This is a genomic window from Devosia limi DSM 17137 (assembly GCF_900128975.1).
Lineage (GTDB): Bacteria > Pseudomonadota > Alphaproteobacteria > Rhizobiales > Devosiaceae > Devosia > Devosia limi.
In genome coordinates this window covers 57,672-111,547 of sequence record NZ_FQVC01000009.1, presented here as the reverse complement: position 1 = coordinate 111,547, position 53,876 = coordinate 57,672, and the positions used below count along the sequence as shown (strand labels likewise).

At 60.9% G+C, this 53,876-nt stretch carries 63 protein-coding genes and 3 pseudogenes (2 of these 66 cut by a window edge); 30 read left to right on the top strand and 36 right to left on the bottom strand.

The genetic code is table 11. From position 1 onward, the window contains the following. The 9 genes from BUA69_RS14880 to BUA69_RS14840 all read left to right on the top strand — a co-directional run. On the top strand, window positions 1-96 hold the 3' portion of the coding sequence (locus tag BUA69_RS14880; RefSeq protein ID WP_046135075.1) for a conjugal transfer protein TrbE. It extends 2,355 nt beyond the left edge of the window; the window shows 96 of its 2,451 coding nt (coding positions 2,356-2,451); the start codon falls outside the window, past its left edge; its stop codon occupies window positions 94-96. Beyond that, window positions 68-868: a P-type conjugative transfer protein TrbJ gene (gene trbJ, locus BUA69_RS14875; RefSeq protein ID WP_046135076.1), complete on the top strand. Its 801-nt coding sequence runs from the start codon at window positions 68-70 to the stop codon at window positions 866-868. Before BUA69_RS14880 ends, trbJ begins: the two co-directional genes overlap by 29 nt. Further along, window positions 865-1,059, top strand: coding sequence for a TrbJ/VirB5 family protein (locus tag BUA69_RS21045; protein ID WP_046135077.1), 195 nt, complete (start codon window positions 865-867; stop codon window positions 1,057-1,059). Before trbJ ends, BUA69_RS21045 begins: the two co-directional genes overlap by 4 nt. Next, window positions 1,056-2,222, top strand: a complete 1,167-nt coding sequence (gene trbL, locus BUA69_RS14865) for a P-type conjugative transfer protein TrbL (RefSeq protein WP_046135078.1) — start codon at window positions 1,056-1,058, stop codon at window positions 2,220-2,222. The genes BUA69_RS21045 and trbL overlap by 4 nt, the downstream gene beginning before the upstream one ends. A gap of 9 nt (window positions 2,223-2,231) precedes the next feature. Next, on the top strand, window positions 2,232-2,894 hold the full coding sequence (locus tag BUA69_RS14860) for a conjugal transfer protein TrbF (protein WP_046135079.1): 663 nt from the start codon (window positions 2,232-2,234) through the stop codon (window positions 2,892-2,894). Between the two features lie 20 nt (window positions 2,895-2,914). Continuing rightward, window positions 2,915-3,739: a P-type conjugative transfer protein TrbG gene (trbG, locus tag BUA69_RS14855; RefSeq protein ID WP_046135080.1), complete on the top strand. Its 825-nt coding sequence runs from the start codon at window positions 2,915-2,917 to the stop codon at window positions 3,737-3,739. A gap of 3 nt (window positions 3,740-3,742) precedes the next feature. Then, window positions 3,743-4,210: a conjugal transfer protein TrbH gene (gene trbH, locus BUA69_RS14850; protein WP_046135081.1), complete on the top strand. Its 468-nt coding sequence runs from the start codon at window positions 3,743-3,745 to the stop codon at window positions 4,208-4,210. Beyond that, window positions 4,207-5,517: an IncP-type conjugal transfer protein TrbI gene (trbI, locus tag BUA69_RS14845; protein ID WP_046135082.1), complete on the top strand. Its 1,311-nt coding sequence runs from the start codon at window positions 4,207-4,209 to the stop codon at window positions 5,515-5,517. Before trbH ends, trbI begins: the two co-directional genes overlap by 4 nt. A gap of 258 nt (window positions 5,518-5,775) precedes the next feature. Continuing rightward, the gene (locus BUA69_RS14840) at window positions 5,776-6,486 is read left to right on the top strand and encodes a LuxR family transcriptional regulator (protein WP_046135083.1); all 711 of its coding nucleotides are present in this window, start codon (window positions 5,776-5,778) and stop codon (window positions 6,484-6,486) included. Window positions 6,487-6,630: 144 nt separating this feature from the next. On the opposite strand, the gene BUA69_RS14835 is transcribed toward BUA69_RS14840, so the two are convergent. The 7 genes from BUA69_RS14835 to traA all read right to left on the bottom strand — a co-directional run bounded on the left by BUA69_RS14835 (window position 6,631) and on the right by traA (window position 13,706). Further along, window positions 6,631-7,017, bottom strand: coding sequence for a type II toxin-antitoxin system VapC family toxin (locus tag BUA69_RS14835; RefSeq protein WP_046135084.1), 387 nt, complete (start codon window positions 7,015-7,017; stop codon window positions 6,631-6,633). Next, window positions 7,014-7,256, bottom strand: coding sequence for a type II toxin-antitoxin system Phd/YefM family antitoxin (locus BUA69_RS14830; protein ID WP_046135085.1), 243 nt, complete (start codon window positions 7,254-7,256; stop codon window positions 7,014-7,016). Before BUA69_RS14830 ends, BUA69_RS14835 begins: the two co-directional genes overlap by 4 nt. A gap of 222 nt (window positions 7,257-7,478) precedes the next feature. Beyond that, window positions 7,479-7,796 carry a hypothetical protein gene (locus tag BUA69_RS14825; protein WP_046135086.1) on the bottom strand — a complete coding sequence of 106 codons (318 nt, stop codon included), beginning with the start codon at window positions 7,794-7,796 and terminating at the stop codon, window positions 7,479-7,481. A 294-nt stretch (window positions 7,797-8,090) separates the two neighbouring features. Further along, on the bottom strand, window positions 8,091-8,699 hold the full coding sequence (locus BUA69_RS14820; RefSeq protein ID WP_046135087.1) for a lysozyme family protein: 609 nt from the start codon (window positions 8,697-8,699) through the stop codon (window positions 8,091-8,093). Between the two features lie 12 nt (window positions 8,700-8,711). Continuing rightward, window positions 8,712-9,878: a conjugal transfer protein TraB gene (locus BUA69_RS14815; RefSeq protein WP_046135088.1), complete on the bottom strand. Its 1,167-nt coding sequence runs from the start codon at window positions 9,876-9,878 to the stop codon at window positions 8,712-8,714. Beyond that, entirely contained in the window at window positions 9,868-10,401 is a 534-nt protein-coding gene (traF, locus tag BUA69_RS14810) for a conjugative transfer signal peptidase TraF (protein ID WP_046135089.1), read from the bottom strand. The genes BUA69_RS14815 and traF overlap by 11 nt, the downstream gene beginning before the upstream one ends. Further along, window positions 10,398-13,706 carry a Ti-type conjugative transfer relaxase TraA gene (gene traA, locus BUA69_RS14805; protein ID WP_046135188.1) on the bottom strand — a complete coding sequence of 1,103 codons (3,309 nt, stop codon included), beginning with the start codon at window positions 13,704-13,706 and terminating at the stop codon, window positions 10,398-10,400. Before traA ends, traF begins: the two co-directional genes overlap by 4 nt. Window positions 13,707-13,954: 248 nt before the next feature. Between traA and traC the strand changes: the two genes are divergently transcribed. From traC to BUA69_RS14780, 5 genes are all read left to right on the top strand, one after another. After that, window positions 13,955-14,218 (top strand): conjugal transfer protein TraC, encoded by a 264-nt coding sequence (gene traC / locus BUA69_RS14800; RefSeq protein WP_046135090.1) that lies wholly within the window; start codon window positions 13,955-13,957, stop codon window positions 14,216-14,218. 4 nt (window positions 14,219-14,222) lie between these two features. Beyond that, window positions 14,223-14,438, top strand: a complete 216-nt coding sequence (gene traD / locus BUA69_RS14795; protein ID WP_046135091.1) for a conjugal transfer protein TraD — start codon at window positions 14,223-14,225, stop codon at window positions 14,436-14,438. Further along, window positions 14,425-16,347 (top strand): Ti-type conjugative transfer system protein TraG, encoded by a 1,923-nt coding sequence (gene traG, locus BUA69_RS14790; protein WP_046135092.1) that lies wholly within the window; start codon window positions 14,425-14,427, stop codon window positions 16,345-16,347. The genes traD and traG overlap by 14 nt, the downstream gene beginning before the upstream one ends. A gap of 380 nt (window positions 16,348-16,727) precedes the next feature. After that, a complete protein-coding gene (locus tag BUA69_RS14785) occupies window positions 16,728-16,970 on the top strand; it encodes a WGR domain-containing protein (RefSeq protein ID WP_046135093.1) in 243 nt (80 codons plus the stop codon). A gap of 168 nt (window positions 16,971-17,138) precedes the next feature. Beyond that, on the top strand, window positions 17,139-17,417 hold the full coding sequence (locus BUA69_RS14780; RefSeq protein WP_046135094.1) for an HU family DNA-binding protein: 279 nt from the start codon (window positions 17,139-17,141) through the stop codon (window positions 17,415-17,417). 80 nt (window positions 17,418-17,497) lie between these two features. Here BUA69_RS14780 and BUA69_RS21040 read toward each other — a convergent pair whose 3' ends face one another. The 4 genes from BUA69_RS21040 to BUA69_RS14765 all read right to left on the bottom strand — a co-directional run bounded on the left by BUA69_RS21040 (window position 17,498) and on the right by BUA69_RS14765 (window position 20,108). Next, on the bottom strand, window positions 17,498-17,662 hold the full coding sequence (locus tag BUA69_RS21040) for a hypothetical protein (RefSeq protein WP_169749453.1): 165 nt from the start codon (window positions 17,660-17,662) through the stop codon (window positions 17,498-17,500). A gap of 303 nt (window positions 17,663-17,965) precedes the next feature. After that, the gene (locus BUA69_RS14775) at window positions 17,966-18,277 is read right to left on the bottom strand and encodes a DUF736 domain-containing protein (RefSeq protein ID WP_046135095.1); all 312 of its coding nucleotides are present in this window, start codon (window positions 18,275-18,277) and stop codon (window positions 17,966-17,968) included. A 476-nt stretch (window positions 18,278-18,753) separates the two neighbouring features. Continuing rightward, window positions 18,754-19,683 carry an ArdC family protein gene (locus BUA69_RS14770; protein ID WP_046135096.1) on the bottom strand — a complete coding sequence of 310 codons (930 nt, stop codon included), beginning with the start codon at window positions 19,681-19,683 and terminating at the stop codon, window positions 18,754-18,756. 239 nt (window positions 19,684-19,922) lie between these two features. Then, entirely contained in the window at window positions 19,923-20,108 is a 186-nt protein-coding gene (locus BUA69_RS14765; RefSeq protein WP_046135189.1) for a hypothetical protein, read from the bottom strand. 123 nt (window positions 20,109-20,231) lie between these two features. On the opposite strand from BUA69_RS14765, the gene BUA69_RS14760 reads away from it, so the two are divergent. Then, window positions 20,232-20,486 carry a cysteine hydrolase family protein gene (locus BUA69_RS14760; RefSeq protein WP_143154531.1) on the top strand — a complete coding sequence of 85 codons (255 nt, stop codon included), beginning with the start codon at window positions 20,232-20,234 and terminating at the stop codon, window positions 20,484-20,486. 275 nt (window positions 20,487-20,761) lie between these two features. On the opposite strand, the gene arsK is transcribed toward BUA69_RS14760, so the two are convergent. Genes arsK through BUA69_RS14730 form a run of 6 tightly spaced genes read right to left on the bottom strand, consistent with a single transcriptional unit; the run spans window position 20,762 to window position 25,069 of the window. After that, window positions 20,762-22,000 (bottom strand): arsenite efflux MFS transporter ArsK, encoded by a 1,239-nt coding sequence (gene arsK, locus BUA69_RS14755; RefSeq protein ID WP_046135098.1) that lies wholly within the window; start codon window positions 21,998-22,000, stop codon window positions 20,762-20,764. A 5-nt stretch (window positions 22,001-22,005) separates the two neighbouring features. Then, a complete protein-coding gene (gene arsH / locus BUA69_RS14750; RefSeq protein ID WP_046135099.1) occupies window positions 22,006-22,713 on the bottom strand; it encodes an arsenical resistance protein ArsH in 708 nt (235 codons plus the stop codon). After that, window positions 22,706-23,128 carry an arsenate reductase (glutaredoxin) gene (arsC, locus tag BUA69_RS14745; protein ID WP_046135100.1) on the bottom strand — a complete coding sequence of 141 codons (423 nt, stop codon included), beginning with the start codon at window positions 23,126-23,128 and terminating at the stop codon, window positions 22,706-22,708. The genes arsH and arsC overlap by 8 nt, the downstream gene beginning before the upstream one ends. Further along, window positions 23,125-24,186 carry an ACR3 family arsenite efflux transporter gene (arsB, locus tag BUA69_RS14740; protein ID WP_046135101.1) on the bottom strand — a complete coding sequence of 354 codons (1,062 nt, stop codon included), beginning with the start codon at window positions 24,184-24,186 and terminating at the stop codon, window positions 23,125-23,127. Before arsB ends, arsC begins: the two co-directional genes overlap by 4 nt. A gap of 6 nt (window positions 24,187-24,192) precedes the next feature. Beyond that, a complete protein-coding gene (locus BUA69_RS14735) occupies window positions 24,193-24,720 on the bottom strand; it encodes an arsenate reductase ArsC (protein WP_046135102.1) in 528 nt (175 codons plus the stop codon). Further along, window positions 24,713-25,069: an ArsR/SmtB family transcription factor gene (locus BUA69_RS14730; RefSeq protein WP_046135103.1), complete on the bottom strand. Its 357-nt coding sequence runs from the start codon at window positions 25,067-25,069 to the stop codon at window positions 24,713-24,715. The genes BUA69_RS14735 and BUA69_RS14730 overlap by 8 nt, the downstream gene beginning before the upstream one ends. 241 nt (window positions 25,070-25,310) lie before the next feature. On the opposite strand from BUA69_RS14730, the gene BUA69_RS14725 reads away from it, so the two are divergent. The 3 genes from BUA69_RS14725 (at window position 25,311) to BUA69_RS14715 (ending at window position 27,499) form a co-directional block, all read left to right on the top strand. Further along, window positions 25,311-26,372, top strand: coding sequence for a DMT family transporter (locus tag BUA69_RS14725; RefSeq protein WP_046135104.1), 1,062 nt, complete (start codon window positions 25,311-25,313; stop codon window positions 26,370-26,372). A 300-nt stretch (window positions 26,373-26,672) separates the two neighbouring features. Then, window positions 26,673-27,005 carry a type II toxin-antitoxin system PrlF family antitoxin gene (locus tag BUA69_RS14720; RefSeq protein WP_046135105.1) on the top strand — a complete coding sequence of 111 codons (333 nt, stop codon included), beginning with the start codon at window positions 26,673-26,675 and terminating at the stop codon, window positions 27,003-27,005. Window positions 27,006-27,007: 2 nt separating this feature from the next. Then, the gene (locus BUA69_RS14715) at window positions 27,008-27,499 is read left to right on the top strand and encodes a type II toxin-antitoxin system YhaV family toxin (RefSeq protein ID WP_046135106.1); all 492 of its coding nucleotides are present in this window, start codon (window positions 27,008-27,010) and stop codon (window positions 27,497-27,499) included. A gap of 100 nt (window positions 27,500-27,599) precedes the next feature. Here the strand turns inward: BUA69_RS14715 and BUA69_RS14710 are convergent, their stop codons facing one another. After that, window positions 27,600-28,187, bottom strand: coding sequence for a hypothetical protein (locus BUA69_RS14710; protein ID WP_046135107.1), 588 nt, complete (start codon window positions 28,185-28,187; stop codon window positions 27,600-27,602). Window positions 28,188-28,648: 461 nt separating this feature from the next. On the opposite strand from BUA69_RS14710, the pseudogene BUA69_RS21300 reads away from it, so the two are divergent. Next, a pseudogene (locus BUA69_RS21300) lies at window positions 28,649-28,945 on the top strand (PhnA domain-containing protein). A 12-nt stretch (window positions 28,946-28,957) separates the two neighbouring features. Here the strand turns inward: BUA69_RS21300 and BUA69_RS14700 are convergent. The 5 genes from BUA69_RS14700 to BUA69_RS14680 all read right to left on the bottom strand — a co-directional run bounded on the left by BUA69_RS14700 (window position 28,958) and on the right by BUA69_RS14680 (window position 32,802). Beyond that, entirely contained in the window at window positions 28,958-29,260 is a 303-nt protein-coding gene (locus BUA69_RS14700; RefSeq protein ID WP_046135108.1) for a DUF7673 family protein, read from the bottom strand. Window positions 29,261-29,321: 61 nt separating this feature from the next. Next, entirely contained in the window at window positions 29,322-29,651 is a 330-nt protein-coding gene (locus tag BUA69_RS14695; protein WP_046135109.1) for a hypothetical protein, read from the bottom strand. Then, window positions 29,648-30,535 (bottom strand): DUF7007 domain-containing protein, encoded by an 888-nt coding sequence (locus BUA69_RS14690; RefSeq protein WP_046135110.1) that lies wholly within the window; start codon window positions 30,533-30,535, stop codon window positions 29,648-29,650. Before BUA69_RS14690 ends, BUA69_RS14695 begins: the two co-directional genes overlap by 4 nt. After that, entirely contained in the window at window positions 30,532-31,008 is a 477-nt protein-coding gene (locus BUA69_RS14685) for a hypothetical protein (protein ID WP_046135111.1), read from the bottom strand. The genes BUA69_RS14690 and BUA69_RS14685 overlap by 4 nt, the downstream gene beginning before the upstream one ends. An 87-nt stretch (window positions 31,009-31,095) precedes the next feature. After that, window positions 31,096-32,802, bottom strand: a complete 1,707-nt coding sequence (locus BUA69_RS14680) for a ParB N-terminal domain-containing protein (protein WP_046135112.1) — start codon at window positions 32,800-32,802, stop codon at window positions 31,096-31,098. A gap of 310 nt (window positions 32,803-33,112) precedes the next feature. Between BUA69_RS14680 and BUA69_RS14675 the strand changes: the two genes are divergently transcribed. Genes BUA69_RS14675 through BUA69_RS14665 form a run of 3 tightly spaced genes read left to right on the top strand, consistent with a single transcriptional unit; the run spans window position 33,113 to window position 34,184 of the window. Then, window positions 33,113-33,418, top strand: coding sequence for a type II toxin-antitoxin system MqsR family toxin (locus BUA69_RS14675; protein ID WP_046135113.1), 306 nt, complete (start codon window positions 33,113-33,115; stop codon window positions 33,416-33,418). Window positions 33,419-33,420: 2 nt separating this feature from the next. Further along, entirely contained in the window at window positions 33,421-33,858 is a 438-nt protein-coding gene (locus BUA69_RS14670) for a type II toxin-antitoxin system MqsA family antitoxin (RefSeq protein ID WP_046135114.1), read from the top strand. Between the two features lie 53 nt (window positions 33,859-33,911). Next, window positions 33,912-34,184: a BrnA antitoxin family protein gene (locus BUA69_RS14665; RefSeq protein WP_046135115.1), complete on the top strand. Its 273-nt coding sequence runs from the start codon at window positions 33,912-33,914 to the stop codon at window positions 34,182-34,184. 12 nt (window positions 34,185-34,196) lie between these two features. On the opposite strand, the gene BUA69_RS14660 is transcribed toward BUA69_RS14665, so the two are convergent. The 4 genes from BUA69_RS14660 to BUA69_RS14645 all read right to left on the bottom strand — a co-directional run bounded on the left by BUA69_RS14660 (window position 34,197) and on the right by BUA69_RS14645 (window position 41,548). Then, window positions 34,197-39,296, bottom strand: coding sequence for an N-6 DNA methylase (locus BUA69_RS14660; RefSeq protein ID WP_046135116.1), 5,100 nt, complete (start codon window positions 39,294-39,296; stop codon window positions 34,197-34,199). Window positions 39,297-39,432: 136 nt separating this feature from the next. After that, window positions 39,433-39,831 carry a DUF3085 domain-containing protein gene (locus tag BUA69_RS14655; protein ID WP_046135117.1) on the bottom strand — a complete coding sequence of 133 codons (399 nt, stop codon included), beginning with the start codon at window positions 39,829-39,831 and terminating at the stop codon, window positions 39,433-39,435. A gap of 15 nt (window positions 39,832-39,846) precedes the next feature. Beyond that, window positions 39,847-40,437, bottom strand: coding sequence for a DUF1419 domain-containing protein (locus BUA69_RS14650; protein WP_052950518.1), 591 nt, complete (start codon window positions 40,435-40,437; stop codon window positions 39,847-39,849). A gap of 196 nt (window positions 40,438-40,633) precedes the next feature. Continuing rightward, window positions 40,634-41,548 carry a DUF3991 and toprim domain-containing protein gene (locus tag BUA69_RS14645; RefSeq protein WP_046135118.1) on the bottom strand — a complete coding sequence of 305 codons (915 nt, stop codon included), beginning with the start codon at window positions 41,546-41,548 and terminating at the stop codon, window positions 40,634-40,636. Window positions 41,549-42,525: 977 nt separating this feature from the next. On the opposite strand from BUA69_RS14645, the gene BUA69_RS14640 reads away from it, so the two are divergent. From BUA69_RS14640 to BUA69_RS14630, 4 genes and pseudogenes are all read left to right on the top strand, one after another. Then, window positions 42,526-43,002 carry a Ros/MucR family transcriptional regulator gene (locus BUA69_RS14640; RefSeq protein ID WP_046135119.1) on the top strand — a complete coding sequence of 159 codons (477 nt, stop codon included), beginning with the start codon at window positions 42,526-42,528 and terminating at the stop codon, window positions 43,000-43,002. A 224-nt stretch (window positions 43,003-43,226) separates the two neighbouring features. Next, window positions 43,227-43,361: a recombinase family protein gene (locus BUA69_RS21455; protein ID WP_280136805.1), complete on the top strand. Its 135-nt coding sequence runs from the start codon at window positions 43,227-43,229 to the stop codon at window positions 43,359-43,361. Further along, a pseudogene (locus BUA69_RS14635) lies at window positions 43,345-43,829 on the top strand (HAD-IC family P-type ATPase); the annotation flags it as partial. The gene BUA69_RS21455 and the pseudogene BUA69_RS14635, both read left to right, overlap by 17 nt. Window positions 43,830-44,016: 187 nt before the next feature. Further along, complete coding sequence (locus BUA69_RS14630) at window positions 44,017-44,211, top strand: heavy-metal-associated domain-containing protein (protein WP_046135121.1); 195 nt, start codon at window positions 44,017-44,019, stop codon at window positions 44,209-44,211. 437 nt (window positions 44,212-44,648) lie between these two features. Here BUA69_RS14630 and BUA69_RS14625 read toward each other — a convergent pair whose 3' ends face one another. Then, window positions 44,649-45,761: a M23 family metallopeptidase gene (locus BUA69_RS14625; protein ID WP_082093801.1), complete on the bottom strand. Its 1,113-nt coding sequence runs from the start codon at window positions 45,759-45,761 to the stop codon at window positions 44,649-44,651. 146 nt (window positions 45,762-45,907) lie between these two features. On the opposite strand from BUA69_RS14625, the gene BUA69_RS14620 reads away from it, so the two are divergent. The 3 genes from BUA69_RS14620 to BUA69_RS21450 all read left to right on the top strand — a co-directional run bounded on the left by BUA69_RS14620 (window position 45,908) and on the right by BUA69_RS21450 (window position 47,184). Then, window positions 45,908-46,528 carry a cation efflux transmembrane domain-containing protein gene (locus BUA69_RS14620; RefSeq protein ID WP_046135122.1) on the top strand — a complete coding sequence of 207 codons (621 nt, stop codon included), beginning with the start codon at window positions 45,908-45,910 and terminating at the stop codon, window positions 46,526-46,528. A 140-nt stretch (window positions 46,529-46,668) separates the two neighbouring features. Further along, a complete protein-coding gene (locus BUA69_RS14615; protein ID WP_046135123.1) occupies window positions 46,669-46,923 on the top strand; it encodes a DUF2171 domain-containing protein in 255 nt (84 codons plus the stop codon). 129 nt (window positions 46,924-47,052) lie between these two features. Then, a complete protein-coding gene (locus BUA69_RS21450) occupies window positions 47,053-47,184 on the top strand; it encodes a hypothetical protein (protein ID WP_280136806.1) in 132 nt (43 codons plus the stop codon). A 469-nt stretch (window positions 47,185-47,653) separates the two neighbouring features. Here the strand turns inward: BUA69_RS21450 and BUA69_RS14610 are convergent, their stop codons facing one another. The 8 genes and pseudogenes from BUA69_RS14610 to BUA69_RS14575 form a co-directional block, all read right to left on the bottom strand. Then, on the bottom strand, window positions 47,654-48,103 hold the full coding sequence (locus BUA69_RS14610) for a pseudoazurin (protein WP_046135124.1): 450 nt from the start codon (window positions 48,101-48,103) through the stop codon (window positions 47,654-47,656). A 557-nt stretch (window positions 48,104-48,660) separates the two neighbouring features. Continuing rightward, window positions 48,661-49,284 (bottom strand): annotated as a pseudogene (locus BUA69_RS14605) (transposase); the annotation flags it as partial. A gap of 179 nt (window positions 49,285-49,463) precedes the next feature. Next, window positions 49,464-50,201, bottom strand: coding sequence for a cytochrome c biogenesis CcdA family protein (locus BUA69_RS14600; RefSeq protein ID WP_046135125.1), 738 nt, complete (start codon window positions 50,199-50,201; stop codon window positions 49,464-49,466). Beyond that, window positions 50,201-50,797 carry a TlpA disulfide reductase family protein gene (locus BUA69_RS14595; RefSeq protein WP_072866573.1) on the bottom strand — a complete coding sequence of 199 codons (597 nt, stop codon included), beginning with the start codon at window positions 50,795-50,797 and terminating at the stop codon, window positions 50,201-50,203. Before BUA69_RS14595 ends, BUA69_RS14600 begins: the two co-directional genes overlap by 1 nt. 19 nt (window positions 50,798-50,816) lie before the next feature. Then, entirely contained in the window at window positions 50,817-51,473 is a 657-nt protein-coding gene (locus tag BUA69_RS14590) for a DsbA family protein (RefSeq protein ID WP_046135126.1), read from the bottom strand. Beyond that, the gene (locus tag BUA69_RS14585) at window positions 51,470-51,889 is read right to left on the bottom strand and encodes a disulfide bond formation protein B (RefSeq protein WP_046135193.1); all 420 of its coding nucleotides are present in this window, start codon (window positions 51,887-51,889) and stop codon (window positions 51,470-51,472) included. Before BUA69_RS14585 ends, BUA69_RS14590 begins: the two co-directional genes overlap by 4 nt. After that, window positions 51,889-52,509: an SCO family protein gene (locus BUA69_RS14580; protein WP_082093802.1), complete on the bottom strand. Its 621-nt coding sequence runs from the start codon at window positions 52,507-52,509 to the stop codon at window positions 51,889-51,891. The genes BUA69_RS14585 and BUA69_RS14580 overlap by 1 nt, the downstream gene beginning before the upstream one ends. Next, window positions 52,499-52,963 carry a copper chaperone PCu(A)C gene (locus tag BUA69_RS14575; RefSeq protein WP_046135128.1) on the bottom strand — a complete coding sequence of 155 codons (465 nt, stop codon included), beginning with the start codon at window positions 52,961-52,963 and terminating at the stop codon, window positions 52,499-52,501. Before BUA69_RS14575 ends, BUA69_RS14580 begins: the two co-directional genes overlap by 11 nt. Before the next feature lie 664 nt (window positions 52,964-53,627). On the opposite strand from BUA69_RS14575, the gene BUA69_RS14570 reads away from it, so the two are divergent. Beyond that, on the top strand, window positions 53,628-53,876 hold the 5' portion of the coding sequence (locus BUA69_RS14570) for a hypothetical protein (protein ID WP_046135129.1). Its footprint extends 930 nt past the window's final position; 249 of the gene's 1,179 nt are visible here — the first part of the coding sequence; it begins with the start codon at window positions 53,628-53,630; the stop codon falls past the right edge of the window.

Below are 53,876 nucleotides of genomic sequence, written 5' to 3'. Positions count from 1 at the left end.
CAGCAACTCACCCAGCAGTACGGCGCCGATTGGCCGGCGGCTTGGCTGACGGAAAGGGGGATCGGCAATGCCGAAACTATTCTCACCCGCAACTAAACTTGCCGTCGCAGCTCTTGCCATTGCGAGCATGATGCAGATCGGCCCAGTCCAGGCCGGGGCCGTCACCGGCAACGCGACGGAATGGACCCAAATCCTCAACAATCTCGAACTGGTGGGTCTGAGCGGGCAGTCGGCCGAGCAGTTGCAAAATCAGGCGATGCAAATCTCCCAGCTTGCCGAGCAAATCCAGAACCAGCTCAAAATCTACGAAAACATGCTGCAGAACACGTTGCAGCTGCCCGACCATGTCTGGGGGCAGGTCGAAAGCGATCTGACGCGCCTCCAAAGCCTGGTTACCCAGGGGCAGGGCATCGCGTTTTCGATGGGCAATATCGACGATGTGCTGAAACAGCGGTTCCAGAGCTTTGGCGAGTTCCAAAGCGGCCTGGCCGATGGCCAGGATTTCTCCTCCAGCTACCAGGATTGGTCGGACACCAACCGCGACACCATTGCGTCAACGCTACGGGCTGCGGGGTTCACCGCCGAACAATTTGGTTCGGAAGAAGCCACGATGGGACAATTGCGGTCCATGTCGCAGAGCGCCGTCGGGCAAATGCAAGCGCTGCAGGTCGGCCACCAGATTGCGGCGCAGCAGGTCGCCCAGTCCCAGAAGCTGCGCGGTCTGGTCTCCCAGCAAATGACCATGATGGCCACCTGGTATCAATCCGAACAGGCCAGCAAGGACCTGGCCCAGACCCGACGCGAGGAATTTTTCAAGTCAACCGCGCCGGCAACCTCGGGCGGCCAGACGATGGAGCCGCGCTGGTGACCCGGGTCGTTGTAATTATGGCGGCGTTCTGCGTCGTGATCGGCATAGCGGTGACTATATGGACGACAAGGGCTCCCTCGGTCACCTCGCTCGCCCCCGGACCCAGTGCCATTGCACCCCAACAGTTTGACACCACCGGTGGCCAGCAATTGCAGCCACGCTGGAGCCAGGAAGACGGGCCGGGCAAATGAGCTCACCCATCGGCAAGGCCGCTTTTACTGCCTGTATTGGCCTCCTGATCCTGACAGTGCCGGCCTTTGCCCAGGACGGATCATTGTTGACGAACCTTGAGAACGAGGTCGCCAGCGCTGCACAGGGCTGGGAAACGACCGTTCTGCAGGCCGCGCGGTCGCTATTCTGGATCCTTGCCGGCATTGAAGTGGGCATCGCCGCGGTTTGGCTCGCCCTGGCCGCCGCTTCGCTCGATACCTGGTTCGCTGAACTGGTGCGGCGCATCATGTTCATCGGCCTGTTCGTCTTCATTCTCGAACAGGGGCCGGACTTTGCCAAAGCCATGGTCGACAGTCTGTTCCAGATCGGCGCCGGCGGCGGCTCGGCCTCGCCCGCCAACGTTTTCAACGCCGGGCTGCAGGTGGCCAGCGCCATGTCGAGCAAAGCCCAGTTCGGCCTGTTCGAGGACAATGCACTGGCGATCGCCGCCGTCTTTGCGATGATTGTCGTTGTCATCTGCTTCAGCCTGGTCGCTGCAATCTTCATCGCCGTGATGGTTGAAATGTATGTCGGCCTGCTGGCCGGCATGATCATGCTCGGCTTGGGCGGGTCCAGCTTCACCAAGGATTTTGCCGTCCGCTATCTGGTCTATGCCTTTTCCGTCGGCATGAAACTGATGGCCTTGGTGATGATCGCCCGGATCGGCTCCGAGGTTTTGGTCAATCTGGCAGATGGCCCAGAGGCCGCGGACGAGTTCCTCTCGACGCTCGCCATTGGTGGCATTTCCGTCGTGGTCTTCATTATCTCCATCTATGTGCCCAACATCATCCAGGGCGTGGTGCAGGGCGCCTCGGTCACCGGTGGCATGGAGGCCATCCGCCACGGTGGCCAGGCAGCAAGCTTTGCTGCCGGCGGCGCGGCGCTAGCGTCGGGCGGCGCGCGGGCAGGGGCGGCAGCCTATTCGGACGCCCGCGCCGCCGGCGCATCCTTTGGCTCGGCCGCACTCAAGGGCATGGCATCGGGCGCCAGTGCCGCCGGGGGCGCATTGAGCGCTGCGGCGCGGGACAAAGCCATCGGCGTGCCGGGGACCTGGGGAGCATCCACACTCGGCCTGGCCAATTCCAAACTCGACCAGTCCCAAGGCCGGTCCACCACCAAACCATCAAGCGACGACAAGGCGTAAGTGAGAAGAATGGCTGGACGCACCCCACCCGAAAATCCCTATCTTGCTGCGCGGCAGGAATGGAACGAGCGCTACGGCTCCTATGTGAAGGCCGCTGCAGCCTGGCGCATCGTTGGCGTCACCGGCACGCTGATGGCGGTCATCGGCTTTTCCTACGCGCTGTTTCAAAGCACGCAGGTCAAACTCGTCCCCTATATTGTCGAGGTCGATCAGCTCGGCACAGCCGCCAGCGCCGGCTTCCCACAGCAGATCGAATATGCTGATGCGCGCGTGGTCCGCGCCACGCTGGGCAGCTTTGTCGCCAATTTCCGCTCGGTGACGCCAGATGCTGTGGTGCAGAAGCAATATATCGACCGCACCTATGCGCATTTGCGCACGTCCGACCCGGCCACCGAAAAGGTGAATGCTTGGTTTCGGGGCAACTCACCCTTCGACCGCGCCCGCACCATGACGGTTGCCATCGAGGTCACCAATATCGTGCCGCTCTCGAACCAGAGCTTTCAGGTCGACTGGACGGAATATGAACGCGACCGACAGGGCAAGGAACTCGGCATGCGTCGCTTCCGCGGCATTGCCACCGTCACCCTGACGCCGCCCCAGGATGAGGCGGTGATCCGCTTTAACCCTATCGGGCTTTACCTCAAAGATTTTGACTGGACGGCGCAGCTGTGAGTGCCCGGAGGATGATTTTAATGCGTTCACCCGCTATACGGCACGTCGCTCTCTGTGCGGCCCTGCTCCTGCCGGCGACAACTCTCGACGCCGCGGCCCAAGCCCTCAGCAGCAACGAAGCCCGCGCCACCCAGCTTTCCGGGCAGTGGCAGCAAGGGCAGGGGGTCGTCACCCGTGGCCCCGATGGCAAGGTGATTTTCCTGTTTGGCGAGGTGCAGCCATCGGTGGTGTGTTCGCCGCTTCAGGTCTGCGATATCGAGCTGCAGGCTGGCGAGATCGTCCGGGATGTGCTGCTTGGCGACACGGTGCGCTGGAAGGTCGAGCCGGCGACCTCAGGTGCACCGGGCGGGCAGGCCGTGCATCTGATTGTCAAACCCTCTGAGGCGGGCTTGACCACGTCCATGGTGGTGACAACGTCGCGGCGCACCTATCACATTCAGCTCAAATCGCATCGGGACCAGTATATGGCCCGGGTCGGCTTCGAGTACCCCGAAGACGTCAATGCGCGCTTTGCTGAGATCAACGCCCGCATGGAAGCCAGCATCGTACCGGGTGCGGGCATCGCGGCTGACCAGCTCAATTTCGCCTTCCGGATCAGCGGCGCGGCACCCTGGCGCCCGACCCGGATCTACAGCGACGGGCAAAAGACCTACATCCAGTTTCCCTCTTCGTTGTCTGGTCAGGACGCCCCGGTCCTCTTCGTCGTATCTGGCGGCGAAAACCGCATCGTCAATTACCGGATGAACGGCGCCATGATGGTGGTCGACTACTATATCGACCAGGCGATCCTGGTTTCTGGCGTCGGAAGGCAACAGCAAAAAATTACCATCAGGCGGGGAGGATAGACCGTGCGCCCCTTGTCCTTGCTCATCCGCATCGTGATAGCTTTCGCCTGCGCGACGCTACTCACGGCCTGCCAGACTCTTGGACCAACCGGGTTGGTCCCGAGCACCGTCAGCACGGACCTGACGCCAGAGACCGCCAGCATCATCGCCAGCGATATGGTCGGCCGCTTCGCTGAGCAGACCGGCCCTGGCAACACCACGATCCACATTGCGTCCGATAGCTCGGTGTTGGGCCAGGCGCTTGAAACCTCCCTGCGCAGTTGGGGGTATGCCGTCCTCACCGACCAAAAGACCGACAACACCGGCGCCATCGCGCTTGCCTATGTCGTTGATGACTTTGAAGGCAGCGTTCTCGTGCGACTGTCGACGCAGAGCCTCGACCTCACCCGCATGTATAAAGTTACCGCGGGAGGAGCCACGCCAACCAGCCCGCTTTCGATCCAGCAGCACGGCACAGCAGGTACCCCATGACCGAGTCGTTGAAACTCGGAGGTGTCGATCCTGCAGTGGGCCCAAAGATCCGGCGCCTCAACCGGGTGCCGGTTATCATCGCCATTGCCCTGGTGGTGGTCTTTCTTGCCGTGATATTTTACGGGCTCACCTCCCGTGGATTGCGGTTTGGTGACAATGCCGATGGCGCCGCAACGGGTTCCCGATCAGCCTCGAGCTATGCCGATCAACTGACGCGGGGGGTTCCCGACGGCATCATTGGTGAACCGGTGCCGACACAGCTCCAACCGAAACCGGCAGAAGCGACTGAACCCTCAACCAACCCCTTCGTTCCGCACCCGGAGCCCAGGCCACTTGCCGGACAGCCAGCATCGCCAGGGCTCGAACCCGAAGAAATCTGGCGGGCCCGCCTCGAACGTGAGCAGCTCGAACAATATCTACGCGAGCAACATCGGCAGCGCATGGCTCGCGTGCAGGCCAATGATGCTGCATTCGACTCCCCGATTGCTGTCAGCATTGATGACCGCAAGACAAATGCAACCGACACCGCGACAATCGCATCACTCGCAGGCGGAGGGGCGCAAACGAGCCGTCCCCCGAGCGCGATCGACCTCTATGCGGCAGCCATGCAGGGTGGGTTAGGGGGACAAGCCACCGATCCCAACGGGCAGGCGGCCAAGGAGCGCTTTTTCAACCAGGACATTCGCGAGCTTGGCTATCTACCGAAGTCGGTGGTGCCGCAGCTATCGCCCTATGAACTGAAGCGCGGCTCCGTTATCCCCGCCACCCTCGTCACCGGCATCAACTCCGATCTTCCCGGCCGCATCACCGCCCAGGTCAGCCAGAATGTCTACGACAGCGCCACCGGGCGACATTTGCTTATTCCGCAAGGCTCAAAACTCTTTGGCCGCTATGATTCCAATGTCTCGTTCGGGCAAAACCGGGTTTTGGCGATCTGGACGGATATCATTTTTCCCAATGGCGCGACGCTGCAGATTGGCGGGATGGCAGGAACAGACGCGGCCGGTTATGGCGGGTTCAGCGACCGCGTCGACAACCACTATCTGCAAACATTCGGGTCAGCGATCCTGGTCGCGTTGATCGGGGCTGGCACAGAGATGATGATCCCGCAGGATCGTGATTCATTCGGCAATGCCAACAGTGCCGAGGATGCTGCACGCCGATCGTTCGCCGAAACCTTTGGCCAGATGTCTCAGCAGACAGCTTCAAAGAACCTTGATGTACAACCCACTTTGGAGATCCGGCCTGGATACAAATTCAATGTGCTCGTTGATCAGGACATCCAGCTTCCTGGCCCGGGTCTCTAGTCATCAGAGAGGCCCAGGCATTCGAAAAACCGGATACGCAACATTAGACACGCAGCGGCTCAATGAGCCGAAAAACAATCGCTAAATGATCTCCAATTTGGATTGCGCTTGCTGTATCTCAATTCTCATTTTTTGTAGTTCTGTGCCCCTAAACATCTCGCTTACAAGCCATCCCGCGATCGCGCGGGACAATTGATATTTGACGTGGCGGGCAATGTTTTGCAGGTGCCGATGTCATGACGTGGAGGATCCCCCATCATGCGGTATCTCGACTGCCACCTCGGAAATCTCATCGATGCATTAGCGGTTTGTCAGAATGAGGATGCAGTGCAATTCGCGCTAAAATGCCTAGCGACCAATGCCGGGTGTACGCATTATTCCTATGTCGAGCTTCGCCCTGCCGGTCATCGGGTGTGCTCTACCTATCCCGTCGACTGGCAGGAGCGGTATATTGAGCAGAACTATATTACGCTCGACCCAACCGTAATCCAGGCGGGACGAACGATGCGGCCAGTCCCTTGGTCCTATGCTGACAAGCATCGATACGATGACAAAACCCGTCTGTTCTTCGAGGAAGCACGCAAATTTGGCATTGCCTCAGGAATTATCTTGCCGATCAGGGCTGGTTTTGGCACGACCGTGTTCCTCTCGCTGGCAACCGAACGGGAAGCCACAAACAAGATAGCCGTACGCGACCGCGCCTATGCAGCGACAGCGGTCGCATTCGTTCACAGCAGCTTCATGCGATTGAGCAAGACAGTGCTGGGGGCCAACGACGTCCCTCTTTCACCTAGAGAGCTGCACTGCGCGGCTTGGGCAGCCATGGGCAAGACGAAGGCTGAAACTGGCTCTATGTTGGGTCTCTCAGAAAAGACTGTCCGGTTTTACCTTGAACGGGTCAGGGAAAAGCTGAACGCAACGAATGTTACGCATGCCGTTCGTATCGGGACGATGCGGAACTTGTTCTGAGCCCATCATCTGCGCCGTAGCGATCAAACCTCGATATTGCTAGCTCGTCGGCACACCAGCAGACCTGCCTTTCGAATCCACACCAGAACATTGCCCGCCCATAGGCTTCCGGTCGTGCAGACGACCCATCCGATTTTAATGGGACTAGACTTTGACGATAGGGCCCGGATATCGCGCAACGAGTGCATCCACTGTCAGCAGCGAGATCCCTTCGACCATTGATTGAGCAATGAGGATGCGGTCGAAGGGATCCTTATGAATTGCGGGGAGATCATCAACTGCCACGGCATGCGCGCTGCTGATAGGTAGTTCCTCATATCCGTTATCAAGCAGGCCGCGGCGCAGCAGTCGCGGATCTACGTTGAAGTCGGCACGCCCAAGCCCCCGCTTGATGGCAACTTCCCAAAGGCTGGCTGGGCTAAATAGCAGCTGGCTTTGCGGATCTTCGATTGCCTGCAATGCCGTGACGGAAAGTTTCTCAGGCTCTGCTGCCACCCACAGCAGCAGATGGGTATCGAGCAGCAGCTTCATTCGCCCAATCCGAACAACTCTTCGATCTGCTCGCTGCCCATGCGGTCGAAATCATCCGGAGTGGTGAAGTGCCCGCTCATAAAACCCGTCCTCTGAACGGCGCCTTCTGCCAGATCGATAGGCACGACCTTCACCATCGGCCTGCCGGCTTTGGCAATAACAAAGGACTCGCCCTTCGCCGCCTGCTCGATCAGGCGTGAGAGGTGGGTCTTGGCTTCGTGAATATTGACGGTCTGCATCTCACACCTTTACTAAACTTAGTCCGCTGAACTTAGTTCAAAATGGAAGGGTATACAAGGTCCATTGAAACTTGCTTACTAAGCTCAAGGGGCACCGTTGCAACTTCAACTGGACCATTGGCCTCGCATCTGCGATAAAAGCGTATCTAATTGATTTAGCTATATAAAAGTTCCATAAGATACATTATGCGAACAGTCGATGAAGACCGTTCACTCTTTTGCCTATGTCTGAATTTGCTTTGGTGGGTTGACGGTATCCACGATTTCGTACACGCGAACAAACGATTTCAGGTCGTTGTTGAGCAGAGCTAAAACGCTCTCTTTCGTCAGTGACACGGTTTCTATTTTTACGATGCACATGGTCGCTGGCATTGCCTCGCCATCACGAAGCGTTTCTCGAAATACCGTCGCAAGCGCCTCACGCGCAGACACTTCGCTGTCAAAAAACTCATTGTCGGCACCATCGTCATACCAACGATGTTCACCTGCCTTCGCCGCAGATGAGTATGTGTAGAATATGTAGCCCTGAGTGCTGGACAAGGACTTCCTCCACGAGCGTGCTAGCGGTGCGCCCCCGCATGATGCTCTTTGACCCCTGGAGATCGGGGAGTTCGAAACCGTCACGAAACGGCCCCATGGCCTTTAGCTCGTGAGAGCCTGTTGCATACGCCACAGGCTCCCCGACCATAAGGTCAAGGAGTTCGGTGCTGTGTCAGCCAGCACCAGCCGTCGTGAGGGGTTTCGACGCCCCGGAGCAGTCGCGTATACCGCTCCACGGACAAACCTAGAAGATGCTACGCAAATTGTAAAACCTGCGGCATACGATGTGCAGGCCTAAATCTGCTCGGCAAGCTTGGAAAGATCGACTCGCATGCCGGCCGCATTTACATCGTTTTCTCCTGCGGGCAGTGCCACCGGAGCGTCCGGTGCCGTTTCAGCATCTATTGCAGCTTCTGACATTTCGCTGACCCGGACAGCAGCCGCTTCAACGGGCAGCGGTCCCGGATCCGGCTCACCAAATACATAGGCGCCCTGGAAGGTGCCTGTGCGCCACGCTGTAATCGCCTCCCCAAGCACGGTCGCACTGCTTTCACCACGCGCATAAACAACGATCCGATGGACCTTTCCGAACAGGGCCGTGCCCATCCGAATATTTTCGCACGGATCGACCAGGCCTGCGTTGAGGTCAGCAGCGGCCACGATGCCGTGGCCTGCGGGATACTGCGTTATTCCTACTCTCACGACAGCCATGCCCACGAAGCGTTCGATCAGCAGCATGGCGGCTTCAGGTGTCTGCGGCGGTTCCGGCAGAATAATTCGATTGCCCGATGAAATATTGACAGCGAGCGGATTGTCCGAGCCAGCTTCAGCGATGAAGCGCTCGACAATGGCAATTTCGATACTCGGGTCGGCGCATTGCTGAATGATAGCAGCGTCGAACATGATTTTTTCCTCTCAAGTATTGAAGGCGATGACGAGGGGCAAGCCGAACAGCCGAGCCCAGGCTGTGGCGCTCGCCTGCTGTATGGCCACGATATTGGTGCCCTCTGTCCACCAACCATTGCCGGTCGCGACCATCACCTCAGGAGAATGGAGCGCGGACTGCAGCACCGGCCAGACAATGAGCTGCTCGTAGCAAATCAGCGCCAGGACGGTGACGCCGGCTGAGGTAGCAACTGGATTGGCGAAGAAATCCGCCCTGGCGCCGCCACCGTCCCCCCACCAGTGCAGCCAGGGCTGCCACATCGAAACTGGCACCGGCATCCTCTCTCGATAGAGGATGCGGCTTTGATCACCGGTCATTTCCACCATGACATTGTCGTAACCATCGGGAGCGACGATGATGGCACCGGCATTCACCACGACATCGCGATCGCGCAGCGCGTCCGTCCAGAGCCGTTCAACCGTCGGTGTCCACATGCCGACGGCGCTTTCGGGGAGCAGAACGACTTCAGCGCCATCGTCCGCGGCCGCCAACACCAGATCTATGGTTTCACGCTGTTGGGCAAAATCGGCGTACTGACCCTCCGAGCCACGAAACTGCGTGTCGATCCCGATCCAACCTTCAGGAGCGGATGGCTCGAACCAGGTGAAGGCCGATACAGCCCAAAGCCCACAAATCACGACGGCCACCAGCGGCCAAACCCGCGTCGTCATCGCGAGCAGACCGGTGATGGCAGCGGCCACTCCCCACCATCCCCAACCGGGAAAGAGGATGCCAGCGGCAGTGATCGGGTGCGCCCAACCGACGATACCAAACGGCGGCACGCTCATGAGCACGGCGGCGACAGCGTAGCGGCCCACGCGGTGCCATCCAGGACGCGATGTCCAGAGCACAGCATGCACGCCGACAAAAGCGAGTGAAGCTGCCACCCAGAGGCCAATGCCGGCGACAACATCGCTGCCATAGAAATTGGCGACACCCTGCGGCAAACCATGTGAGGCTGCCAGAAAATACCCCATTGAGAAGAGCGCTGCCACCAGCCGGGATGGCGACAGCGCCCACAGCGCCGGGAAGGCGAGGGCCAGCGGCAGTGTCAGTGGATTGCCGCTCCACGCTACGGCGCCAACAACGAGTGCCGCTACAACCAGCCCCGACGATATCACCCAGTTACCGCGCATAGGTAAGCACCGGATGGGCGAGCCCGAGGAGGCCAGCGACCGGGATCGGCCCAAAATACCGCGAGTCATAGGAACCTGCAAAATCAGAATGAACAAAGAGATGGCCTATCGGCACAGCGCCACCGTCATGCGCGACAAGAACGCGGCCTTCCGCGTCCGTCGGACGAAGAGCGGATGCGGCCAGCAGCGCACCATCGATCGTGACCGCCACGTCGACCGCGATATGCTGGCCCGGCGTGGCCACGATAGTCTTGATCAACGGGCTCAACCAACCCGGGCAGAGGCCCCGGCGCAGGTATCCGCGCTCGGCCGCCTGCCGGAATGTCGGCGTATCGGGCGGGCAGATAAAGATGAGATCGCCGACGCCGGCGGGGCGTTCGAGCGGCGCGATGCGCCAGAGGCCAAGCGGGTAGCTCGGCGTCAGATTGATGCGCAGGCCACCGAGATGCCCGCCGGCGACCAGACCGATCATGATCGTGGCGCCGATCCCAATAATGGCCACTGCGGGAGCACGACAGGTCATTTGAGCACCGGGCTTTGCCGCTGGGATTGGCGCAGGGCCTCGGTCTCCTTGAGCGCTTGTGTCGTGCGTTCATGGGCGGCTAATTGCTGCCCGGCGCGCATGATCGGCCAGGCCGCCGCCAGCTTTTCCCGCTCGCCGGGTGGCAGCCCGAGCGCGGCCTTGCCGAACGCGTTCCCATCAATGTCTTTGGCGGCATTGGACAGCAGCGCCCGCTCGCCAAACCGCTCGGTGACGATCTTGTTGAAGGCGTCGATCTCGGCCTTGACCATGCGATCTGCCAACGCAAAGCCGAGCGCTGCCGGGAGGTCGTTGCGATCGATGGCGTCGCGCACCTTGTCGAGGACGAGCCCGGCCGCTGGCGACAGCGACGGGATGTCGATGGCGGCGCGGCTACGAACCAACTGCTCGTCCGCCACCAGTCTTTCCATCGCGGCCTCGCGCGTCTTCAGGTAGCGCTCGATGTCGCGGCGCAGTGCAGAAATATTGACCTCAGCTACGCGCCGATCCTCTCGATCGCGCTTCGCGGCAAACACTCCGTCGCGCCCGCGCAATGCGCCAAAAGATTGCGGCTCACGATCGAGTTGGCCAAGCCGTTCGGTCGCCACAGAGGGATCAGCAAGCAGAGCCTCAAAGCGCATCGCACGGAAGGCGGCTTCCGGGTCGGCGTAGACCAGACGCAGGCGTGTCGAGAGGTCATCCCATTGTTTGCTCAGCGCCGGATCCGTGCTTAGCTTCTGCTCGGTTGCATCAGCAAGGGACAGGGCAAAACTGGTGATCCCCTTGACCATTGGCTCAGCCTTTCTGGTTGATTGCAGGGTCGCGGATTGGCGGGCATCGAACAGGCCAAGCCGGGCGCCGACGGCTCGGAGCTTCTGACCGAGATCGGCGAGGTGGTGCTTGTGGCGCAGGGTCCAGTCGAGCCGATCGCGGACTAGCGTGCGCGCCACGCGGACCAGGTGCAGGCCGCGGCTGTTGGCGAAGTTGAGGGCCTGCCGGTAGAAGCGTCCGGAGGCATAGTCGAGTGTCGTTTCCTTGGCCTCACGCCGCGACAGGACCTTGATCAGCCCACCGACCTTCTCGAAGGATCGAGCACCGTAATAGAGCGCAACATCGTCGCGATGCCGGGTCATCGCAACATAGGTCAGATGCCGGTCGAGTGAGAGCGACGCCAGCACCTTGACGCGATCGACTGTGGCACCCTGCGATTTATGGATTGTGGTGGCATAGCCATGATCGAGGTTGCGATAGGTTCGCTGATCGACCTCAACCCGGCGCGCTGCTTCGCCTTCGCCGATGGTGGCGACGATCCGCCCGGGAACCGCCTCCACCACCTTGGCCAGCATGCCGTTTTTGACGTTTAGGCCGCTGTCGTTCTTGAGGAAGACGATCTGGTCGCCGGCGTCGAACTGGCGTGGACCGTCCTGTGTCTGGAAGGCATGACCGTCGCCGACAAGGCCACGTTCGACCAGTTTCTCTCGCGCCAGACTATTGAGCGTGTGCACATCCCGGCGCAGATGAGCGAGGATCAGCGACGTCCTGGCAGGATCGAAATCACCGTTCCAGTCGGCGATGAGATTGGCGATGGCCTCGGCCTTCAGCTTCGAGCCAAGGACCCTGCCCTGATCGCGATAGGTCGCGATCGCCGCCTCGACGCGACCGCGCGCCAGATCGAGCGAGGCGGCGCGCATCCAGCCTTCCTTCTGGCGGTAGATAGTCTCGAGTTCGGCATAGCCGGTGCGATCGACAATGGCGCGGAAGGCAGCGCCAGCCTCGATCGGTTGCAGCTGCTCCGGATCGCCGACCAACACCAGTTTGGCTCCGGCTCTGGAGACTGCTTCGACAAAGCCCGCCATCTGCCGCGACGCCACCATCCCCGCCTCGTCGAGGACAAAGACGGTGCGATCATCCAGGTGATCTCTGCCCTGTTGCCAGCGCAGTTCCCATGACGCCAGCGTGCAGCTGGGGATACCGGCTTCCTTCTCCAGACCCTCCGCAGCCTTGCCGGCAAGGGCTCCACCGACAACATGATAGCCAGCCTGTTCCCACACCTCGCGCGCGGCCTTCATCATCGTGGTCTTGCCGGCGCCGGCGCGGCCGACCACGGCTGCGATCCGCTCCCCATCCGACACATGCGCGATCGCGGTGCGCTGCTCTTCCGACAATCGTTCGTGACGCGCAAATACCTCCGCCAGCACCCTCTCCCGGACGCTGAACTGCGACGACCGGGACAGGTGCGCGGCACGGCTGACCATTTCTGCTTCAAGCCGGATCATCGCCCGCGTGGTCAGCCGCGCCGGCGCCCGCTGCCCGGTAGCAAAATCTATGGTCTCGGGTTCAAGACGCAGGCATTCCGGGCTTTGCAGCAGCTGCGTCAGCAGGCGCTGGAAGCTGCCCGCATCGTCAATATAGCGATGCAGCACCTTGGCGAGATCGCGTTCATCGAAAACGCTCTTTTCCCGACTGACCATGTCGAGCACGATGCTGGGCTTTTGCGCGATCCGCTTGGCGTTGATCTGTCGTCTTGCCTCCTGCTCCTGCAGGCGTTCGAGCTCGGCGCGCCGCCCCGCTTGCTCCGCCTTACGCTCGATCGCCGTGGCGCCAACCCCGATATGGATCGTCGGCACGATGTCGATCCCGCGCTCGGCGTAGGATCGTCCATCAACCCGAATGTCGAGACCGGCCAGTGCCAGATGCTGGTTCTGCAGATCGAGCCAGCCATTGCGTTGCTGCAAGAACTCGGCCTTCTCACCAGCCCATAGACGATACTGGATTTTGCCCGATTGGGTGCGGACCGGCTGTCCGTCGGCACCGATGACGGCGACCTTCTTGGCGCCAAATCCGGCATCGGTCAGCGGCCGCAACGTCGTCATCAGATGGACATGGGGATTACCCGGTTCGTCATGATAGACCCAGTCAGCCACCTGCCCCCGCGCCAGCACCTGCTCGAAGACGAACTGGCGCATCAGAGCGATGTTCTGCTCACCCGTCAGCTCCACCGGCAAGGCTATGATGAATTCCTTGGCGAACTGCGCATCGGCGCGTTTCTCGAACGCTTCCACCCGGTTCCAGAACGCCTCGGCCGCACCGGCAACGGAACGATCGGCGATCATTTCACGCGCCCAGGCTGGCGCATCGGCAGGCAGCAGAAACTCCTCATGGGCCAGATTGCGTTTGGCCGAATAGTCGACGGTCCGCGCCTCGGCCTCATAGTCCATTTTCGCACAGTGCCGATACGCCGCCGACAGCACGGCGCTGCGGCCATTGCCGCGTCCGATCAGCTGGGGCGTAAAATGCGTGATGGCCAAGGCGACACCAATCCTGACGGTTGAACCAGACATGGGTTCCCCCGGTCCGCCCCAGCCGCCACGGCGGCAGCGCAGCACGTCGCTTGCGACGTATTACTGCGCCCTTGGAGCATTCCTTCGGAACGCAGGGATCATCGCAAGAAGTGTCGGCTGCGCCGACCCGGCATTTTTGCCGGGTCGCGTCAGACGCGATCCCGGACGATTCTGCTCATGCCAAACGGCAGTCGAGCAGATGAGGAGCAACCGGAATGAAGAAGCCATCGTCACGGATCAGGGACGAAATCGCCAAACTCCAGGAGCAGTTGAAGCTGGCCGAAACCCGCGAGGCCGAACGCATCGGACGCGTCGCCCTTAGGGCCGGGCTTGGCGAGATCGCCATCGAGGACGCCGACCTCTTGGCTGCGTTCGAAGAACTGGCAGCGCGGTTTCGCAAAGCGGGTGGACGAACCAGCAGGCCGGTCCCGCCAGCGGTCGCGCCTGGCGCGGCTACGGGGCCGGATAGCGAGGCTTGAGCGGATGCAACAGGCCAGCCAGAACGACGCTCGTAAGAAAGACACGCGGGAGAAAATCCAGCTTGGCGGCCTGATCGCCAAGGCGGGTTTGCGCTACGAGAAGCGCGCCCTGCTGCTCGGTCTGCTGATCGATGGCGCGGATCGGATCAAGGCCGACACGCAGGAGCGGGCCCGGCTGTTGGCCATCGGGGAAAAGGTGTTTTCCGATGACCCCGACTAGGATCGCTCTGCTGATAGCGCCCGGTGCCCTGATGTTGGGCGCATGCCTGTTGCTAACCGGCATTGAGCAATGGACTGCCAGCTTCGGTACCACGCCGGAAGCCCAGCTCATGCTGGGTCGTATCGGGCTTGCTCTGCCCTATGCCATCGCGGCGGGGTTCGGCGTCATGTTCCTGTTCGCCGCGAAAGGCGCCGTATCGATTCAATATGCCGGTGGCGGTGTTCTGATCGGCACGATGGCGGTCGTGATGGTCGCCCTCATCCGCGAGACTTTGCGGCTGGCCGCTTTTGTCGATGCGGTCGCGCCGGACCAAACCATCGTGCAGTTCGTCGACCCTGCGACTTCCGCTGGCGCGATGCTTGCCGCGGTCTCTGGCATCTTCGCTCTGCGTGTTGCGCTGCGCGGGAACGCCGCCTTTGCGTCACCGGCGCCACGCCGGGTCAGCGGCAAGCGTGCCATCCACGGCGAAAGCCAATGGATGAACGCTACCGACGCGAAGCGCCTCTTCCCCGCAACGGGCGGCATTGTCATCGGCGAGGCCTATCGCGTCGACAAGGATACCATCGCCGCCCGTGGGTTTCGTGCCGACGACCATGAGACCTGGGGTGCTGGCGGCAAGTCGCCGCTGCTGTGTTTTGACGCCTCCTTCGGCTCAACCCATGGGCTGGTCTTCGCCGGGTCAGGCGGTTTCAAGACCACTTCGGTCACCGTGCCGACGGCGCTTAAATGGGGCGGCGGTCTCGTCGCCCTCGATCCGTCCAATGAAGTTGCCCCCATGGTCATCGAGCATCGGCGCACGGCTGGCCGCTCCGTGTTCGTGCTCGATCCCAAACAGCCGACAACCGGCTTCAACGTGCTCGACTGGATCGGTCGTTTTGGCGGCACCCGTGAAGAGGATGTCGTGGCCGTCGCCAACTGGGTGGTGACCGATACCGGGCGCCAAAGTTCCATTCGCGACGACTTCTTCCGCGCGTCGGCACTGCAGCTCATCACTGCGCTGATCGCCGATGTTTGTCTCTCCGGGCACACGGAAAAAGAACACCAGCATCTGCGGCAAATGCGGGCAAATTTGTCGGTGCCAGAACCCAAGCTGCGCGAGCTGTTGCAGAAGATTTACGACAATTCCGAATCCGAATTCGTCAAGGAGAACGTCGCACCATTCATCGCCATGACGCCAGAAACCTTTTCCGGGGTTTATGCCAATGCGGTCAAGGAGACCCATTGGCTGAGCTATCCCAACTACGCCGCCCTGGTGTCGGGATCGAGCTTTGCCACCGACGACATTGCGGACGGCAAGACCGATATCTTCGTCAATCTCGACCTCAAGACGCTGGAGGCGCATCCCGGTCTGGCCCGCACCATTATCGGCGCGCTGCTCAATGCCATTTACAATCGGGATGGCGCTGTGAAGGGGCGGACGCTGTTCCTCCTCGATGAGGTGGCGCGGCTCGGCTATCTGCGCATTCTGGAGACCGCCCGAGACGCGGGCCGCAAATATGGCATCAGCCTGGCGCTGCTGTTTCAGTCGATCGGACAGATGCGCGAGGCCTATGGTGGACGCGACGCCACGTCAAAATGGTTTGAGAGCGCGTCGTGGGTTTCGTTCGCCGCGATCAACGATCCGGACACGGCCGACTACATCTCACGGCGCTGCGGCAACACCACGGTCGAGGTCGACCAGCTCAGCCGATCTTCCGCCATGTCGGGATCGTCCCGTACCCGCTCCAGGCAGCTGGCCGCGCGGCCGCTGATCCTGCCGGAAGAAGTGCTGCGCATGCGTGGTGACGAACAGATCGTCTTTACGGCGGGCAATGCGCCGCTGCGCTGCGGTCGTGCTATCTGGTTCCGGCGTGAAGACATGCGCTCCATCGTCAGCGCAAACAGATTCCATGCGCGCGGGAAAACTTGAGCTCGCGATATGCACACATACCGCCCGCTACCATCGGCCAAAACTCACCAGCCCGCTGTGTGGGGATGGACGCCACTTTGATATCCAAACTGCCTTCGCCAATGCCGCTAAGCCCCGAACAGGATCTGACCTGTCGACCGCGAGCGGGATCGTCACGCGCATGCGCGGAAACCGCCAGCCGGGGTTCCGTGAGCGCCAGCCGGCGGCGAATAGAGCCCATCCGCTGCAAAGCGGCTCGCCAATCCCGACTGAAAGTCATTCCGTCTTTCTACAAACGGAAAGGGAATGGTGAAACGCTCATAAGCCGCGTGAATCGAAGCGACCGCTACGATTCAGGAAAGTCATTGGACGCCGTTTCCAAAGGTGGCGAGACTCCCGTCATGTCCAGTGACGCTGATCGCCCCATTCATCTGCGCCGTATCGATCCAACGCAGAACATGCGTCGGTTCTACTCGCTTGCGATCCAACCGACATTGTTTGGTGGTGTATCGGTCATTCGAAACTGGGGCCGGATCGGCACCAACGGCCAGTCAATGATGGAAACCTTCGATGAGGCCGAAGAGGCCATGAGTGCCATGGCAAGATTGCAGCAGACAAAGCGGCGACGCGGCTACAGCGACTGAGCTGGTGCTGGTGCTGGTGCTGGGAACCTCGACCATTCGCCGCTTGAATGCCCGCGCTTTTGCGGTTTTTCAGTGGATTGGCGACCAGGACAAATGCCTCAACCACTTTCGCGGGCCGCATTTCGTTGCCATAGAAGGGGGCACGCCAAGACCATAGGGAAACATCAAATGACAACCACGAATGAGATCGCCGACAAGATCGCTGCCGAACAGAACCTGACGAAAGCCCAGGCCAAGACGATTGTCGAGAGCGTGCTCAGCCAGATCGTTGATGCGGCCAAATCCGACGCGGAAACTTCGCTTCCGGGATTTGGCAAGTTCAAGGTGAAGGCGACGCCGGAGCGGGACGGCCGCAACCCTTCGACCGGTGCAACGATCAAGATCGCCGCGTCGAAAAAGCTGACTTTCACGCCGGCCAAGGCGATCAAGGATGCCCTGAACGGCTAATAGCCGGGAAGGCCGATGCGCCATATCCAGCAGATTAATCAGCGTCGCATGTGACCGCAGCGGCGCTGATAGCAGCCTCCCTAGAAGGGAGGCTCGGCGGTGATCTCGCCATAGGCTTCTGCCAGCATCACTTCGCGCTCGACAAGGGCCAGTTCCAGCTCCGCTGCAATCTCGTGGCGTTCGTCGCGATAGACGGCATTCCGCAGCTCGGCGTGCAATTCCTCGATGTGCTGATCGATCGACATGGATCGTCTCCTTGATGTTGGTGAAAGACGACACCGGATGTCATGGCGGGGCGGAGGGGTCGGGGATCGCGTATGCGACCGGCGGAGCCGGCGAGTGGGGGAGCCGAAATGCGCCAGCATTTTGGGGGCACCGCTCGTCCTTGAGGCCTTCGGACCGGCATGGCAGGCTCGGACGATCTGAGCAGGCCCCCGCTCCACCCGGTTGGCGCCCCAAAAAAGCCGGCAGCAGGCTCGACGCCTGATTTCGGCTTCCTCATGCACATGAGGAACCCCGCCTTGTGGCGGGGTTCCTTTTGCCGAGGCTCAGTCCCGGTTGGGGCGAGACCAGATCAACTGGAGGCCTTCTTCGCCGTCCACCTCGATCAGGGTGGCGTAGATCGGAGCCGGGAAGCTGGGATCGTCCAGCTTGACCGAGAGGTAGTCGCGCTCGGTCTCCTTGGAGACCTTCTGCCAGGCGGCGCCCAGCTCCACGGAGCCGGAGAAGATGCGGAAGTGCGGACCCTTATCGGAAGGGTTCTCGACGCGCTCGAAGCGAGCCTTGACATTGAGGCTGAGGGTCTTGATCGAACCGGTGAAACCGTTGGTGGTGGTGGTGAAGGTGCCGATGGTTGCCATTCGTCTCATTCCTTTGGTTTCTCGGGCCGCGACCATCGCGCCCTCGATGGCGGTCGACAGACCGGAGGCGTTCGAGCCGCACCCGAAGGGCCGCAATGCAATGGAGGGCGGTCAGGAGAGGCTTTCTTGCCTCGCGAGGAATGAGCGCGTAGCGCGCAGGGGAAGAAAGCTGAAACCGGCTGTTGCGGGGATAAGAGCGAGAGCGAGCGCAGCGAGTTCGGCCTGCGGTCAGACCAGCCACATCGAGGACGCAGATGGACGTGCCCGTCGCAGGAACAACCGGAATGAAGACAGGCGACCCTGCATCGGCATCACCCCATCACGACCGGCGTGGCACGCGCTATCAATCCAATCTCAGCCTTGCACCACAGGCATCGATTGCAGCGGGACGCCCCAACGGACGCCCCGCCGACACTTCTTCATTGCGATGGGACCGATTTATGGGTGCCAGTGTGGAGATTGGACATGACCGGCGCTCAGGCAGCCTCGTGCTCTTCAGCAACAGCCGGTTGCAGGGCATGCAGATAATTGACTGCCCGCTGCGCATGGGCGGCGGCTTGGAAGATGGCGCGCTTGTCATCAGCCAGCACCGTAAGCCAGCTTGCGAGGTAGGCAGCGTGATCCGGGCGTGGCTCGAGTTCGGGGACGATACCGAGATCGGCACACAGCAGGGCCGACCCTATCTCAGCAACGAGTTCCTCCCGGGCCCGCTCCGACCTGTCTTTGGCATAGCGACTAAGATCGCGGCCGACGCGGTTCGGTTTCGCCGTCCAGTGAATATGCTCGTGGCTGAGGACCGCGACATAGGACGCCGCATCCCGGAAGGTTTCGAAGGGCGGCATCTGGATATGGTCAGAGGACGGCACATAGTAGGCCTGCGCACCGCCATGGCGGAGATCCGCACCAGCATTGGCAAAGAAGGTGTCGGCGTTTTCAATCCGTTTCACCGGATCGGAGACCGGCGCCGGACGGTGGTAATAGTGCTCGGGCAGGCCCTCGATCTGCTCGACATTGAACACGCCATAGGCGCGCAGGAATGGAATGTCCCGCTCCATCTCGTCGCCGCGGGCGTCAGTCTCGGTCTTGGTGAACCGGCTGGCATAGATCACGGTGGCGCTGGTCTCTCCCTTGCGGACATGGGCGCCCAAGTCGCTGGCCTGCTTGAACGTCATCCACATCGACGCGGCATAGCCCCGCGCCATGGCCTCTGACCACAGCAGCAGCACGTTCATACCAGAATATGGTTCGCCATTGTGACGCAACGGTCTGGTGATACGCCCTGCTGCATTTCCCGCGCTCCACGGCTGCACCCAGGGGCACACCCCCTGCTCCAGCTGCGCGACAATCCGCTCGGTAATCCGCGCATAGATATCAACACGGGTTTCGCTCTGCTCTTTTCTGCTCATTTTCATAACCTCCATACTGGAGGCCGCGCCGATCGCGGCCCCGTCACGGCGGACGACAAGCCGGACCAATCAGGGGGTCGCGCACCCCGACAGGGGCCGGAACAAAGAGGAGGACGGCAAAGCCGTTGCGCGATGCACCGGGTCTGGCAAGACCGATGGCGGGACGGGGCCAAAGGCGCAGCAACAAGAAGAAGGGCGGCGCAACGCGCCGCCCGGATACCGTCCGAAAGAGCGGCGGTTCAGTGCACCGACCGGCCGCCACAATAGGGATCGTACTCGAAGAGGATTTCAATTTCGGCGCCGTCGAGCTCATCTGCCGGGATGACTCCGAACTCGTTGTCCACCTGGAAGAGGATGACCGGGGCCATGAGGGTGCGGGCGAGGTTCCAGGCGTGCTTTTGGGCGAGTTCGAGGTTGTGCGACATCTGAGGCTCCATCTTTGGAGCGGGCCATTCCCGCTCGATGGCTCCGTCAGTGTCCGGCTCCGGGCGCGATCACCGCGCAGGCAAAGACAAGCGGCCGCAGCTTGCTAGCGGACCCCTCGTGGGTTGATCGTGGAAGATCCGGAGCCGGAACAGGAAAGCCATCCCGAGAGAGCGGGATTGGACACCTCCGGCTGCATGCCTCATGCGGTGTCGTATGACCAAGGCTACAATGTTACCGTCGTCGAAGATGCTGCCACAACCCGCGATGCCGAGTTCAACGACATGATCGTTCCGGCAAATCATGTGCACGCCGCATTCATGTCTGCTCTGGGCTTTGCCTACGGCAAGATCGTCAAAGCTGACGAGTATTTGAAGTAGGTGCAACGGCCCTGTGCGGCTTGTGCGCGGGGCCGCTTATCCACCAATGCGGAACCCAGGGCTCCTACGTGCCTTCAATGGCCAGGACGATCTGCATCTTGGGCGTAGACTGAGGGTGTCTGCTTTCGGGAAGCGCAGGCGTGCCGCTGACCGACCTAATTGGGGTCGGTGGCCGCCCGACCGCTTTGGGGCATGGCGTTCGTGCAGCAATCGGCAAACTTGGGGTGGAAAACGGTCTGTCCGGTTTGCGGGTCGCACACTAGGATAGCAGACGTTCACCCTTGGCGTAGTACCGGGCTTGTTGGCTCGTTCACGGCTAACACCTTTTGCCCTAAAGGCCGGCAACGACGCCAGACTTCGGCGAAGACAACTACGCACAGCAAACCCGCCACCGCCAGGATCCACAATGATGGCTTTGGACCGATTGCACCCAGTGCCACCGACAGGGCAAACGGTGCCAGTGCAGACAGTCCCAAGCGACCGAGACCGATCCAGCCAAGACGTTTACCGAAGCCGTCTTTGCCGAAGATCGCCAGCGGAAGTGTGCCGGAGACAATGCTGAACAGCCCACTGCCCAGGCCGAAGATGATAGCAAAGGCGGCGGCACCAAAGGTCGACGGCGCAGATAGGGCCAGGGTGCCCAGCGCAAGCGGCATGGAGACTGCCGACACTACCGCCAGCACACTTGCAGAGACATCTTTGCCGAATGCCATGTTGATCAGGCGGCTAGCCACCTGCGCTGGCCCGAGTAGCGACGCCACCCAAATACCGGCCGCACCCAAGCCGAGCAGGCCAAGCATCGGCACCATGTGGAACAGCGTCGCTGCTGACACAAAGCCCGCCAGGGAGAACCCCAGCACGATCAGGATGAACACGAAATTGCGGTTATCGACGCTCATGGGCGGCTGTGTCGCCACCGCTTCCACAGGACGGGCCGCAGCGATCCTGGCGAACCGCGACAGCCACAAATGCAGTGGGAGGCAAACAACCAGGTTGAGAATCGCGAAAACGAAGTAGACCTGATGCCATTCCAGACTGCCCAGCATCCAGCTTGTGAGCGGCCAGAAGATCGTCGAGGCGAACCCGGCGATCAGCGTTAGATAGGTGATGCTGCGTTGGGCCCGTGAACCGGTCGTCTGCGCCAGAAAGGCAAACGCAGTGCTGTAGAGCACGAACGCCGACGCCAGCTCGACCAGGATCATGCCGGCCAAAAACATGAACATGTCGCCGGCCAAGGCACATACCGCCAGTGCGATAGCGGCTCCGATCGAACCGAGCGACATCACCTGGCCCGCGCCATGTCGGTCGGCCAGGCCGCCCGCCCATGGCGAGATGAGGCCGCCGGCCAGCAGAGCCAGAGAGATGCAGCCATAGACCCACTCCACCGCGACGCTCAAGTCGATTGCAATGACGGGCGCCAGGATGCTGAAGCTGTAGTAGAGAGTGCCGTACCCGATGATCTGGGTGACACCGAGAGCCCAAATGGCACCGGCGTTGGAATGGGTATCGGCCATAGCTTTCAGATCGACTTCAGGCCGACCCGCTCCTCAAGTTTGGCGGCTGCTTCCTTGCGTTCGCTGTAACGAGAGGTCAGGTAGCCGGCGACGCCACGGTTGATCAGCGTGAACTTCACCAGCTCTTCCATAACGTCGACAACCCTATCGTAATAGGATGACGGTTTCATGCGACCGTCGGGCTCAAACTCCTGGAAGGCCTTGGCGACCGAAGACTGGTTCGGGATGGTCACCATCCGCATCCAGCGCCCCAAGATGCGCATCTGGTTGAGCGCGTTGAAAGATTGCGAACCGCCCGACACCTGCATCACCGCAAGCGTTCGCCCCTGAGTTGGACGGATGGCGCCACCCGGCAGCGGGATCCAGTCGATCTGTGACTTGAGTACCGAACTCATGGCACCATGACGTTCTGGGCTCGTCCACACTTGGCCCTCCGACCACAGCATGGCGTCACGCAACTCCTGCACCTTCAGATGATCGTCGGGCGCATCGCCCGGCAACGGCAGGCCATTGGCGTGGAAGATACGGACTTCAGCGCCGAAGGCTTCGAGCAGGCGCTGTGCCTCAAAGGTCAGCAGCCGGCTGTATGAACGTTCCCGCAGCGAGCCGTAAAGCATCAGGATGCGGGGCTTGTGCTGCAGTGTTGGAGCAGTCAGCTGGGCGAAGTCAGGCACCTGGAAGGCGTCGCCAGCGATATTCGGTAGATCAGACAATGCGCTTCCCTTCGGCGTCGATAATGACTTCGCCGTCCTCCTTGGTGAACGGGCCGATGTCGGGATTTTCCAAGATGTCGAGCACCGCCTCGCTGGGACGGCACAGACGGGTGCCCAACGGCGTCTCGACCATTGGCCGATTCAGCAGGATCGGGTGTGCTTCGACAGCATCCAGCAATTCGTCGTCGGATTTGGCGGCGTCGCCGAGCCCCAAGGCATCATACGGCGTGTCCTTCTGCCGGATCGCCTGGCGCAGCGACATCCCTGCGGCGACAACCAGTTCCACGATGCGCTCGCGGCTCGGCGGCGTTTTCAGATACTCGATGACGACGGGCTTAACACCGGACTGCCGGATCATAGCCAACGTGTTGCGAGACGTGCCGCAGTCGGGATTGTGATAAATGGTGACGGTCATTCCGCTGCCTTTGCTTTGGTGTTTCGGCGCACGGCGGCGCCATTTTCATACCAGCCCTGGCTGCGGTTCACGATCCAGACTACCGACAGCATAACCGGCACTTCGACCAGCACGCCGACGACCGTGGCCAATGCAGCACCCGAATTGAAGCCGAACAGGGCAATGGCAGCAGCGACGGCCAGCTCAAAGAAGTTGGAGGCGCCGATCAGTGCAGACGGCCCGGCCACGCAATGCTGTTCGCCGGTGACGCGGTTCAGGTAATAGGCCAGTCCCGAATTGAGGTAGACTTGGATCAAGATCGGCACTGCCAGCAGCAATATGATAGTGGGTTGAGCCACGATCTGCTCACCCTGGAAGCCGAACAACATCACCAGTGTTACCAGCAGGGAAGCGATGGAGATGGGCTGCAAGACTGACAAAACCCGGTTCATGGCGGCGACGCCGCCATTGGCGAACAACCAGCGTCGATATAGCTGGGCGGCGACTACCGGCACGACGATGTAGAGTCCGACCGACAGCAGCAGCGTATCCCATGGGACAGTGATCGCCGACAGGCCCAGCAGCAGGCCGACGATAGGGGCAAATGCCACGACCATGATGGCATCGTTCAGTGCCACCTGGCTGAGCGTGAAATGCGGCTCGCCCTTCACCAGGTTCGACCAGACGAACACCATTGCCGTGCATGGGGCTGCGGCCAGAATGATCAAGCCAGCGATGTAGCTGTCAATCTGCACTTCCGGCAACAAGGGCCGGAAGAGCCAGCCAATGAACACCCAGCCCAGCAGCGCCATCGAAAAGGGTTTGATCGCCCAATTGATGAAGACCGTAACGCCGATCCCACGCCAGTAGCGTCCAACCTGGCGCAGGCTCATAAAGTCGATCCGCACCAACATAGGGATGATCATCAGCCAGATCAGCACCGCCATAGGAATATTGACTTTGGCGTATTCCAACGAACCGAGGGACTGAAACAGGTCCGGCAAGAAATGGCCAGCGGCGATACCCGCGACGATGCAAAGCCCAACCCACAGGGTTAGGTAACGTTCAAAGATGGACATGGATACCTACGCGACGTTCGATGACTTGGTGGTGGTGCCGTCCAAAGCGCCGATACCCTCGAGCTTGGAGTTGAGCGCCATGCGGTCGATACTGGTCAAAGGCAAATTGATGAAGGCGCCGATACGGTTGCGGAGGTAGCGCAGGGCGTCGTCGAAGGCAGCACGTTGCTTGAACTCAGGGCCTCGGACTGCGGCAGGATCTTCGATGCCCCAGTGGGCTGTCATCGGCTGGCCTGGCCAGATGGGACACGTCTCGCCCGCAGCGTTGTCACAGACGGTGAAGATGAAATCCATCTTCGGTGCGCCCGGCACGGCAAACTCGTCCCAGGCCTTGGAGCGTAACCCATCGGTGGGAATGCCAACCTTGGCAAGCGTTTCCAGTGTCATCGGGTGTACTGCACCCTTCGGTGTCGACCCTGCAGAATAGGCACTGTAGCGGCCCTGGCCGACATGGTTGAGGATGGCCTCGCCCAGGATCGATCGAGCAGAATTACCGGTGCAGAGGAACAGGACATTGTAGACGCGATCAGGCATGGCTCGTCTCTTTGGGTGGGCAGCATGGAGTGAATTCGGCGACAAGGGGTTCGCACAGTTCCGGGCGACCGCCGCAGCAGTCCTGCACGAGGAAACTGGCGATCTCCCGTACGCGGTCCACTACGGCGCGGTAGACGATTGAGCGGCTCTGGCGCTCAGCTTCGGTCAGCCCGGCACGGGTTAGGATCGCCAGATGGGAGGACATCGTGTTCTGCGGCACATCGAGGCGGCGAGCGATCTCGCCCGCGGGCAGACCTGCGGGTTCATGCTCCATCAAGAGGCGGAACGTGTCGAGTCGCGTTACCTGGGATAGGGCGGCGAAGACTTCTAGCGCGTGTTTTGATTCCATATATCGACGATTATCGATATAGATGGTGCCGGTCAAGCGTTTCGATGTGCTCTGGCAATAACAGACGGCAACACATGGCGGCTTTCGGGATTCGCGGTTGAAGCGTAATGGCCGAAATGGGGGTCGGAAGCCGACCGGCACATTTGGGGTGGGGGCCGTTGTCGAATACGGACATCACCAACCTCACCATGTTGCATATTATCCGATCGCGGATATGCGGGCGACCTGATAATCTCACCGCATGTCAGATCATCATTCCCATCTGTGGCCAGGTGTTCCACTCGCGCTCGGCTCTGCCATCCTGTTCGGTGCATCCGCGCCCCTATCCAAGCTGCTGATGGGCTCTATCGATCCTTGGCTATTGGCCGGCATTCTCTACCTTGGTGCTGGGACTGGCCTGGCTGCCGTGCATTGGGGTCGGCCTCTGATCGGCCTGCCCAGTGTCGAAGCGCAATTGCAGCCGCAGGATATGCCATGGCTCGCTGCCGTAATCGCTTTTGGCGGCATGCTGGGGCCGTTGTTCCTTATGCTCGGCCTATCCCAGACATCAGCCGCATCCGGATCGCTGCTGCTTAATCTGGAAGGGTTGGCGACAATGGTAATCGCATGGCTCATCTTCCGCGAGAACGTCGATAGGCGGCTGCTCATCGGCGCAGGGGCAATCCTCGCGGGCGCAATGCTGCTGTCGTGGAGCGGGCAGGCCCTTCGCCTCGATACCGGTGGCCTGTTCATCGCCGCCGCGTGTCTGTGCTGGGGTATCGACAACAATCTAACGCGCAAGCTGTCGTCCGCCGATCCGGTGCAGATTGCCATGATCAAGGGGCTAGTCGCCGGATGCACGAATTTCATTCTGGCCCTTTCCCTTGGTGCTGCGCTGCCATCTATCGGCTTGATCGGTGCAGGGGCCGTGGTTGGATTCCTCGGGATCGGCGTCAGCCTCGTCATGTTTATGCTTGGTCTGCGCCACCTGGGAGCTGCTCGGACGGGCGCTTATTTCTCACTCGCGCCCTTCATCGGTGCTTTGCTGGCGGTGATAATTTTCCGCGACGCAATCACCGTGCAAATCGTGTCGGCAGGGTTGTTGATGGGCCTTGGCCTATGGTTGCATCTGTCGGAGCGGCATGACCATGACCACGCGCATGAGGCCGTGGAACACGACCACGCCCACACTCATGACGATCACCACCGACATACGCACGACGGACCGGTGAGCGAGCCGCATTCACATTGGCACCGCCACGAACCGATGCGGCACACGCATTCGCATTACCCTGATCTGCATCACCGACATGGCCACGGCTAGCTAGCCCCATACTGGTGACGCCGCTCTTATGGTGCGTGAGCTTTTCGGAGCACGGTAGCGGCAGCTTTTGGAAATTTGTGCGCAGGGCCCTAACGACCGCAATGGGGGTCGATGGCCGACTGGCCGCTTCGGGGTGGGAACTGAAAGGGCGGCTTTGGTCGTCACCCAAGCAGGAAGCGGACATTTCAAGCATGGAAACGTCGCCGAGCACTTACCGGCCCGATAGCCAGAGACTGAGGCCACCTTGACATAGTAAGGAATATTCCTTACGTCTATCAAAGATCAAGTTGGGAGCCCACTATGGCTGCGTTGCTGAAAGAAGAAAGCACCATCACCGCGAAGGGCCAGACCACCGTTCCCAAGGTTGTCCGGCAGGCTTTGGGCGTGGACTATGGTGGACGCATCGCCTTTTTTGTTGACGACCAGCACCGGGTCTATGTCGAGAAGGCGACAACCGAGGCGAGTGACCCGATTGTCGATCACTTCCTCGAATTTCTGGCGCAGGACATGAAAAAGCACCCCGGCACGTCCGTCGTCGCGCTGCCCGCTACCCTACGGGATCGTATAGCTGCGCTCGTTGGAAATATGGACGTTGACCTCGATGCCGAGATCGACGGGGATGTCGCACTCTAGTCATGCTCACGATCAATGGCTGGACCATTTTCGCGCATCCCCTCTTTCTCGATCAGTTGGAAAAGCTGACCAAGGCTGTCGAGGTGTTGAAGGCAAACAAGCCTGACCAATACCAGAAGAACGCGAGCACCAAACTCTTGGCGGCTTTGACCAAGCTCGTGTTCCAGACGATCCCGGCCAACCCGACCGCGACCGTCTATCGGCAGGGTTCGACGCTGGGCGCAGCTCACAAGCACTGGTTTCGGGCTAAGTTCGGGAATGGCCGGTTCAGGTTGTTCTTCCGCTACGACTCGACCGCGAAAGTCATCATCTTTGCCTGGGTCAACGATGAAACGACGCTGCGGACTTATGGCGCGAAATCCGATGCCTACAAAGTCTTCAAGGGGATGTTGGAGGACGGCAATCCGCCCGATGCCTGGGCCACGCTGCATAAGGCGGCTTCCGAGCCTAGTGCGGCTGAACGGTTGGACAGCGCTTCGCCAGCAATCCCATAGCCGTTTCCGCGAGGCGGATTAGTGTTTGGGTCGTGTCCCGACATCGCCCACAGCTGGAAACCTGAGCTTGCGGGCGGAGCCGAAGCTCCGCCCTTGCGGCTCAGCCGAAAGCCGCCATCTGCAGTTCGGCGGCCTTGCGATCAACGGTCTGGCCCGGGTTTTCGACGGCCCGCTCGAAGGGCTTCCAGCTCTCGCCGACGACGTGCTCGTAGGCCACGATAGCGCCCTCGGCCGCCATTCTGAGGGCGTGGGCCTGGACGCCCATATCGGCTGCAAATTCGCGCTTGCGCTGGGCGGCGCTGTCGAAGCCGGCCGGGCCACCCACATCTTCGTCTCGGGCGTCATTGGCGGATTTGGCCGTCGCATCGCGGGCCTCGGTGACCGCCCGGCTGTAAAACTGACCGGCGCCATGGGCGGACCCGACATAAGCGCCGACGATGCGCTGCAGGTGGATCTGCATGGCCCGTTCGCCTAGCCCTTCGCCAAGACTGTCGGCCGTCTCAGTGATCAGGCGCTCATGCAGCGCACGGATACCGTCGCTATCGAGGATGGGAAGGCCGAAGCTTTCCGAGATCATGGCGGCCTGGTTGGCGTCCGGGCAGGCAAGCCGGACCATTTCAAGTGTGGTGCCCTTACGGAATTGAGCGGTCCTGGAGGAAGAAGCGGTGGTGCGGGTGGTCCTGGTCATATGCGTGATCCTTTCTCTGCGCCGAAGGCTCGGACCGGCCCCGTGCCGGTCATCCCTTCGGGTGCGGTCCAAGAAAACCGGCGGGACAGCGGCGGCTTCAGGGTCCGGGGGCGCCAGGGGCGAGCAGGCCGGGTGTGCGAACCAGCAGGGCGACAGCCCTCGCGCAGGGCGCGGGCCTGGCGTGCCGAGACCGGCGCTCCCGGCCGCATCGCGGCGCGCAGCGGCCTTGACGGCGACGCCTGCCGGTTTAGACCGCTCCACAAACCCGAGGGGATGACCGGCATGGGTGCTGACCGGAACGACTGCAACAGGAAAAGGTATCGAGCGGGACGGCACCGCCCCACCCAATCGTTCACCGGATGTCGACCTGCGGCATCACACGCCTTCTGCTCCGGCCTGCCCCGACCTCAATTGCGACATGAGGATTGGCAAGCCGGCCCGCATCTACAATAGCAGCGTGCATGCCCAGCAATGACGATCGGAATATCTTTGACGAGGCTAGCGGCGAACGATGGCCGGCCCTAGGACGTTGAGAAGCGGTGGCCACGAACGGCGTGGGCGACCTCCGGCAATGTGCAGGCCGATGGCGGTGCCGTAATGCTGATCAAGAACCTCAGATCAAAGGCGCCGGCAGACCCTGAAACAGGGAACAGTCATCCGCTCGACCCGCCGCATCGGCAATCCCGAAGAGATCGACTACCGGCACGTCACCGTCAAGAGGCCTGGTGCTGCGGACTGCGTTCGCCCGCAAACGGTAGGCGTCATTACGATCAGCCTGATGCCTTGATCCTGGCCCAGACGTCGGGGCGCCATTGCTCGATCAGTGCCTCGATCGCAGCACGATATTCGGTGGGGTAGCTCGCAACATCCTGCCCGGCAAGCCAGGTGAACACCATGCCCATATCCGCGGCGATAGCGCTGTCGACACCGAACAGATCGGCCATGTCGAAGCCGCCCAGACTATCCGCATTCCACCATGCCAGCAGGAAATTGGCGGCACGCCGGGATTGCCCGGTATCGCTCTGCGCCAGGCTCAGCAGTCGTTCAAATGCTGCGCGCGTCCAGTCATCCATTCGCGAACCCTCCATTGTTGCCAATATGACAGATTGCCAGCTGGTGGTGAACAGATATGGATCAGGCGGCGTGGGAGAACCGCGGGCTTTGTGGCTCGCGCAGGATGGCTATCGCATCATCCTGGTGGGCGAGCTGCCGCGCCAGCGCATCGATTTCGGGCTGGCGCTCGGCGGTTAACGCTTTTAGTTCGCCGCGATAGCGCTCGAGAAAGGTGTCCGGGTCTGGCGTCTTGCTACGCTGATAGACGGTTCGTTTCGGCGCCAGTTTTGGGATCTGCCCGGTCATGCGGCGAATGATCTGTCGGTCGATCAGATCGAGCTGGCGCTGGGTCTGGCGACGCGCCTCTTCTAGACGAAACAAGCGGCGCTGGATGTCAGAGGGGGTGGTCACAGCGTCCGCCCCTGCCAGCCGACAAAGCTGGACGGACCATCATAACTGGCATGGCGGTCGGGATCGATGACAAAGCCGAAGCGACCCATGTCATACTCGGCGGACGGCACCAGGAAGCGCCGTTCCGCGGAGCCCTGCCCGCGCTGGCCGCCTGGAGTGGCAACAACTTCGGCGAAGCCCCTATGGTGGTCAGAGGTGATCGCGGAAACGACCACCCAGTCAGCAGCATGTTTCGCCTCAAAGGCGCGACGGTCTTTCGTCTGAGATTCGCCTGGCGCGAGAATAGTGCCAAAGATCGCTTCCCAGGCATCGGGCCATGAATCCTTGATCGCGCGATCCGCGTGCCAGCGCTCGAAGGTGGTGAACAGATGCGGGAAGGTCAGGGCGACGATCGCCCATTCGGCATCTTCTTCGTACCAACCGCCCTGAACCCGCAGCATGGCATGGACCCCGCGGTTCCGATCGACCGACAAATAAAAACCACCGTGGCCAGCCGTCGAATGGCAGGTCACGCCTTCACCATAGACCGTTGCCTCCTGCGAGGGACCCCAAGGGGTGTTGGCAGACGAGCGGATATTCTGGCGACCGAGAGCGGATTTTTCTTGCTGATGCACGGCGCTCTCCATGACTTTTGCACGGAAAGCCGCGTCATCGGCAAGTTCGCCGGAATGCCCGTAGAAATCGTCACGACGCCATTGCTCAAGCGGTCGGCCGACGCGCCAGCCGCTGGCCAGGAAATGCTTGCCGTCACGGCCCGGGGCCATGGCGAAGGCATGATCGCCGACGCGCGCCACCAGCATGTTGTCGGCGCTGCGACCAAACGAAACCTCCGGAAATCCGGGAGTTGGGTTGCTCGTCTCGGTCGATGGAGCAAGCGCGCTCATGCTGCCGCCCTCCCCTCGACAACTTCAGCCGCAACCGCGTCGGTCGTGACCTCATCCAGAACGGCATTGGGATAACCATGGCGCGTCAGCCATTCCTCCGCTGCGGCGCGGTGGGAAGCGAGATGGACGAGTTCGGCATTCTCCCCTGCTCGATCGAATACGCGGACTGCGCCGATGGCGGGGCGCTCGGCGCCGACAAATTTCAGGGCGCTGGTCACCGAGAAGGTCCGAAACACCCGCAGCACGATAATTTCGCGGCTACCATGATCGCCTTCGTGCAGCGTGATGCTGGCAGGAATGATGGTGTTGCCAACACGCTGTTCGGCCTGTTTGCGGACCAGGCGGCCGCCGCCATTGGTATTCTGCCAGGTCGAGAGCTTGTTGCGATGGCGTTCCGGCGGGCGCGGCTGGCCGTCGGAATAGCGGATGACCGAGCCGAGTGGCGCCAGGTCGTAGATCAGATGAGCGGACATTTTGTCCTCCATTGTACGTATGGTGAAAACAACGCCGCCGCCAACGGAATGCCAGCGGCGGGATCAGTTGAAAAATTGGCGCAATGCCTATTCGGCAGCGATGGCCCAGGCAGCGTCGTCATCGACGCCAATAGCGTCCTGGTCAGAGCCATCACCGGCGGTTTCGTCCGATTGGGCATCGAGCACACCGGGCTCGGAACCCTCGGCTTCAGTCGGCTCGTGCTTGGCAAGCCAGGTGCTCAGCGCCGCCGGATCCGGCGCAAAACGAGCGGCAGGGTGCACGAAGCGCCCCTCCCGGAAATGTTCCACCAGGGCGGTACGCGTGTCCTTGACCTTCTGCCGGGGCGGAACGGCAGCGTCCGTGCAGGCGGTCTCGAGCGCCGGTCGCGATAGGCATGACAGAAAGTCGTCCGTTCCCATGTTCGGCAGGTAGCCGTCGGCGGCAATAACGTCGCCGGCGACCCGGGCCACAACGCCGCTGGCCGAGCGGTTCTCGCGGCATGACAGGACATCGACCAGTACCGACCTGGCAGCAATGCGCACCGTGTCCATATCGAAGTCGAGTTTGCCCTCCTGGTCGAACAGCAACGCCGCATGTTGGCCCAGGCTCGCGGCCCCGTAATACGAGATATCGCGGGCGCCGGACGCGACTGTGACGTTTTGGCCGGCAAAGGCGAGAACCAGCAACGCCATCAGCGTGTCATCCTCAATCGGCGCGCGGGACAGCGCCTCATGCAAGGCGTCGGTGCGTAGGTCACCGATCATTTCGCCGCCCTTGCGCGTCACGTCCGGGCGCGGTTTGGTGGTGACGATGGGATTCTCACCATCGCCATCGACTGTGCCGGCAGCTCCCTTCGGTTTCTTGGCTGCCGGCAGCCGATAGGCCTGCGCCTGCACCCGGCCCTCGCGGTCGAGATACAGGGCGGTGTGGTCGGACTTGCCGGGCTTGCCATAGACCCGTTCGGCCTTGAGCGGCAGCTTGACCTCGCCATAGCTGCCGACCTCAGCAATGACGCCGCGCTTGGGCAGATTATTGGTCATCCACTCCTGCTGCGCACCGAGAAAGGCCTCGACATCGGTGGTGTAGCGGCTGTCCTCGTCGGCCGGCGCGAACAGGTCCTCGACCCAGGCGATGCCATAGGCCTGGGCTAGGTCGTCGCCAAAGCTGGCATGCTTGGCATACATGCGGGTCTTGGTCAGGCCCTGCGCCACACTCCACCAGGTCACCTGCCGATCACCCTTGGAAGGCTTGTGCTTCTTCCAGACTTCCTTCTGCTCGTCGAGCGGGGCCGAGGCGATGGTGCGCAGCTGGCGCTCATCGGGCATATCACCTGTGGCCATGTGGTCGAGCATGGCGGGCAGGACGTTGGCCAACAGGCGCAACTTCTTGATCTGGCGGACTGGCAACCCCAAAGCGCTGGCGATGGCCTCCTCGGTCCAACCGAGCGCTATGAGCCGGTCAATGGCGCGCCACTGATCGACGGGGTTGAGGTGCTCGTGGGCGAGCGTTTCTGCCAGCGACCGCATGGCGCCACCGTCCTCGGCCCGTTCGATCACCAAAACGGCGATCTCTTCGAGACCCGCGGCGATTGCCTGCTTCACCCGGCGATGCCCTGCATCGATAACGAAGCCGTTGCCACCATCGGCTTCGAGAGCGACCACAGGCGGTTGCACAATGCCAACGGCCTTGATCGTGGCCAGCAGCAAGGCGTCAGCTTGCGGGCTGGAATTGCTGCGCCGGGCTTTGTCAGGATTGTCCTTGAGCGCGCGCGGATCGACAAACTTGAGTTCCATGGGGATGCTCCATTTCGGGTTGCGGACACCACCTGTCGCGGGTCCTTTTCCGTCTTCTTTTCGAAGACCTCCCCCAGCCCGCTGAGCGGGCGGGCCGGTGCAACTGCTTGGCGAGCATCCCTGCCCGGCAGGCCTAGCGGGGCTTGCAGCCCTGCGCGGGACGACGCGGCCGGGATCGCGAGACGGACGGTTGAGCGTCAGCGTCGCCGGTTCGACCGATCAGCGAGCCGGTTCCTATGTTTTGTTTTGTCCCTCCCATTCGCTTGCCCTCTCCTCTTGAACTGCCACCATTAAGGTGGCATATGGGGACATGGAGAAGAAGCGTCCAACCTATGATCTCGAGGCCATAAAATTGGCGCTCGGGGCGGCCGAAACACTGGCGATGACCTCATCGGCACTGCGTGACGCGATCGCATTGGGTTTCGACCGGAATGGGGTGGCCGAGACGATCGCAGCCGTAGAAAGACACATGTTCGTCAAGTCGATGACGACATTTGCTGACCATCGGGTCTGGCAGGACGTCTACTATGTTCCGGCTCGTGGCCTGGTGCTCTACGTGAAATTCCAAGCGGACGTCATCACAGAGTTTGTGGTCATGTCGTTCAAGGAGAAATGACAATGGCGGCATTGAGGAAAGAACTACCCGAGACGATGACCTCACCGGAAACCGGTGAGACGCTGTACCGGGATGTACGAGCATTCACCGTCACCTTTAAGGGTAAGAGCGCCACGGTCGAACTCCCCGGATACTACCCAACAGGTAGCAATGACGGCATCCATGTTGGCGACGACATGGCCGTTACCGATGCCGCGCTAAGAGCGCTCAAAGAAGAAGTGGAAGGCATCCCCACGCCGGACACCATCCGGCGGGTCCGCAAAAAGCTAAAGCTCTCGCAGCGCGAGGCGGGAGGCCTGTTGAAAGTCGGCGAGAACGCTTTCGACAAATACGAGCGCGGGCTGATCGAACCGAGCGGCCCAACAAGCCAATTGCTACGCCTGCTTGACCAGCACCCCGAGCTGGTCAAAGACTTACGCATGACGCACAAGATGGCGTGATCTGCGGGCAAGACCGCTTGGTCTCAGCCGCGCTAAGGGGGAGCCTGGCTATTATGAGCAAGACACCTAAGCCGGTTCCGACTTTTGCATCGGAGGCCGAGGAGCGCGCTTTCTGGGAGGCCAACGACTCCAGCGAACATATCGACTGGAGCCAGGCGGAGCGCACCCACCTGCCCAATCTCAAGCCGTCCTCGACCGCGATCTCGTTGCGGCTGCCCAATGGCCTGCTCGAACGGATCAAGGTCGCAGCCAACAAGCGCGATGTGCCCTATCAGTCTCTGATCAAGACTTGGCTCGCCGAGAAAATCGACGCCTCTCGACATTGAGCGGCACCGGCTTCAGGCCGCAATTGCATCGTCAGGTGTTGTGAGACCATCGTTGCCGGCGCTGGCGGCAAGCTGGGTTTCGATATCGGCCAGTTCACGGCGCTTGTGCTCAAGATCGGCGGCAAAGGCGAAGGTTTCACCGATCCGGGACTGGTATGATGCCAAGCGCCGTCGGGCCTCATCGAACCGGCGTGCGTAGCCATCCCGCTCCTCCTCAAAATTGCCCAGGGCATGCTCCAGCCGCGCCACGGCGCCGATCGGCATCGTGGTGACGGGCAGTTCGATTTCGTGGTCCTCGCCTGACCGCAGCAGCATGGTGGCGTAGCGGTAGCCGTCGCGACCGAAGCGCTCACCAGAATATTCGAGCTCGAACCCACCGACCGAGGCGATCACCCTGTCGCCCTCCTGCTGAAGCTGCACCAGGGTGAGGATTTCCTTCATCAGCGCGCGACCAGCGAGCTTGCGCTCGGCAAAGGCTTTCTCGCCGACCTGCATATGGAAGGCATCCCCAGAGGTGGGCACGATCCGATCGATATCCTGCCCGATCTCGCCGATGCGCCGCGTCGCATGTTCGATATCGCGCTCGGCATCACGGATTTGGCGCCGAATGGCGAACTGATCGTCCTGGTGCGCGGCGCGCAGCCGTTCCAGACGGGCGATGTCGGCTTCCAGACCTGCCTTCTGCATCAATCTCGGGTCGCCCGAGGCAATGGCCTTGGCCATGGCGAACTGGTTCGCCTGCCCTTCCCCCATATCCTCCAGCCGGCGGATTGAGGTATCGCCCGACAACGCCGCGGCGATGAACCGGGCCTTGCGCTCGTTGTTCTGCCACATCTGTGCATCCATCGAACCTTCCGTGGCATAGGCAAAGATGTCGACGATCTCATGTTGGTTGCCCTGACGCTGGATGCGGCCTTCGCGCTGCTCAATCTGCGACGGCAACCAGGGCACGTCGAGGTGATGCAAGGCCTTGAGACGCAGCTGGGCATTGACGCCAGTGCCCATGGTTTCCGACGACCCGATCAGAAAACGGACCTTGCCGGCCCGGACATCGCCGAACAGGCGCTGCTTGGCCTCCGACTTCTTGAAGTCCTGCATGAAGGCAATTTCTTCAGCGGGGACGCCCAGGCGAACCAGTTCATTCCTGATCCAGCGATAGGCCGAAAAGCCCCGGTTCTTCTCAACATTGATGGTCCCGAGATCGGAGAAGATCATTTGCGCGGCGCCGGGCAGTTCGAACGGTTTGCCGTCAGCGCGGCGATAATGACTACCCGCGGTCTCCTGCCAGATGCGATGGGCATTGGCGACGAGGTCGTTGAGCTTGTTGTCCGGTTCATCGTCATGATCAGCGTCTACCAGGCGTAGGTCGATTGCAGCATGGCGGCCATCGGTGATGACCGAGAGCAGGATGTCGTCACCTGGCTCGGGCGGCCCTTCGCGCTGTTCGATAGCCTTGATGCGAGCATCGAGTACCATCTGGTAGCGCTTGAAGGCGGTGGATGGTTTTGAGGTTCTGATCTGGCGGGCGCCGGTTGAGAGCGCCGGGATCGTGACATAGGTCCGCAGATCCTCGGGCAGCACCACATCCGCGAAAGAGCGGAACATCGCGATCAGCTCGGGAACATTGACAAAGGTGGCGAAGCGCGTCACCGGCTTATATTTGCCGGATGGCTGCAGCTCGAGTTCGGTAGTGACATCGCCAAAGGTGCTGGCCCAGGCGTCAAATTCATGCAGACCGCGCTGCGAGAGCGCCTCATAGCCGAGATAGCGCTGCACCGAGAACATTTCGCCCAGCGTATTGGTGATCGGCGTGCCCGATGCCAACACCAGAGCCCGGCCCGGGTTCTTGGTTTCGACAAAGCGGGATTTGACGTAGAGGTCCCAGGCCCGCTGCGAGCCGTTCGGATCAATGCCCTTCAGCGTCGACATATTGGTGGCAAAGCTCAGCTTGCGGAATTCCTGCGCCTCGTCGACGATGAGCTGGTCGATGCCGAGCTCTGAGATCGTCAGGAGGTCATCCTTGCGCGTCGCCAGCGACTCGAGCCGCTCCTTAAGCCCCTCTTTCAGGCGCTCAAGGCGCTTGCGCGACACCCGGTCATCGCTTTCGACCTTGGTCATCAGCGCTTCGTAAAGTTCCAGTTCGTCCTGGATCATCTGTTGCTCAAAGGCGGATGGGACGCTGATGAAGCGGAAGGCGGAGTGGGTGATGATGATCGCATCCCAAGTCGCCGTCGCGGCCCGACTGAGGAAGCGGTGCCGCTTGTCCTTGGTAAAATTGGTCTCATCGGCCACCAGAATCCGGGCCGTCGGATAGAGCGCGAGAAACTCGCGCGCCGCCTGCGCCAAGCAATGACTAGGCACCACCAGCATGGCCTTGGCGATCAATCCAAGGCGCTTCTGCTCCATGACTGCCGCCGCCATGGTCATGGTTTTGCCAGCGCCTACAGCATGGGCAAGGTAGGTTGAGCCGGCCGAAATGATGCGCCAGATGCCGCGCTTCTGGTGCCCATACAGCGAAAAGGCGCCTGAGGCGCCCGGGAGTTGCAGATGGTCGCCGTTGAATATTCGGGGGGCGATATTGTTGAAGCGGTCATTATAGAGCCGCGCCAGCCGGTCGGTGCGGTCGGGATCGGACCAGATCCAGCTCTGGAAGGCCGTCTTGATCTTGGTGAGCTTTTCCTTGGCCGCTTCGGTATCGACGACATTGAGCACACGCTTTTCGCTGTCGCCCTCCTTGATGCTGTCGAAAATCTGCGGCACGCGACTGTTCAGGGCATCGGCGATCAGCTCGCCGGCGTGGCGACGCTCGGTGCCCCATTCCGAGGTGCCGGCCGCCATCCAGCCCAGTTTCCTTGCCTCCACGGTCCAGGATGCCAGCTCCGGCATGTGGTGGATCTTGATTTCGGCGCCCGTCGTCTGCTGGACGAAGGCAACAACATCGGCAGCGGGGATCCAGGGCGCGCCGAGCCGGGCGGTGATATCGGACGGGCGCAGGTCAGCGGGCTGCACCTCGATCAGCGCTCGGACATTGCGCGCGAAGTTGGGATCGAGCGCCGCAGCGGCTTCGGCTATCGCCAGTTTGGAGCGCACGGCACCGGAGAGATAGGCATCGGCGGTCTGCCATGAGCCATCTGCGGGGTCGCGGAAGATGTTATCGCCCAGTTCGATGATCACGGCGTCGACGTCTCGATGCAGCAGTTCGGCAATGTGATCGACGTCAACATAGCCACGTTCATTCAGCACCACGGCCAGCGCATCGCCCGGCGAGGTGATAGCCGGCGCCGCCGGCGGCGCGATAACCCGCTCGGTGAAGATCGGCCCTGGCCGGGCGGTATTGGTTTCGAGGTCATAATCCTCGATGGAAGCCACCAGCCAGCAATCGGGATCGTCGAGGAAGGGCTGCAGGTTCGGGCGGCGATGGGTTTCGCGCACCTCGCCGGTAGCCTCGTCTTCGCTGGTGGCAACCGTGGTGAAATTGATTGGGCCGAACTCGCGCACGAAGCTGGACCAGGCGATGCGCAGCCGAACCTGCGCCGGCTGCCACGGGCGGTCGAACTCCTGCGCCTTGAGCACCTCTCGCACCGCATCCCGGATTGGGATCAGCTTGCGGATGATGCTTGTGTGTTTCTCCGGCACGCCATCGGACCCCCTGCCCTTCCGGACCGTGATCGTCACGGCTTGCCCCTCGACCCTTTGCATCAGCGCGGTCGACTTGCCGATGAAGTAGCTGCCTTCCCGGGTGGCGACGTCGGGAGCACCATCGGCCGTGCCAGGCAGAGCCTCAGCGGCATCGGCCGCAATAGTCTCGGGCTCTCCGTCATAAATAGTAGCTGGAAGTGCGCTCACGGCCTTGGCCAGGGCCGCGTCGAGATCGACGCCGGTGTGCGGCAGGCAGGTATAGGCTTCGCCAAATGGCCCTGACGTCAGGGCGTGGGTGCCCAGCACCAGATCGGGATGGGTGGCGAACCAGCGATTGACGCGGATGGCACTGTCCTCCGTCGTGGCGGGGTGAATTTCGGCAAGGTCGAGCCAGTCGACATCGCCTTGAGCCTCGCCATCCCGGCGCTTGCGGAAAAACAGGATGTCCACCACCACATCGGTGCCGGCATCGGCCCGAAAACTGCCCTCGGGCAGCCGGATCGCCACAATCAAGTCAGCCATAGACGCGATATGCGCACGGGCGCGCGCGTCAGCCTTGTCCAGCGTGCCGCTGGAGGTGACAAAGGCAGCAAGGCCCCCAGGCTTGAGCCGGTCGATGGCCTTGACGATGAAGTAGTCATGCAGCCGGAACCCATGGGCACGAAAGGCGCGGTCGCTGCGCACGACCCGGTCGGAGAACGGCGGATTGCCGATCGCCAGATCGAACTGCGCCGGCAGCTCAGTACGGGCAAAATCGGCGTGGAGAATGTTGGCGCTGGGATGCAGCAGCTGGGCGATGCGGGCGGTGACGGGGTCAATCTCGATCCCGGTGACGTGCGCAACGTCGCGGAATTGCTCGGGCATCAGTGCGGCAAACAGGCCGGTGCCGATACCGGGCTCCAGCACACGGCCGCCGCGCCAGCCCAGGCGCTGCAATCCGGCCCAGATCGCCCGGATCATGTATTCGGGGGTGAAATGCGCATATTGGGTGCAGCGCGCCAGCGAGGCATAGTCACCGGCATCAACAATGGCTTCCAGCTCGGTGCCGATGTCGTCCCAGCCGGCGCGGAATTGCCCTTCACCCGGACGACGGAAGATGCCGTTGACCAGCTCAGATGCCCCGAACCCGGTAAACCGGATCAGCTCCGCCTGCTCCGCGACAGTCACGGGCCGCTGCTCGTCGGCAATCCTGGCCGCCAGCCGGATCGCCGCGAGATTGTCGCGAGCGCGGTCGCGCCATGATTTTGCAAGCCCGCGTACGCCGGGCAGCCGATAATCGGTAGCCATCACAATTGGCCGGCTCGATGCCTGCACTTGCGCCGCGACTGGCAGCGCCGGTGGTGACGCCACCGGCGCTTGGTCATCAACATCGGCATCGTCGTCGAAAACTGCCGTGAACGCGGTCACACCAAGATCGAAGGGCTGCGCAGTGCCGCCAAAGAGGTTGAGAGTGAAGGGGTCGTCATACGCCATTGGGAGATTTCCTTAGGTTTTTGGGGCGCGCAGCATCGTCCCGCCGGAACAGGGCCGGCAGGTTGGGATGCGCGCGGGTGGTGCGGATGGAGATTGAACGGCGCTCTGCGCGCGGATCAGGTTCGCTAAGGCAGGCTCAACGTCGGATCGCGGTCAGCGTGATGCTGGTCTCGGTCAATCGAACGGTGAGGTGGGTGGCGCCCGCTGGGCCATTGATGGTGCGCAGGACTCCTTCTGCATCGAGGAATTGGATACCGTCATCAGCCCCAAAATGGCGGCGCTTATAGTCCCACCAGTCGAGGTCGCCGGCCGGGTGGCATTCCTCGGCATAGATAACGAGCGGACGACCGTCCGCAGCCAGCTTGCCATTCGACATGATGTAGACGCCCTGATCGCCGACCAGCCAGAGCCCCGGCTGCTCGTCCTGGCCGGGCGCCAACCCATAATGGGGATTGCGATACCCGCCATTGGCGGCGGCGTCGGCCCTGCCACGCTCGATGACCTGGCGAACAGCCGGGATGGGAAAGGTGAACATCGTCATACCTCCCCGTCAGGCCGCGACCGGCTCGGCCAGGGACGCCAATCGCTGCAGATGCTGCGGCGACAGATCCTCCAGCAAGGTCAGCACGGCTCCCCGGGCGCCGCCATTGATCAGGATCGTCGGCTTGTCCCGATGCTGCTCCAGCCAACCTTCTCCGGCATAGCCGCGATAGTCGGCGGGCGTCGTGCTCCAGATATGGTCGAGCTGTTCGGCCCGCGACATCGCCAGCTCGGGCTGGCGTTCGCGCGCGCGGATGATGTCGCGCAGGCGCTCGGCTGAGCCCTTGGCCAGCATGTCGCAATAGCCGTGGAAATAGCGGATGCGCCCGTTCATCCCGAGGGCAAAAAATACGCTGGTAATCGAGCCGGCCATGAACTCGCGCATGGCAAACATCTCGCCACGCATCCACAGCGGCGGCAGGATTTCGAACATATAGTCATACTCGGCTCGACCAATCTCGAACCACTCGCCGTCATAGAGCCGGCCGGTATAACGCGCCTTGCTCATCGGCGCCTGCGCATGGCGATCGAACAGTTCGAACATCTGTCGGCGCGTCGCGACACCCTGGAAGATCTTGCGGAAGGAAGCTGAGGTGATCATGGCGGCTCCTGTCATCCATTGGCAACAAACGCGGCTCCCTCCTCCCGGTGGGACCATCATTTTTGCCTTCTCATCACCCCTCCACCGCAGCCGCCTCGCCGGTCTGGCGGGTCAAGGGCCGCGCAGGCGCGGGCGCAGCTTTACCCTTGATGTGCCGGCCGGGTATGCGGCAGCAGCCCTCCTCCCATTTTCATTTTTACTGCTTCAGGTTTTTTCCTGCAGCCAGCCGGCGCAACTGGTCGTTCCAGTCTTCGGCATCTGGCCGCAGCCGGGAGAAATGGCATCCCGCCTCATCCGCAACAGCGCGCAGACGATCAGCATAGATATCGCCCTGACGATTGGCGTCGGTCGCGGCGACCAGAGCGCAAGCGGGGCGGCGCACCAGGCTATCGATGGCTGCAGCGGTCGTTGGCGACCAGCCCCCACCGGTGCTGAGATAAAGCGTGTCCGACCGCTGCCCCTCCAGTGCCGCCAGGCTCATTGCATCAATCGCGGCCTCGGTGACGCAGATCCGCGAGGAGCCAACGGCGCCAAACCGAAACAGTGTCTTGGCGCCTCCGGTAGCAAAACCGCGCCAATCCGACCCGCGCTCTTCCCAGCCACACACCTGCCCAGCGGCATTGTTGTGCGCCGCCCACATGCTGCCAAGCGGCCCTTCGCGCAGAAGCTTCTGGTCGATGGCAAGCTGGATAGCGCCATCGGGAAGGCAGCGCTCAGCGCTGAGATAGCGCCAGGTCGGCGATCCCGGTCGCGGGCTATTACGAGCGTGCCAGCGGGTTTCGGTCGGTGCCACGGGGCCGGCGCGTGCTGGGCGCTCCCATCTCGGCGCAGCGGTCACAAAGCCAACGGTCTCGGCGACCAGATCAAGGGCCGCGACGAAGCCCGCAGCGCCGAGGTGTTCGGCGAGGCTGAAAACGTCGCCTTTGGCATCCGACAGCGGATCGAACCACCCCTTGCCATTGTGGATGACGATGACGATTTCCCCCTCGGCACGGCGATATTTAACCGCGCGCCGGGTGCTTTGCTTGAGATCAATCCTCCAGCCATCCCGCTCCAGCAGAGCGCCGCAGAACACCGTCCCGCGCAGCGCCTCAATATCTCTCTTGTCCATATTTTTTGCAGGTCCCGCCAGCGCGAGACCTATCCTTTTTCTTCGGTGTACATTGCCCGACTTCTCCGGGCGCCAACCAAACGCCGCGAAGACCGAAGGGCGGCAAGGGCGCGGCTGGCAACCCGGCAAAAATGAGAGGCCTGTGCGCGGCGCAGCCTCCCTTGCGCCCTGACGGGCGCAAGCGGCAGGTGCATACCGGGCTCAATGAGCCCAGCCACCATACTCGTGCGGATCATATTCATGAACGCTCGAGCCTTCGTCCCCATCATATTCGCGGGCTTCCATGACACCGAACTGACCGTCGATGCAGAAGAGGACAACGGGGACCATCATGGCCCGGGAGAGGTAAAAGGCGGCTTGCGGGCGAGGTGATATCGTATGACATTGATGCGGTTCCCTGTCTTGAGGCAGGGACCATCCCCGCTCGACAGCGACCCGAAAGGCTGGTGGACCGGGCGCGATCACCGCGAAGACATTTGCCGCAGCGGCCGCATGCTCTGCATAGCCGGACCCTTGATGGGTTGATCGGACAAGTCGGGCCGGAAGCCGGGGATAGAGCTGTGTTTGCGAGCGGGGTGGTCTCCCCGGGGAACCGCCAGTCGTAAGATACGCCTGCTGGCTGGCGCCGACGTTGGACAGATCTCCCTGAGCATGGGATTATGCGCCGTCCTGGCACAGGCAGGGGTCGTTCAGGCAAAGGACCGGGGCGATCGGATTACTAGTTCGTGAGCTGCGGCACGCTTGCTTAACCCGGTACGCTGGGGTTGACCGAAAGGTCAGGACTGGAATTAGGCCGAAAAAGCGGAAATAGTGTACACGACGAGAACCAAATCACGCGATCGACTGTTGCCACGTAAGTGTCAAGCCGCCGCATCCTACCGGCTCAAAGCCGCTAAATTTTGGGGACGAGTGTTCTTGGTGTGGTTAGAGAGCGAACCGCCTGAACTATCTGGAATAAAATTCACCTGGATCGAGCAATGACCGACGAGCCTGCCACTATTGAAGACGATTTCATTGGGCTGTCTACCGATATTGTGGCGGCCTATGTCAGCCATAATTCTGTTGCGGCTGCTGATCTATCCAAGCTCATCGCCGATACCCATGCGGCATTACGCGGCTTGGGGGCCGCACCCAGTACCGAGGTAACGGAAAAACTTGCCCCCGCCGTGCCAATTCGAAAGTCGGTAACGCCGGATTTTCTGGTCTGTCTGGAAGATGGCAAGAAATTCAAATCGCTCAAGCGGCACCTGGCAACCCATCACCAACTGACGCCTGATCAGTATCGCGAGAAATGGGGCCTGCCCCAGGACTACCCGATGACGGCTCCAAGCTATTCCGCGACGCGATCCGCTTTGGCCAAGGCTAACGGGCTGGGACGCACGGTGAAGGCGCCTCCGGTTGCAGTGGCGCCAGCGAAGGCACCACGCAAGAAGCTGGGACTAAAATTCAGCTAAACGCTGATTGCGCGGCACAGCGATGACCAGTGGTGCGTCTGGTCCTGCCGCCGTGTTTTGCCGATGCTGAGCTACACTGACACCATGAACCAAAATCGGTTAGCATCGGTTGACGCGCCAACAATCATGCCACATCGGATGGGCGCGGGCACAGCGCATCAATCAGGTTGTTCCCACTTCCCACCAGATGCTGACCCCGCAATGCCGACGAGTTCTCCGGACGTATGCTGGACGCAATCAATGGCATGATGCTGGACATGCTGGCCGCCATCGCCCAGAAAGACTACGAGGACCGCAAGCGCCGGGCAGCAGAGGCGACAGGCGACAGGCGACAGGCGACAGGCGACAGGCGACAATGAACGCACCGCCCGGGCGGTGGCAAGCAAGCTTGGCATCGACGAGGTGCGCGCAGGCATCTTGCCGGAAGGCAAGAAGACGCTGATCGACCAGTTGCGCAGGGACGGCCACAAGATCGCCATGGCAGGCGACGGGGTCAACGACGCCCGGCCCTTGCCGCCGCCGATGTCGGCATCGCCATGGGCACCGGGGCTGATGTGGCCATGGAAAGCGCGGGCATCACCCTGCTGGGGGGCGACCTGATGGGCATCGTGCGGGCGCGCAAGCTGGCGCGGGCGACCTTCGGCAACATCAAGCAGAACCTGTTCTTCGCCTTTGGCTACAACGCCCTTGGCGTGCCGATCGCCGCCGGACTGCTCTACCCCCTCACCGGGCTGCTGCTGTCACCGGTGATCGCAGCGGCGGCAATGAGCCTGTCTTCGGTCTCGGTCATCGCCAACGCCCTGCGGCTGCGGCGGATCACGCTGTGACAGGATAGAGCGCTCACTGGAGCGTTCATAGTCGCCTCCTTTCATGTTCGGACGTCGGCTCGAACGGACGACCCGACGTCCAACGATGGCAAGGTCAATAGCAGGAGTTTGAAAATTCAACCCTTGACCTTACCATCGTTGCAACCCTTACGGCAATGTGCATGGGCTGTAGAACAAGGAGCTTCTCATGCAATTTCATATCGAAGGAATGACCTGCGGCGGCGGCGCAAAGTCGGTCACCGGGGCCATCACCAACCTCGATCAGAACTCCGTCGTCCACGCAGATCCCGCTTCGCGGACAGTGAAGGTGGAGACTGCCGCATCTCAGGTTTCAGTCCTGCAAGCTTTGGAAGATACACACCACAGAGAGATATCACCCTAGCGGGCCGTAGCATACCATCACGCCCCTTTCGACGCGCAGTACGTGCAGGGGCAGGTCCTGCTTCTGCTCGATCTTCGCCTGCGTTCAATCGCGCTCATCTTCCAGCAACAATCGCATTGACCACCCACCCTGCCAGGCTCAATCGAGCCTCGCGTCCGCCAAGCATACACCCAGCGACCCCCTGTTGCCGCCCCCACACAGCGCCGCAGCCCTGCCGGCAGGCCTGGTCCAGCACCTGGCAAAACCGAACCCGCAAATCGTGCGGCAGTCATCAATTGCTACCATTAGCAAGTTAGAATCACATTTTGCCCAATCCGGAAGCTAGGACCATTCGTCCAACAACCGAAGGCCTCCAGCTCCACCGTCATTCCCTTGTTGGAAGAAATACCGAACAGATGGAGACGCGCATCGATCCCTTCTCGCCAACCGTCTTTCGCTTAAGTGTCGAAAGGCAATAGTCGGTCCCCTGCCGCTAGATAAGGCGCCGGGTCGATGGCACCGTTTTGGTTTCGCAGCTCAAAATGCAAATGCGGGCCAGTGGACCGACCAGTTGAACCCACTAAAGCAATCTGCATATCCGCTTCTATCCGATCACCTTCTTGGACAAGAGCCTTCGACAGATGCGGGTATCGAGAGACGAAACCTGAACCATGACTGATTTCCACCACATTACCGTAGTCCCCCTTCCAACCCACGAAAGTAACTACTCCACGGCCGGCACTCCGCACCGGTGTTCCGGTGGGTGCTGGGAAGTCGATCCCGGAGTGAAACGCCGATTGGCCGGTAAAAGGATCCTTGCGCGCGCCAAAGTCCGAGCTGACCGACAAAGTATCGACTGGCCGGTGGATCGGCAGATCGTCCATTGCATGACGAGCCTCGCGGAAGCGATCCAATGCCGCGACGGCCTCTCGAATATCGAGTTCACCGGTCTCGGGGAGAATATCGGATAAGGGCACCAATGGACCGCCACGCCCCGCAGCGGTTTCATCCAGGGTTTGGCCGATACCTCTTAGCTCCGCGACGATCGCGTCGGTTGAATTGTTGGCGGCCACAGAAAGTATCGCCACCGCTGCGACGATCTCTTGTTCCATGGTTTGGAGGTCCGCCTCAACGATATCAAGTGGATCTGCCCCACCACTTTCTTCAGCCAACGCCCGTGCCACTTGCCGACCCGGCGTCGGAAATCTCGATACACCCATGCCGGCCGCAGCCTCAGCTAGTGCTTGTACGGTGCTAAGCTTCTCCTCCACTCGCATTTGCAGCTCAGCAAGCTCTTGCAGTTTGAGGCTGGTGCTACTACCCCAATTTGCAAGTTCTCTGAATCGAAGTCGATCGACACTTAAGCTAAGTTGGGCGATTCGCTCTTCATAGGCAGCCAGGGTATCTGAGCGCTCTTTCCAGATCCCGACGATTTCCGTGTTCATCAGCAATGCTGCCAATGTCAAAACATTTGTAATGAGTAAGCCACCCAACAGGGACCAATGAACGAGCTTCAGGTGGATTAGGTAACTGCCGCGCACAGGAACGCTCCAAACTGGAAGTTGCAGCATTAATCGTTATGGTTAACGAATCGGAAGCGGACCTCTCGGCCACCTTTGGTCTATGGAAGGTTTTGGCGAAACGCAGCGAGGATTGAATATTGGATGGCCAAATTGATGTGGCCAGCAAGGCACGATTTTGAAATGCAAATCGACGCATGGCCAATAGCATAGCGAGCCCTCCAGCGTATCGTCAGCGGCAGGTCCTCTGGATCGTGCTGTTGTTGAACTTGGCAATTGCGGTCGCTTTTTTCGCGACGGGGACCGCGGGCGATTCCAGCGCGCTGATAGCCAATGGCTTGGACAACACTTCTGACAGCTTAGTCTATGCAATAAGCCTGTTTGCCATGTCGCGCTCGGACAAATGGAAGCGGATCGTGGCCAACATATCGGGAGGATTACTGCTAGTTTTTGCTGCTGGCATTCTAATAGATGCGGTTCGGCGTTACTATCTTGGCTCCGAGCCACTGGGTCCGCTCATGACCTCCATGGCTCTCATCGCAGCGCTTGTGAATGGCACCTGCATATGGCTGCTGAAGCGTATCGAGGCGCCCGACGTGAATGTCCGGGCGGCCAATACCTTTAGCGTCAATGACTTCATTTCGAACGGTGGGATACTGGTCGCGGGAGGTCTCGTTTGGTGGTTTGGGGGCAACTGGCCGGATCTCCTGGTTGGTGTTGCCGTCGCGGGTCTTGCGGCCTGGGGAGGAATTGAAATTCTGCGCGACGCGCATCGCGAACATCACAAAGCTGTGCACAGGGGCAAATGGAAGCCATAAAGGGCGAGTTTTTGCCAATGGCAGGCGGTTCAGTTAAGTTGCTTCAGCAAACTCGGCAGTGCTTCGTGACTCGAACACATGTGACACGCTGGACTTGGCAGGTCGCGGCCGGACGATGTTGCTGTGATGGAGATAGATTAATGGATTTACTTTCGGAAATCGTCCACGGCATGTTGGTCATTGGGGCCGATGGCGTCCCGGTCGGCAAGGTTGCTTCTGTAGAAGAAGACCGTATTAAGCTCGAGATTGTTGGAGGCGGTTCGCATGGCAGCCATAGCCACTATATCCCGGGTGGCCTTGTGGCGGCCATAGAGGGCGATGTCGTCCGCCTATCTCCCACCGGCGCCAACGCTGTGCTGCTCGATGAGGAAAAGGATGGATCGTCTGCCGACTGACGTAAGCCCTTAGATTTTCGCCGAGAAGGAGTAGAGCCGACCAGAGAGGGGTGATGAAGGAGGCGCGATTCAGCGAGGAAAGGATTTCGGAATCATCAAGGGCAGGAGACTAGGAGGCCGACTGCCAATGTGTACCCCAAGCACGGGGTCAGCAGCGCCACGTTCTACAAGTACGAAGCCAAGTTCGGCGGCATGGATGTCCGTGAGGCACTGCAACTCAAGACACTCGAGGGAGAGAAGGCCGGCTCAAGACGCCGCTGAACGAGGGTGATGCTCGCAACGCCAGGTTCAAGGATGATCTCAGCAAAAAACGGTAAACGCCCACCGCCCGGCAAGAGGCCGTGGCTTTCCTCCACGAGTGCTTTGAGGTCAGCCAGCGTCGGGCGTGTTCCGTGACAGGGGTTGATCGAACGTCGGTACGCTTATGTGAGCACGCGAGGCGATGATCATGCCGTTCCGGAGCGGCTGCGCGAAGTGGTGGCGTTAGGCGTCGCCTCGGCTATCGCGGCCCGCATGTACTACCGGATCGGGCGGGGTCATGCTCAACCACAAGACGCAGCGGCGAACGCAGGGGAGCCTTGCCGCAGGGCTCCAATAGCCATGCGGCAGCCTGGCTCGGCCATCCGCACCAAACTTAATGCTCCCGGCATGCAATGGGGCTGTCCGCTTGGACAACTTGGAAGCACCGCGCTCCCTCCCACTGCAAAAGCCGAGTAACAATCGGGCAGTTCTATCCAATCTGCTGGATCAGTTCCTTCATTCTGTCTGCCGCCTTCGGAGGGATTTTCGTCTCTTGCAACGCTTGTAGGTTCGAGGTGTCTCCGCCAACCTGAATAAGGCCCACCATACCCATTCCGAAATGGGGCAGGCACTTGTAGGCATAGAGCCCTTCAGCAATGAGGGTCACTGAGATCTCTTCGTTGATCTTGCCTTTCCAAGTCTCACCACCTGCTGGAAGCATATCGGCAATGATCTCGGAGTTGTGACCCTTATCGGTAGGCACAAATATAACGGTATCTCCGGGCGCGATCCTAAGGAACGCTGGTTCGAACTGCATCCGACGCCCCTCTCCATCCTTGTTCAGCATCTGCACTCGGTGCTCAGCTCCCACAGATTGCGCAGCTACCGTGCCGCTGAATGCGACGGAACCCAGGAGAAGAGCCGCAGACCCTTGAACCATGGTTCGCCGCGAAATCGTTGGTTGAAAATTCAAGCGATTAGTATCTCGATGGACTGTCTGGTCTGGCACGACGTGTTCCTCCATGGATTAATGTGCAATGGAAAGTAGCGGAGTATGACCGACCAGCTTGAGTACGCCTGCGTGCGAGAAACGCAGGTCATCAGGACAATACGCAGCTGGGCTGCTTGACTCTAGACATTCATAGGCCAAGGAGCCGGCGCTGGCACTGCGACATCAATGCGCATTAGCCTCACCAACAAAGCTTGTACGCCATGGAAGCTGGAGATCGACTTTGATCAGCGGCTAGACCCGAGCAATAATCCAATCGGGGGCTCGATCCGTGAACGGTTTACAAGCACAGTGGTCCTGGCGGGCCCTGATCGACAACGCGCGAGCACATGGAGAGGTCCGGGCAGGGGTCCATCGCGATGCCCACATATCGGCGGTCGCCAGCACTGCGGCATCGTTGACGCTATCGCCGGCCAAAATCGAGCTTTCTCGGGCCCCAGTCAGCCATCACTTGCCGCTGTTGAAGGCGGCGCATCTGGTGACGGAAAGCGCGAGGCGACCCAGCGGCGCGGGAGGCCTCCGAAGCCCTGGGCGGCATCAGACCGTCTGACGATCTCGACGGTGAAGTCGAGAAAGGCGGTCATATCCTTGAGCTTGGTGCAGTCGTAGGCGCCATCGGCGAACAGATGCTGAGCCTGGGCCAGCGCTTGCGCACTCTGTCGAGGATCATCTGGGGGCCGGCGCAGTCGGAGATGTCCGGCGGCGGTGAGATTGATAAACAGTAGACGACCATCGGTGTCCACGGCGATGTGGCGCTTGCGCCCGAGGGCCCGCCTCTCGCCCGGCCGCTCGCTATCGAGCATCAGGGTCACGTCGCGGATCGTGTGGAACATGAAGCGCAGAACGAAGCAGCGAAACCACCAATAGACGGTTTGCCAGGGCGGAAAATCCTTCGGCAGCACGCGCCAGCTCCCGCCAGAGCGGGTCAGATAGCGGATCGCGTTCAAAACCTCGCGCAATTCCGTCTAAGCCGGACGCCCGCTTATCGCAAGGCTAGGCAGGAACCGCTGTATCCGCGCCCACTCCTCCTCCGTCAGATCCGTCGGGTAGCGCTTGGTCTTCTGCTCAATCTCGGTGCCACGGGTCTCTGAGGCCCACGTCCAAGCTTGGATCACGCCAGCACAAACCGTTCGTTGCACTTCTCAAACGGCCTCTTAGGCACCGTCTGGTTTCGTAGCGAGTCACAACCGGGTGAATGCTAGCGGAATTTTGACCAGCCCCCAAGCCACGCCCAGCCAGGCGTTTTGGGCGACCACACCATAGCCTACTAGTCCCGGGGAAATATACGGGGTTAGCCGATTTGACTGAAAATGGGAAAAGTCTGCAGCAGCCAAAACGCGAACAGCGACAATTGTCCGGTGACCATGGCGACGCCCATGACAATCATAATAACCCCGGCTGCGATCTGCAGCCAGCGCCCGGCCAGGCGCATCCGCTTCAGCCGATCCGATAGCCCACGAACGAACAGGGCAGAGAGCACGAAGGGCAGACCCAGTCCTATTGAATAGACCCCCAGCAGCACAACTCCGCCTGATGCGGTGGCCGAGACCGCGCTGACCGTCAATATGGCGCCCAAGACGGGACCAATGCACGGGGTCCAGCCAAAACCGAACGCTAGCCCAAGTAGGTAGGCCCCAGCGGGGCGGCCCCCCTGGATAGCGCCATGAAAGCGAATGTCTCGATCCATCCACGGAAACCGGATCAGTCCGGTGGTGAATATCCCAAACACTATCACGACGATGCCGCCGATTAAATTGGCCTCAAGCCGGTAGGACAGCAAAAGCCGGCTGACCAGCGTGGCGCTGGCGCCAAGCGCGACGAAGACCGTCGAAAAGCCCAGGACGAAGCACAGGCTCAGCAGTAGAGCGACAATGCGGCTCTGAGCGATGATGGGGGATCGGTCCGCAACGGCGGTATTTCCGGCGATATAGGAGATGTAGCCAGGAACCAGGGGCAGGACGCACGGGGACAAAAACGAGATCGCTCCCGCGAGAAACGCAGTCAGAATGCCGATACTGGCAATTTCCATTAGTTTGCCCTCGGCAGTTGGAGCTGGGCGGTATTTCCGCTTTCCAGATAGAGATTGAGCGCATTTATGGTCTGCGGCAGGTCCCATTCCACCGGGCCAACCCAGCGATAGACTTCAGTCCCATCGGTGTCGATAAGCAGAGTGGTTGGAAGACCCAGAATGCCGGCCGTCGCCATCGTGCTCATTGTCGGATCGAGATAGACATCCAGGTTCTTCACGCCGATCTCTTCAAAGAACGGCCGCACAACCTCATTCCCGGTGCGATCGATGGATAGGGTGACGACCTCGAACTTGTCGCCGCCCATGGCCAGTTGCAGCCGATCGAGCGCGGGCATTTCCTCGCGGCACGGCGCGCACCATGTCGCCCAAACGTTAAGCAGCACCGTTTTATCGCGGAAGTCCGTCAAGCTGGCGGACTTGCCCTGCGCATCGGTGAAGGTCAAATTGGATAGCGACTGCGCTGGGCGTACTGATGCGGGGTTGGAATCAGCGTCGGGCGAAAGCAAAAGAAAGCCGGCGATCACGCTCGATAACAGCGCCAGCAATCCGATTGGCACCCACAGCCACGGTATTCTCGACAGATCAACCTGGTTCATGACACGAACTGCAAGCCGGTCATTGCGTTATGCTCTGGACTTCGCGGGCAACAGTGTCCGCCAACTGTTGCGGGCTTGTGTCCGACAAGGGCTTGCCGTTGACAAAGAAGGTCGGGGTTTGCGTGACCCCCAAAGTTTCAATGTCCGCCCTGTCGGCATTGAGGACACCGATCATTCCCGGCCGCTTCACGTCTTCTCGCGCCTTGGCTAGGTTGAGACCGGCCGTCCCGGCGACTTCCCAAGCGATGTCCAGGTTCGGTCCGTCATGGACGGCCCATTCCGGCTGGCGGGCCAGTAACGCTTCCAGCACAGGCACAAACTTGTCCTGCAGCCGGGCGGCCTCAAGGATCTTGACCGCCTCATCCGACCCGGCGTGGAATGCCGCATAGCGCAGGACCAGCCTGACGTCGTCGGGATAGCGCTCCATGATCTGTGTCACGTACGGATAAAAAGCTCGACAAGCCTCACAGCTAGGGTCGAAAAACTCAGTTATTGTAACGGGGGCATCGACCTTGCCGAGAACTACGGAGTGCGGGCGCACGAACCCCCCGGCCTCCAGGTCCGACACAGCCGCCGCTGCGGTAATTGGAACAGGTCTGGTGTAAATCCAGGCGCCAACACCGAAGGCGGCCACAGCAGCGATTGCTGCCGCCAACACAAGGCGACGAGGGTTCATTTGGATGGACTCCGAGCAACTAGAACAAGCAAGATGGAGATCAGAGAGAACGCTACGAGCGAAAGAAATGGAATGGGCACGGCGCCCAACAGAAGCATCGTGTCGCCCGAGCAGGATGGCCCCGCTCCGCACAACTCAATGGGCTCGGGAATGACGCCGGTATAGAGCAGACTATGATAAATTGCCACGAGCAGCCCGATCAGGACCAAGGGCAGGGCATAAACCCAGACCGTTAGGTCCTTGCGGTAGGCGGCGATTCCCAGCAGCACGATGAGGGGAAACATAAAAATGCGCTGATACCAGCACGTCGTGCAGGGCATCTGCCCCATGATTTCGCCGATGAAGAGGGCGCCGAGCGTGGCCCCCAGCGCAACCATCCATGCCGCAAACAGAAAATTCCAGCCGGAACGAGCCATCATGCCCCCTGAATAAGCCGGCGGACCTTGCCGAGACGAATGTCAAAATTCTCTTCGCTGTCGAGGGTGCCCCAAAACCCGCCATCAGGCGCAACCAACTGCACGCCAGCGCTATGCTGCATGGTATAATTTCCGCCTTCGAGGGGGATTTTTTCCGAGTAGATATACCGCGCCTTGGTCATGCTGCTGATGTTTTCCTGCGAGCCCGTCAAAGCGACAATTCGAGGATCGAAATAGCCCGCATAATCCTTCAGGATTTCGGGCGTATCCCGCTCCGGGTCGACGCTGACGAAAACGACTTGCAGCTTCTGCGCATCGTCACCCAGACTTTCAAGAATGGCCGACATTTCTGCCAGTGCCGTCGGGCAAACGTCGGGGCAGTTGGTGAACCCAAAGAACCACGCCGACGGCTTTCCAAGGAAGTCGGCTTGCGTTACCGGCTTGCCGTCCTGGTCAACTAGGGAAAATGCCGCTGCATAGGGTTTGGGCTCGTTGCTCCTGGATTGCGGTCCAAAGTTGGTGACCGCCCAGCCGACTCCGACCGCCACAACGACAAACGCTACCGCCGCCCATCCGGCCATACGGATGCGTCGCGACCAATTCTTCCACTCAGTGGCCATTCATTTGCTCTCCAGCGGGCATTTTCTCGACGTTGAAGACCACCTCGACCCTGCCTGCGCGCTCGAACACCAGCGTGGCCGAAACTTCGTTGCCCTCTACCAGCCGATCGACCGGGTCGATGAACATGGCATGCGTGCCGTTCTCGCCAAGTGATACGGTTGCCCCGGCGGGAACGAGAAACCCGTTCTTCATTGGCTCCATGCGTGCGATACCGTCAGTCACCGTCGACTGGTGCAGTTCCACCTTGGCGGCTGCATCGCTTTCGATGCCGACAAGTGTGTCGTCTGCGGCGCCGGTATTGACGATCGTCACATAGCCGCCGACGACGGGCGCGCGTGGCGGCGCCTCCTTGATCATGGGATGTTTCAGCGTCAGGTCACCGATGACGAAGTCATGCGCGAAGGACGGAGATAGCGTCAGCAGCACTCCCATTATTGCGATTATCAGTCTCATGGCGTTCTCGCTAGCCTGTGTTTGGCCGTCGACCGTAGCGGCATGATCCAAGTGCGCTGTGCTGCTTCGGTGTAGGGCTTTTTGGGGCGACATCAACGTGTCATAAGGCCTGCACGAACTTTAGGGTCAAGAGGTTTGCAGTAACATTGGAGTGGGTGCGACATCAGGCCCGCAACCGTAGTGACCGCCAGCTGAATTTTGGTGATTGCAGCGATCAACTACAGAAAACTTACGCCGATTAGGAACCCGCCGAGCACCGCCGGCGAGAATAGAGACGTGGGCGCTACCGTGGCGGACCGAGCTGCATAGGAATCAACTGCCCTAGTTGCCCCATGGTCGGGCATCGATTCCACATCGTGACCCTGCGCCGCCAGCAGCGACAAGCCCGCCGATCCGTAAACTCCGTCGGCTTGCGGATGCAGGGACGGGGGAGGGCCCGCTTCGCGCCTTGAGAACACTTGAATTTCCATTCTGCAGGCGAGGTTGGCATGATTGTCCCGCTCGCCTCAGGACGGTCTTTTCCGCCCCGCGACGAATTCGGGCTCGTCGTCGTGAACCGCGATGGACATCGTGTCGGCCAAATTTGATTCCAACTAGTATCACGACGGGCGAATAACTACGTGATGCCACTAAACACGTTGCAGAGCGGCAAAGGAACGGACCCATGAAGCCGACGACAATAGGATCTCTTCCGCGAGCCATGGTGAAAGAACAGCCCAAGGCGCCGCCGTTGCCTACGGTGCAGATGGATACTGGCGCGGTCGTTCTCAGGCCGGACCAACTGCCTGCCGCGCAGGACGCGCTGTCGGCGCTCGATTTCGTGGAGATGCCGTCGGGCGACGTCATCAAGATCGGTTTGGACGCCGAGCAGGCTTTGCAGCGGACGCTCGACGGGTTTCTGGCGCGGCTGGAC

Excerpts from the sequence above, each read along its gene's own strand:
- trbJ (WP_046135076.1), top strand. The coding sequence starts at position 68 with ATGCCGAAACTATTCTCACCCGCAACTAAACTTGCCGTCGCAGCTCTT.
- trbL (WP_046135078.1), top strand. The coding sequence starts at position 1,056 with ATGAGCTCACCCATCGGCAAGGCCGCTTTTACTGCCTGTATTGGCCTC.
- BUA69_RS14860 (WP_046135079.1), top strand. The coding sequence starts at position 2,232 with ATGGCTGGACGCACCCCACCCGAAAATCCCTATCTTGCTGCGCGGCAG.
- trbG (WP_046135080.1), top strand. The coding sequence starts at position 2,915 with ATGCGTTCACCCGCTATACGGCACGTCGCTCTCTGTGCGGCCCTGCTC.
- trbI (WP_046135082.1), top strand. The coding sequence starts at position 4,207 with ATGACCGAGTCGTTGAAACTCGGAGGTGTCGATCCTGCAGTGGGCCCA.
- BUA69_RS14840 (WP_046135083.1), top strand. The coding sequence starts at position 5,776 with ATGCGGTATCTCGACTGCCACCTCGGAAATCTCATCGATGCATTAGCG.
- BUA69_RS14835 (WP_046135084.1), bottom strand. The coding sequence starts at position 7,017 with ATGAAGCTGCTGCTCGATACCCATCTGCTGCTGTGGGTGGCAGCAGAG.
- BUA69_RS14830 (WP_046135085.1), bottom strand. The coding sequence starts at position 7,256 with ATGCAGACCGTCAATATTCACGAAGCCAAGACCCACCTCTCACGCCTG.
- BUA69_RS14820 (WP_046135087.1), bottom strand. The coding sequence starts at position 8,699 with ATGTTCGACGCTGCTATCATTCAGCAATGCGCCGACCCGAGTATCGAA.
- BUA69_RS14815 (WP_046135088.1), bottom strand. The coding sequence starts at position 9,878 with ATGCGCGGTAACTGGGTGATATCGTCGGGGCTGGTTGTAGCGGCACTC.
- traF (WP_046135089.1), bottom strand. The coding sequence starts at position 10,401 with ATGACCTGTCGTGCTCCCGCAGTGGCCATTATTGGGATCGGCGCCACG.
- traC (WP_046135090.1), top strand. The coding sequence starts at position 13,955 with ATGAAGAAGCCATCGTCACGGATCAGGGACGAAATCGCCAAACTCCAG.
- traD (WP_046135091.1), top strand. The coding sequence starts at position 14,223 with ATGCAACAGGCCAGCCAGAACGACGCTCGTAAGAAAGACACGCGGGAG.
- traG (WP_046135092.1), top strand. The coding sequence starts at position 14,425 with ATGACCCCGACTAGGATCGCTCTGCTGATAGCGCCCGGTGCCCTGATG.
- BUA69_RS14785 (WP_046135093.1), top strand. The coding sequence starts at position 16,728 with ATGTCCAGTGACGCTGATCGCCCCATTCATCTGCGCCGTATCGATCCA.
- BUA69_RS14780 (WP_046135094.1), top strand. The coding sequence starts at position 17,139 with ATGACAACCACGAATGAGATCGCCGACAAGATCGCTGCCGAACAGAAC.
- BUA69_RS21040 (WP_169749453.1), bottom strand. The coding sequence starts at position 17,662 with ATGTCGATCGATCAGCACATCGAGGAATTGCACGCCGAGCTGCGGAAT.
- BUA69_RS14775 (WP_046135095.1), bottom strand. The coding sequence starts at position 18,277 with ATGGCAACCATCGGCACCTTCACCACCACCACCAACGGTTTCACCGGT.
- BUA69_RS14770 (WP_046135096.1), bottom strand. The coding sequence starts at position 19,683 with ATGAGCAGAAAAGAGCAGAGCGAAACCCGTGTTGATATCTATGCGCGG.
- BUA69_RS14765 (WP_046135189.1), bottom strand. The coding sequence starts at position 20,108 with ATGTCGCACAACCTCGAACTCGCCCAAAAGCACGCCTGGAACCTCGCC.
- arsK (WP_046135098.1), bottom strand. The coding sequence starts at position 22,000 with ATGGCCGATACCCATTCCAACGCCGGTGCCATTTGGGCTCTCGGTGTC.
- arsC (WP_046135100.1), bottom strand. The coding sequence starts at position 23,128 with ATGACCGTCACCATTTATCACAATCCCGACTGCGGCACGTCTCGCAAC.
- arsB (WP_046135101.1), bottom strand. The coding sequence starts at position 24,186 with ATGTCCATCTTTGAACGTTACCTAACCCTGTGGGTTGGGCTTTGCATC.
- BUA69_RS14735 (WP_046135102.1), bottom strand. The coding sequence starts at position 24,720 with ATGCCTGATCGCGTCTACAATGTCCTGTTCCTCTGCACCGGTAATTCT.
- BUA69_RS14730 (WP_046135103.1), bottom strand. The coding sequence starts at position 25,069 with ATGGAATCAAAACACGCGCTAGAAGTCTTCGCCGCCCTATCCCAGGTA.
- BUA69_RS14725 (WP_046135104.1), top strand. The coding sequence starts at position 25,311 with ATGTCAGATCATCATTCCCATCTGTGGCCAGGTGTTCCACTCGCGCTC.
- BUA69_RS14720 (WP_046135105.1), top strand. The coding sequence starts at position 26,673 with ATGGCTGCGTTGCTGAAAGAAGAAAGCACCATCACCGCGAAGGGCCAG.
- BUA69_RS14715 (WP_046135106.1), top strand. The coding sequence starts at position 27,008 with ATGCTCACGATCAATGGCTGGACCATTTTCGCGCATCCCCTCTTTCTC.
- BUA69_RS14710 (WP_046135107.1), bottom strand. The coding sequence starts at position 28,187 with ATGACCAGGACCACCCGCACCACCGCTTCTTCCTCCAGGACCGCTCAA.
- BUA69_RS14700 (WP_046135108.1), bottom strand. The coding sequence starts at position 29,260 with ATGGATGACTGGACGCGCGCAGCATTTGAACGACTGCTGAGCCTGGCG.
- BUA69_RS14690 (WP_046135110.1), bottom strand. The coding sequence starts at position 30,535 with ATGAGCGCGCTTGCTCCATCGACCGAGACGAGCAACCCAACTCCCGGA.
- BUA69_RS14685 (WP_046135111.1), bottom strand. The coding sequence starts at position 31,008 with ATGTCCGCTCATCTGATCTACGACCTGGCGCCACTCGGCTCGGTCATC.
- BUA69_RS14680 (WP_046135112.1), bottom strand. The coding sequence starts at position 32,802 with ATGGAACTCAAGTTTGTCGATCCGCGCGCGCTCAAGGACAATCCTGAC.
- BUA69_RS14675 (WP_046135113.1), top strand. The coding sequence starts at position 33,113 with ATGGAGAAGAAGCGTCCAACCTATGATCTCGAGGCCATAAAATTGGCG.
- BUA69_RS14670 (WP_046135114.1), top strand. The coding sequence starts at position 33,421 with ATGGCGGCATTGAGGAAAGAACTACCCGAGACGATGACCTCACCGGAA.
- BUA69_RS14665 (WP_046135115.1), top strand. The coding sequence starts at position 33,912 with ATGAGCAAGACACCTAAGCCGGTTCCGACTTTTGCATCGGAGGCCGAG.
- BUA69_RS14660 (WP_046135116.1), bottom strand. The coding sequence starts at position 39,296 with ATGGCGTATGACGACCCCTTCACTCTCAACCTCTTTGGCGGCACTGCG.
- BUA69_RS14655 (WP_046135117.1), bottom strand. The coding sequence starts at position 39,831 with ATGTTCACCTTTCCCATCCCGGCTGTTCGCCAGGTCATCGAGCGTGGC.
- BUA69_RS14650 (WP_052950518.1), bottom strand. The coding sequence starts at position 40,437 with ATGATCACCTCAGCTTCCTTCCGCAAGATCTTCCAGGGTGTCGCGACG.
- BUA69_RS14645 (WP_046135118.1), bottom strand. The coding sequence starts at position 41,548 with ATGGACAAGAGAGATATTGAGGCGCTGCGCGGGACGGTGTTCTGCGGC.
- BUA69_RS14640 (WP_046135119.1), top strand. The coding sequence starts at position 42,526 with ATGACCGACGAGCCTGCCACTATTGAAGACGATTTCATTGGGCTGTCT.
- BUA69_RS21455 (WP_280136805.1), top strand. The coding sequence starts at position 43,227 with ATGCTGGACGCAATCAATGGCATGATGCTGGACATGCTGGCCGCCATC.
- BUA69_RS14630 (WP_046135121.1), top strand. The coding sequence starts at position 44,017 with ATGCAATTTCATATCGAAGGAATGACCTGCGGCGGCGGCGCAAAGTCG.
- BUA69_RS14625 (WP_082093801.1), bottom strand. The coding sequence starts at position 45,761 with ATGCTGCAACTTCCAGTTTGGAGCGTTCCTGTGCGCGGCAGTTACCTA.
- BUA69_RS14620 (WP_046135122.1), top strand. The coding sequence starts at position 45,908 with ATGGCCAATAGCATAGCGAGCCCTCCAGCGTATCGTCAGCGGCAGGTC.
- BUA69_RS14615 (WP_046135123.1), top strand. The coding sequence starts at position 46,669 with ATGGATTTACTTTCGGAAATCGTCCACGGCATGTTGGTCATTGGGGCC.
- BUA69_RS14610 (WP_046135124.1), bottom strand. The coding sequence starts at position 48,103 with ATGGTTCAAGGGTCTGCGGCTCTTCTCCTGGGTTCCGTCGCATTCAGC.
- BUA69_RS14600 (WP_046135125.1), bottom strand. The coding sequence starts at position 50,201 with ATGGAAATTGCCAGTATCGGCATTCTGACTGCGTTTCTCGCGGGAGCG.
- BUA69_RS14595 (WP_072866573.1), bottom strand. The coding sequence starts at position 50,797 with ATGAACCAGGTTGATCTGTCGAGAATACCGTGGCTGTGGGTGCCAATC.
- BUA69_RS14590 (WP_046135126.1), bottom strand. The coding sequence starts at position 51,473 with ATGAACCCTCGTCGCCTTGTGTTGGCGGCAGCAATCGCTGCTGTGGCC.
- BUA69_RS14585 (WP_046135193.1), bottom strand. The coding sequence starts at position 51,889 with ATGGCTCGTTCCGGCTGGAATTTTCTGTTTGCGGCATGGATGGTTGCG.
- BUA69_RS14580 (WP_082093802.1), bottom strand. The coding sequence starts at position 52,509 with ATGGCCACTGAGTGGAAGAATTGGTCGCGACGCATCCGTATGGCCGGA.
- BUA69_RS14575 (WP_046135128.1), bottom strand. The coding sequence starts at position 52,963 with ATGAGACTGATAATCGCAATAATGGGAGTGCTGCTGACGCTATCTCCG.